This window comes from Variovorax sp. KBW07, assembly GCF_003852515.1.
Classification (GTDB): domain Bacteria; phylum Pseudomonadota; class Gammaproteobacteria; order Burkholderiales; family Burkholderiaceae_C; genus Variovorax.
The window spans coordinates 1-51,431 of record NZ_QAJK01000163.1; the positions used below are offsets into that span (position 1 = coordinate 1).

Genomic DNA, 51,431 nt, shown 5'->3' on the forward strand with positions numbered 1-51,431 from the left:
GCCCAACGTGGGAATGACATCGTGTGCTCCCCGCAGCGAAATAAAGGAGGAGCGAAGCGGGGGACATTCGCGGAGGGGAGTACCCGATGTCAGTCGCACGCGCCCTGAATGAGCCCGCTCCCGATCCAAAACACTGCAGCCAAAACAACAAAGCCCTCGCAAAGAGGGCTTCAAACAGTCAATTCAACGACCAAAGAAAAAAGGCCCTTTGATTTCTCAAAGGGCCTTTTAAATTGGTTGCGCGAGCAAGATTTGAACTTGCGACCTTTGGGTTATGAGCCCAACGAGCTACCAGGCTGCTCCATCGCGCGGCAAGATGGAATTATAACTTATTCTGCAGCGCCTTGGGCGGCATCTGCTTCTTTAATTTCAGGACGGTCCACCAATTCGACCAGAGCCATCGGCGCGTTGTCGCCCACGCGGAAACCCATTTTCAGGATGCGCGTGTAGCCGCCCGGACGAGCCGCGAAACGCGGGCCCAGATCGGCGAAGAGCTTGACGACGCTGTCGCGGTCGCGCAGGCGGTCGAAAGCCAGGCGCTTGTTGGCCAGCGTGGGCTTCTTGGCGAGCGTGATCATCGGTTCGATGACGCGGCGCAGTTCCTTGGCCTTGGGGACCGTGGTCTTGATGACTTCGTGCTCGATGAGCGAGTTCATCATGTTCTGCAGCATCGCAAGGCGGTGCGAGCTGGTGCGGTTGAGTTTGCGAAGTCCGTGTCCGTGACGCATGGTGCTTTCCTTTACTTTATTAAACAGGCAGCCGTATCAGGTACTGCCCGGGCACGAGCCCTCATGGGCTCAATTCAAAAAACCAAAATCAACGCTTGTCGAGGCCGGCCGGCGGCCAGCTTTCAAGCTTCATACCCAAGGTCAGGCCGCGCGAAGCGAGGACTTCCTTGATTTCGTTGAGCGACTTGCGACCCAGGTTCGGGGTCTTGAGCAACTCGTTCTCGGTGCGCTGGATCAGGTCACCGATGTAGTAGATGTTTTCGGCCTTCAGGCAGTTGGCCGAACGCACGGTGAGTTCGAGCTCGTCGACAGGGCGCAGCAGGATCGGATCGAATTGCTGAGCGCTGCGCGGTGCCGGTGCATCGAATGCAGCCAGTTCGCCGCCTTCGAGCTGCGCAAACACGGCGAGCTGTTCAACCAGGATTTTAGCCGAAGCGCGAACTGCGTCTTCAGCCGTGATCGCGCCGTTGGTTTCGATTTCAACCAGCAGCTTGTCCAGGTCGGTACGCTGTTCGACACGGGCGCTTTCGACCGTGTAGCTCACGCGCTTGACGGGCGAGAACGACGCGTCCAGGACGATGCGGCCAATCGACTTGGTCGGCTCGTCGGCGTAGCGGCGCATCGTGCCGGGCACGTAGCCGCGACCCTTTTCAACCTTGATCTGCATGTCAAGCTTGCCGCCTTGCGACAGATGCGCGATCACGTGGTCGGGGTTGATGATCTCGACGTCGTGCGGGGTCTGGATGTCCGATGCCAGCACCGGGCCTTCGCCGTCCTTGCGCAGGCTCAGCGTGACTTCGTCGCGGTTGTGGAGCTTGAACACCACGCCCTTGAGGTTCAGAAGGATGTTGACGACATCTTCCTGCACGCCGTCGATCGACGAGTACTCATGCAGAACGCCAGCGATCGTGACTTCGGTGGCCGAGTAGCCCACCATGGACGACAGCAGAACGCGACGCAGCGCGTTGCCGAGCGTGTGGCCGTAGCCGCGCTCGAAAGGCTCGAGCGTGACCTTGGCCTTGTTGGCGGCAAGTTGCTCGACCTGGATGGTCTTGGGTTTCAGCAGGGTGGTTTGCATGCAGACTTCCTCTCAATACCCCCGGCTCGTTACACCGGTAAGGCTGGTGAAGCACCTGACCCGCGGCAAAGCGCGGAGCAGGAACGTGAACAACAATAACAATCTCCCGCACGCGCCACAGGGCGGGTGCGGGTAGAAAAAATCAACGCGAATACAGTTCGACGATCAGCGATTCGTTGATGTCGGCTGCGAATTCGTCGCGATCGGGGACCTTCTTGAAGGTGCCTTCGGCCTTGTCGGCGTTCACTTCGACCCAAGCCGGGATACCGACTTGTTGGGCGAGCTGGAGCGCTTCGGCAATGCGGGTCTGCTTCTTCGACTTGTCGCGCACGGCGATCACGTCGCCGGTCTTGACCAGGTACGACGGGATGTTGACCGACTGGCCGTTCACCGTGATCGCCTTGTGCGACACGAGTTGGCGAGCTTCAGCGCGGGTCGAGCCGAAGCCCATGCGGTAGACGACGTTGTCCAGGCGCGATTCGAGAATGAACAGCAGGTTGGCGCCGGTGTTGCCACGGCGGCGGTCGGCTTCTTCGAAGTAGCGGCGGAATTGCTTTTCCAGCACGCCGTACATGCGCTTGACCTTCTGCTTTTCGCGCAGTTGCAGACCGTAGTCCGACGTGCGCTGACCCGAAGTGCGACCGTGCTGGCCGGGCTTGGAGTCGAACTTGGCCTTGTCTTGAATGGAACGGCGAGCGCTCTTCAGGAACAGGTCGGTGCCTTCACGGCGAGAAAGTTTGGCCTTGGGGCCGAGGTAGCGTGCCACGAGTTTTCCTTTGTGTCATCTGCCGCAGTTGCCTGCGGGAGCCATCTGCGAGATGCGAATGGCGGTGGGCTTAGTTAAAAAACAAATGCGCAGCCGCTCGAAAGCTGGCTGCGCCTTGCGGACTGACGATCAGATGCGGCGACGCTTCTGGGGACGGCAGCCGTTGTGCGGAACGGGCGTCACGTCGGCAATGGAATTGATCCGGATGCCGAGCGCAGCCAGTGCGCGCACCGACGATTCGCGACCGGGGCCGGGGCCCTTGATCTCGACGTCGAGGTTCTTGATACCTTGTTCGACAGCAGCACGGCCGGCAACTTCGGAAGCCACCTGCGCAGCGAACGGGGTCGACTTGCGCGAGCCCTTGAAGCCCTGGCCACCCGACGAAGCCCACGACAGGGCGTTGCCCTGGCGATCGGTGATCGTGATGATGGTGTTGTTGAACGAGGCATGCACGTGGGCGATACCGTCCGCAACGTTCTTGCGAACCTTCTTGCGAACGCGCTGTGCGGCGTTGTTTGCAGGTGCTTTAGCCATGCTGGTCTATCCTTATTTCTTCAGGGACTGCGCAGCCTTGCGCGGACCCTTGCGGGTGCGGGCATTGGTGCGCGTGCGCTGGCCGCGCATCGGCAGGCCGCGACGGTGACGGAAGCCGCGATAGCAGCCGATGTCCATCAAACGCTTGATGTTCATCGTCGTCTCGCGACGCAGATCGCCTTCGATCGTGAACAGAGCGATCTGATCGCGGATCTTCTCGAGATCGGCGTCGGTCAGATCCTTGATCTTCTTCGAATATTCGATGCCGCTCGCTTCGCAGATTTGACGGGCGCGGGTGCGACCGATACCGAAAATGGCGGTCAGGCCGATTTCAGTGTGCTTGTGCGGCGGGATGTTGATGCCAGCAATACGTGCCATGTGCGTCCTCTAATACTCTTCAATCAACCCTGGCGCTGCTTGTGGCGCGGGTCGGTGCAAATCACACGCACCACACCTTTACGGCGGATGACCTTGCAATTACGGCAGATGGTTTTGACCGAAGCCGAAACTCTCATTTCATTCTCCTAAAACTGTTTAACGTGGCGGTCTACCGCCCGATCTCGATACTGAATCACAGCCCTACGATGTCTTGAAGTTGGCCTTCTTCAGCAGCGATTCGTACTGCTGAGACATCATGTAGTTTTGCACCTGGGCCATGAAGTCCATCGTGACGACCACGATGATCAGCAGGGAGGTACCACCGAAGTAGAACGGCACGTTGTACTTCAGGATCAGGAACTCGGGCAGCAGGCAGACGAAGGTGATGTACACCGCGCCGGCCAACGTCAGGCGAACCAGAATCTTGTCGATATAGCGAGCGGTCTGGTCACCCGGGCGAATGCCAGGAATGAACGCACCACTCTTCTTCAGGTTGTCGGCCGTTTCCTTGCTGTTGAACACGAGTGCCGTGTAGAAGAAGCAGAAGAAAACGATCGCAGCGGCATACAGCAGCACGTAGATCGGCTCGCCCGGACGCAGAGCGCCGGCAATGTCCTTGATCCAGCGGAAGCCACCTTCACCGGTGCTGAACCAGCCAACCACCGTTGCAGGCAGCAGGATGATCGACGAGGCGAAGATCGGCGGGATCACGCCAGCCATGTTCAGCTTCAAGGGCAGGTGCGACGACTGGCCGCCATAGACCTTGTTGCCGACCTGGCGCCGCGCATAGTTCACGAGGATCTTGCGCTGGCCGCGTTCGACGAACACCACGAAGTAGGTGACCAGCACCACAACCGCGACGATGAAGAGCGCGATCAGGACGTTCATGGCACCAGTACGCACCAGCTCCAGCAGTCCGCCGATGGCGTTGGGAAGGCCAGCCGCGATACCTGCAAAGATCAGGATCGAGATGCCGTTGCCCAGGCCGCGTTCGGTGATCTGCTCGCCGAGCCACATCAGGAACATCGAACCAGCCGTCAGGCTCACCATGGCGGTCAGGCGGAAGCCGAAACCGGGGGCGATGACCAGGCCGGCCGACGATTCGAGGGCCACTGCGATGCTGAACGACTGGAACAGGGCCAGACCCAGCGCGCCATAGCGCGTGTACTGCGTGATCTTGCGGCGACCGGCCTCGCCTTCCTTCTTCAATTGCTCGAAGGTCGGAAGCACGTAGGTCATCAACTGCATGATGATCGACGCCGAGATGTACGGCATGATCCCCAACGCGAACACGGTGAAGCGCGACAGCGCCCCGCCCGAGAACATGTTGAACAGGCTCAGAATGCCGCCCTGCTGGCCCTGGAACAACGCTGCCAGCTGGTCCGGGTTGATACCCGGCACAGGAATGTGCGCGCCGACCCGATAGACCACGAGCGCGAGCAGCAAAAAGACGAGCCGACGACGGAGGTCGCCGAATTTGCCTGTTTTTGCGATCGTTGCCGCGTTAGTTGCCACGAAGAACTTCTTTCAGTCCGAAGGTGATCAGGCGATGCTGCCGCCGGCTGCTTCGATAGCAGCCTTGGCGCCAGCCGTTGCACCCACGCCCGTCAGCTTGACGGCCTTGGTGAGTTCACCGGTCTTGATGATCTTGACGACCTTGGCGAGCTGGCCAACGAGGCCAGCTTGCTTCAATGCCAGGATGTCCACTTCGGCCAGGCCGAGCTGCTCGAGGGCAGTCAGCGTGACTTCGGCGTTGAACTTCAGCAGGTGCGACTTGAAACCACGCTTGGGCAGGCGACGTTGCAGCGGCATTTGGCCGCCTTCGAAACCAACCTTGTGGAAACCGCCAGCGCGCGACTTCTGACCCTTGTGACCGCGACCTGCGGTCTTGCCGATGCCGGAGCCGATACCGCGGCCGACGCGACGCTTCGCGTGCTTGGCGCCGGCTGCCGGCTTGATGCCATTGAGTTCCATATCAGTCTCTCTTACAGAACTTTGACCAGATAACTGATCTTGTTGATCATGCCGCGCACCGCCGGGGTGTCTTGCAGCTCGCTCACGCTGTTGATCTTGCGCAGGCCGAGGCCACGCACGGTCGCGCGATGCGATTCCTTGGTGCCAATCGGGCTCTTGACCAATTGCACCTTGAGGGTTTGTTGTTGCGTCGTCATTTGAATGCTCTTCCGATTGCTTGCGCTCAGGCGAAGATTTCTTCGACGGTCAGGCCACGCTTGGCAGCCACCGCGGACGCGGTCGTCGAGTTCTTCAACCCGTCGAGCGTGGCGCGAACCATGTTGTAGGGGTTCGACGAACCATGGCTCTTGGCCACGATGTCGGTGATGCCCATGACTTCGAACACAGCGCGCATCGGGCCGCCAGCGATGATGCCGGTACCCTTCGGGGCGGGGATCATGACGACCGAAGCGGCGCCATGGTGACCCGTCACGCGGTGATGCAGCGTGCCGTTCTTGATCGAGATCTTGGCCAGGTTGCGACGGGCTTCTTCCATTGCCTTCTGCACGGCAGCAGGCACTTCCTTCGACTTGCCCTTGCCCATGCCGACGCGGCCTTCGCCATCGCCCACCACGGTGAGTGCTGCGAAACCGAGGATACGACCACCCTTCACCACCTTGGTGACGCGGTTGATCGCGATCATCTTCTCGCGCAAACCGTCTTCAGGGCCTTCGTTCTGCGTTCTTGCTTGAATCTTTGCCATTTTGAATCTCGTGTCCGGTTAGAACTGCAGACCGGCTTCGCGAGCCGCCTCGGCCAGCGCCTTGACGCGGCCGTGGTATGCGAAACCTGCGCGGTCGAAGGCGACCTTCTCGACGCCGGCAGCCTTCGCCTTTTCAGCGATGCGCTTGCCGACGGCGGTGGCAGCAGCGGCATTGCCGCCCTTGCCCGAACCGCCGAGCGAGGTACGCATTTCGGCTTCTGCCGTCGATGCGGTTGCGATCACCTTGGTGCCGTCGTCGGAGATGACGGTGGCATAGATGTGCAGGTTGGTGCGGTTCACCGTCAGACGGGCCACGCCCTGCGTCGCGATGCGAATGCGGGTCTGGCGCGAGCGGCGAAGACGCTGTGCTTTTTTGGTCAACATCATTTTGCTGCCCCTTACTTCTTCTTGGTCTCTTTGATCACGATCTTCTCGTCCGAATAACGGATGCCCTTGCCCTTGTAAGGCTCAGGCGGACGAACAGCGCGGATCTCAGCGGCGATTTGACCAACGCGCTGACGGTCAGCACCCTTGATCACGATTTCGGTCGGGGTCGCGGTGGCCACCGTGATGCCCTGGGGCATGTCGATGTTGACCGGGTGCGAGTAACCGACTTGCAGGTTCAACTTGTTGTTGGACGCTGCGGCCTTGTAGCCGACGCCGACCAGGTTGAGCTTCTTCTCGAAGCCCTTGGTCACGCCAACCACCATGTTGTTCACCAGCTGGCGAATCGTGCCGCTCATCGCATTCGCTTCACGCGATTCGTTGGCGGGCTCGAAGCTCAGCTTGCCGTCATTGCTGACGATCTTGACCAGTGCATTGCGTGCGAGGTTGAGCGTGCCGCCCGTGCCCTTGACGCTGATCTGGTCTTCCTTGATCGACACATCCACGCCTGCGGGGATGACGACCGGCATTTTTCCTACTCGGGACATTTCAGTAACTCCTCGATGTCTCGGTTAGGCGACGTAGCACAGAACTTCGCCACCGACACCGGTAGCGCGAGCCTTGCGGTCGGTCATCACGCCCTGGGGGGTCGTGACGATCGCAACGCCGAGGCCGTTCTGGACTTGCGGAATGGAAGAACTTGCCTTGTACACGCGCAGGCCGGGGCGGCTCACGCGTTCGATGCGCTCGATGACCGGACGGCCAGCGTAGTACTTCAGGACAATTTCAAGTTCGCTCTTGCCGGCTTCGGTCTTGACCTGGAAGCCGTCGATGTAGCCCTCGTCCTTCAGGACTTGTGCGATCGCGACCTTCACCTTGGAAGACGGGACCGACACGGTGGGCTTCGCCACCATCTGCGCGTTACGGATACGCGTCAGCAGGTCGGCAATGGGATCACTCATGCTCATGTTGTTTGCTCCTGCCTGGCTTACCAGCTGGCCTTGGTGACACCGGGGATGTCGCCAGCGAAAGCCAGTTCACGGATCTTGGCGCGAGCCAGACCGAATTGACGGAAGGTGCCACGCGGACGACCGGTGATGGCGCAACGGTTGCGCTGACGGGTCGGGTTCGCGTTGCGCGGAAGCTTTTGCAGGCCCAGGCGGGCAGCTGCGCGTTCTTCTTCGCTCTTCTTCAGGTCGTTGGAAGCTGCCTTCAGTTCGGCGTGCTTCGCAGCGAACTTGGCAACCAGCTTGTCGCGCTTGAGTTCGCGCTGGATCAAAGATTGTTTAGCCATGGTTCGCCTCAGTTCTTGAACGGGAAACGGAAGCCAGCGAGAAGCGCCTTGGCTTCTTCGTCGGTCTTGGCCGTCGTCGTGATGCTGATATTGAGACCGCGCAGGGCATCGACCTTGTCGTACTCGATCTCAGGGAAAATGATCTGTTCCTTGACGCCGATGTTGTAGTTGCCACGGCCATCGAACGCACGGCCGGAGATGCCGCGGAAGTCGCGAACACGCGGCAGCGCGATGGTCACGAAACGGTCCAGGAACTCATACATCTGCACGCCACGCAGCGTGACCATGCAACCGATAGGCTGGTTTTCGCGGATCTTGAAACCGGCGATGGCCTTCTTCGACTTGGTGACCACGGGCTTCTGGCCGGCGATCTTGGTCAGGTCGGCGACAGCGTTGTCGAGAACCTTCTTGTCGGCGACTGCTTCACCCACACCCATGTTCAGGGTGATCTTGGTGAGGCGGGGGACCTGCATCGGCGACTTGTAGCCGAACTTTTCCGTCAGGTCTTTCGCGATCTTTTCGCGATAGTGTTGTTGGAGACGTGCCATGTGAGTACCTCTTAGGCGAACTTGATTTCGTCGCCGCTCGACTTGAAGACGCGAACAGCCACGCGCTTGCCGTCGGCACCCTGGGTGATCTTGATGCCCACGCGGTCGGCCTTGCCGGTCGCGGCATTGAAGATCGCCACGTTGGATTGGTGGATGGGCATGGACTTCTCGACGATGCCACCGGTCGTACCCTTGAGCGGGTTCGGCTTGGTGTGCTTCTTGACGAGGTTCAGGCCGTCGATGATGACGTGCGAATCGTCCTTGCGAAGCGAGACGGTGCCGCGCTTGCCCTTGTCACGACCGGCCAACACGATGACCTGGTCGCCTTTGCGAATCTTGTTCATGGCGTTGTTGTCCTTACAGAACTTCAGGGGCCAGCGACACGATCTTCATGAACTTTTCGGTGCGCAGCTCGCGCGTCACCGGTCCGAAGATGCGGGTGCCGATAGGCTCCAGCTTGGCGTTGAGCAACACTGCTGCGTTGCCGTCGAATTTCACGAGCGAGCCGTCAGCGCGACGAATGCCCTTGGCGGTACGGACCACCACTGCACTGTAGATCTCGCCCTTCTTGACGCGACCACGGGGAGCGGCTTCCTTGATGCTGACCTTGATGACGTCGCCCACGCTGGCGTAACGCCGCTTGGAGCCACCGAGCACCTTGATACACAGGACGGATTTCGCGCCTGTGTTGTCGGCCACTTCGAGCCGGGATTCAGTTTGGATCATTTCTTGATATTCCCAACTTGTACCGATGAGCCTCCAGGAGGGAGACACCGCGGTCAGTCTTGGGCCCGTCGTCCATGCCTCGAACCACTCGAGACACTTCCGCTTTGGGCTGAAAGCTTCGCCTTTTGGAAGCGAAGCCCGCGATTATTGCAGGCACTTGTGCCGATGTCAACAACCCCATTACACCATCACGCGCTGGCACTAGACTTCAGGGCGTGCGCAACCTCGCGAATTCCTCCCGGCCGGCTCTCCTGCCGCTCTCGCGCCCTCCGCAGCAACCCCTGCGCCGCCGCTTGCTGGCGGGCGGGGCTGGCCTGCTGGCGCTGGGCCTTGCGGGCTGCAGGAGCGCGACCCCGAATCCCGACCTCGCCGACCCCGGCCGGCTGCGGCGCATCGCCGAAGCACGGTGGCCGCACAGGCTTCATATAGAAGGCACCCCGGCAGGCGGCCTCTCGGGCATCGACTACGACCCGGCGCGAGGTGAGTACCTGCTTATCAGCGATGACCGGTCAGATCACGCGCCCGTTCGCTTCTACACCGCCCGCTGGCCTCAGCCCGATGCCGCACCGCCCGCTCCCACCGGCGTGGTGTTGCTGCAACGCCCCGGCGGCGGCCCCTGGCCCAACCGGCGCCAGGCCATCGACGAGCTCCCGGTTCCCGACCCCGAAGCCCTGCGGCTGCGCCCGGCCACCGGCACCCTGCTCTGGACCAGCGAAGGCGACGTCGCCCGCGGCTTCGGCCCCGCGCTGTATGAATCGGCGCGCGACGGCCGCTTCCTGCGCGAATTTGCCCTGCCGACCATGTTCGCGCCCGATGCCGCGCAGCGCCGTGGCCCGCGCGACAACCTGAGCTTCGAGGGCCTGGCCCTCACGCCAGACGGCCGCTTCGCCTGGCTGGGCATGGAAAACGCCCTGGTCCAGGACGGCCCCGTGCCCACCACAAGCGCGCCCGGCGGCCCCTGCCGCTTCACCCAGGTCGACCTGGAAACCGGCAAGGCCGCCCGGCAGATCGCCTACGTTCCCGATGCCATCCCGCTGCGGCCGCTGGTACCGGGTACCTATGCCGACAACGGCGTGAGCGAGATCCTCATGCTCGACGCCCACCGCATGCTGGTGCTGGAGCGCGCCTACGCCGCCGGCACGGGCAATTCGCTGCGCCTGTATGAAATAGACACCCGCGCCGCCAGCGACGTGCTGGCCATCGACGCGCTGGCGCCCGGCAACCACCGTCCCGCCCCCAAGACCCTGGTGGCCGACTTCGGCGCACTCGGCCTGTCTCGCCTCGACAACACCGAGGGCATGTGCTGGGGGCCACCGCTGCCCAACGGCAAGCGCATGCTGGTGGTCGTGAGCGACGACAATTTCAATCCCCTGCAAGTCACCCAGTTCGCCGCCTTCGAATACACCGACCGACCATGACCATCGCCGTGACCTTCCTGCCCCGCACCGCCCCCGCGCCGCTGCCGCCCGTCGCCTTCATCGGCGGCGGCAACATGGCCAGCGCCATCATCGGCGGATTGATCCAGCAAGGCGCCCCGGCGGATGCGTTCGAGGTGGTCGAGCCCTTCGAAGAGGCCCGCGCCAAGCTCGCGCAGTCCTTCGGCGTCATCGCCAAGGCCGAGGCCGGCGAAAGCCTGTCGCGCTGCGCCGTCGTGGTGTGGGCCGTGAAGCCCCAGGCCTTTGCCGAAGCGGCCAGGCCCGTGCGCGCATTCGCCGCGAACGCCTTGCACCTGAGCGTGGCCGCGGGCATTCCGTCGGACAGCATCGCCCGCTGGCTCGGCACCGAGCGCGTGGTGCGCGCCATGCCCAATACGCCCGCGCTGGTGGGCAAGGGCATGACCGGCCTCTTTGCGCGGCCGGACGTCTCGGGCGCCGACCGCGCACTGGTCGCCCAATTGCTGTCGCCCACCGGCGAACTGATCTGGGTCGACGCCGAGCCCGCGCTCGACGCGGTGACCGCCATGTCGGGCTCGGGCCCGGCCTACGTGTTCTATTTCATCGAGGCCATGACCGAGGCCGGCGTCGAGATGGGCCTGACGCCCGACCAGGCCCAGCGGCTGGCCATCGGCACCTTCACCGGCGCCTCGGCGCTGGCGCACAGCGCAACCGAGCCGCCCTCCGTGCTGCGCGAGCGCGTGACCTCCAAGGGTGGCACCACCTACGCGGCAATCTCCTCGCTGCAGGGCGCCGACGTCAAGGCGCAGTTCAAGACCGCGATCCGCGCGGCGCAGAAGCGCGCAGCCGAGCTGGGCGAGGAATTCGGCCGCGGCTGAGCGCGCAAGCCGCTCCTCAGGCCGGCACCGGGACGACGGCCTCCACCACCCGCAGGCTGCGCGAGAACAGCGGCAGCAATGAAGCCGCCATCAGCAGCGCGGGCACGATGCCGAACAGCCACATCATCGCGGCCAGCGCCGACGCCGGCTGCGCAACCGCTTCGCCCGTCGAGGGAATGAAGCCGCTCCAGCCCAGCACCAACCCCGACAGCATGGCGCCCAGCGCCAGCCCGATCTTTTCCCAGCCGACCCACACGCCCGTGAACGCGCCGTCGCGGTTCTTGCCGCTGCGGCGGCGGTGCACGTCGATCACGTCCGGCAGCAGCGAAAAGCCGAAGACCTGCCCCGCCGAAAAGCCGATGCCCGCCAGCACCGCGCCGGCGACCAGCACGGCCACCGACGTGGACAGGCCCCACACCGACACCAGGAAGCCGACCACGCCGACGCAGGTGCCCAGCACGAAACAGCTGCGCTTCGGAAGGCGCCGCGCCACCATCGGCCAGAACAGCATCGCAACCACGCTGGCCAGCGTCATCACGCCGAAGTACAGCGCCAGGAAGTTGCCGCCCAGCGGGCTCAGGTACTTGCCCACGTAGGCCAGCATGGTCGAGTTGGCGCTCTGCGCCAGCATCTGCAGCCCGTACGCCAGCGCCAGCATCACGAAGGCCCGCTCGCCCAGCACGGTGCGCAGTTGCGCCGACAGGCCCGTGGCGTCCGTCTCGCCCTGCAGCAGCGGCATGCGGCGCGTGCCCAGCACCGTGACCAGCATGGCGACAAGGCACAGCGCGCCCACGCCCCAGCCGACCACGCCGTAGGCCCGCGCATTGCCGCCCAGCGCCTTCAGCACCTCGGGCCAGCCCACTGCGGCGATCAGCAAGCTCAGGCCGAGAAAACCCATGCGCAGCGCCACCAGGCGCGTGCGCTCGTGCCGGTCGTTGGTGATCTCGCCGAGCAATGCCGTGTACGGCACGCTGAACAGCGCATAGCCCGTCGTCGCCAGCACGAACATCAGCGTCACGTAGGCCCAGCGGGCCTGCGGCGTGTCGAGCGCCGGCACGTTGAACACCAGCGCGATGCCGCTCGACAGCAGCACCGCGCCCAACAGCATGAAAGGATGGCGCCGGCCCCAGCGGGTTTGGGCGCGATCGGAGCGCAGCCCGATGTACGGATCGGTCAGGAACTCCCACAGCTTGGGCAGCAGCAGCGTGAACGACGCCCACGCCGCCGCGATGCCCAGGTGGTCGGTCATGAAGAACAGCAGGAAGAGCTGCGGCACCACCAGGAAGCTGCCCGTGCCCAGCGTCGCGAATCCATAGGCGACGCGCACGCGCAAGGCCAGCGGCTGCGTGGCCGCGATCGGTGTCGTGTGGGTCATGCGAGCCTCGGCAGTGAAGCAGAAGAAAGCGGGGAGGGCGCGGCGCGCCTGGCAATGGCCGCGCAGGCACGCGCCTTGAGCGCCAGCCGGTCGACCTTGCCGATGGGCAGCATCGGCAGGTCGCGCACGACCTCGATGTGCTTGGGCAGCTTGTAGTTGGCCAGTCGCTCGCGCAATGCGGCCTTCAGCGCGGCGGGACTGTCGTCGGGCTTCTGCGTGACGACGAAGGCGTAGCCCACCTCGACGTACTCGTCGTCGGGCACCGGCACCACCACGGCCATCGTGACCGGCGCCAGCGCTTCCAGGGCCTGCTCTATCTCCAGCGGATAGACGTTGTAGCCGCCCGACTTGAACATCTCCTTGCTGCGCCCCACCAGCTGCACGCGGCCTTCGGGCGTCACGACGGCGATGTCGCCGGTGCGAAACCACCCGCCTTCCGCAAAGGCTTCGGCGGTGGCGTCGGGCCGCTGGAAGTAGCCGGTGAACAGCCAGTCGCCATGCAGCTGCAGTTCGCCCGCGGTGCCCTTGGGACAGGGACGCCCTGCGCCGTCGGCCAGGCGCCATCCGATGCGCGGGTCGAACCGGCCCACGGTGCCGGCGATGGTCTCGGCGTCGTCGTCCACGTCGGTGAAGGTCGAGAAGCCCATGGCCTCGGTCAGCCCGTAGCCGTTCATCACGGGCCGGCCCGTCACCTCTTGCAGCAGGCGCACCAGCGGCAACGGCGGCTGGTTGCCCGCAAGAATGATCTTCTGCAGGCTCGAATAATCGGTGCTGTGAAAACGCGGCGAGCGGCTGACGGCGAGAAACATCGCAGGCACGCCGCCGACCATGGTCAGGCGGTGCGTCTCGATGGCCTGCAGCATCGCGTCGGGGTCGAAGTCGGGCTGGAACACCACCGTCGTGCCCGTCACCAGGCAGTTGGTGCACAGGTCGACCACGCAGCCGACATGGTTCACCGGCAGGTTGCACAGCGTGCGTCCCTGCCCCTCGACCCCGAAGTGCGCCGGGTCATTGGTGATCGGCGCAATGAACACGATGCCGCGGTGCGTGAGCTGCGCGCCCTTCGGCGTGCCGGTCGTGCCCGAGGTGTAGACCAGCAGCGCCGTGTCGTGCCCGCGCACGGCATCGCGCGCCGCCTGCAGCCGCTCGGGCGCCACGTCGGCGCCGGTCTTCGCGAAGGCTTCGAGCCGGCGGCCCGACACCACCCAGCAGCTGCCGTCCGCGCGGTCGGCCAGTGCCTCGATCTTGCGCACTTGCGCCGGTTCGCCATCGAGCAGGTTGAACAGCAGCGTGGGCCTGCAGTCGGCCATGACCACCGCCAGCTCGGCTTCGGTGTACCTGGGGTTCAGGCCCACGTAGATGCCGCCGACGCTGGAGATGGCAAGAAATAGCGCCATGAACGCGGGGCAAGGCTTGGCATGGACCGCGACGCGCTGGCCCGGTGCGAGCCCATGCGCCAGCAGGGCACTGGCCAGTGCGTCGACCCACGCCTGTGCTTCGGCGAACGAGATGCGCCGGTCGCCTTCGATCCAGGCGTCGGTGTCGGCGCGGGTGCGCGCGTGGTGCGCCAGCCAGGCGTCGGCACGGGGCAAGTCTGGCAGGTCGGGCAGGGCAAGCGGTTCAGGCAGCGCCATGGTCCTGCTCCCCGCTTTCGGTCAGCGCACGCGGCCCGAGAAAGAACAGCCAGCCGGCCGCCAGCGTGACCGTGCCGTCTTCGAGCTCGAGCAGCACGTCCTGCTTCAGCAAAGCGCTGTCATTGGGCTTCGGCGTGACTTCCGCCAGGCGCAGGCGTGCCCGGAAGCGCACGCCCACCGGCATCGGACGCACGAAGCGCAGCCGGTCGAAGCCGTAGTTCAGCGCGTGGTTCATGTCGAAGGACACCAGCGTGCGCATGGCCTCGCCGCTCAGCCTGATGAGGTGCGACACCTGGAAGAAGCCCTGCACGATGGTGCCGCCGTACGGCGCCTCGCGGGCCGCGCGTTCGGGCTCGAGATGAATCCATTCACCGGCGCCGTCGCCCGACAGTTCCGCATAGCGGTCGACCATGTCCTGCGTGATGCGGTGCCATTCGGACACGCCTTCCTGGCCGATCTTCTGTTTCATACGGGCCAGCGCAGTGGCAATCGATGGCGATGTTTCGGCAGTCTGCATGGGTCGTCGTCTCCTGGGTTTTTCGGCTTTCACATAACACTTGTTATGTTTCGTGGAAAATATAACAAGCGTTATGTGGATGCGCAATAGGGGTTCGACGGGCGGCCGTCCTCCTGTAGAGTCGTCGCACACCGGAGAGCGTTACCTTGGGAAAGACAGCACAAGCAAAGACACCGAAGCCGCAGGCCGACAGGCGCGAAGCCATCGTGCATGCCGCCTGGCGCATGGCCGCCACGGGCGGGCTGGCCGCCGTCACCATCCGTTCGATTGCAGGCGAGATCGGCTTCACCACGGGCATCGTGATGCATCACTTCCCCACGAAGGAAGCGATCCTGGAAGAGATGATCGAGCGCCTGTACCGCGGCCTGTTCGACGACTATCGCGCCGCCCTGGCGCGCGCGCCGGCCGGCCGGCGGCTGGAGCGCATGCTGCTGTCCTGCCTGCCGCTCAAGCCCCACACCGCCTTCGGCTGGAAGCTGTCGATCGTGCTGCAGAGCGAGGCGCTGCGTTCACCCGCCATCGCGAAGATGCAGCAGCGCCACTACCGCGTGTATGAAGACGACATGATGCGGGAGCTGGTGCAGCTGCAGGCCGACGGGCAAATTGCCGCCACCACCGACCTCGCGTTCGCGTTGTCCCGGCTGATCGCGCTGGTGGAGGGCATCGGCGCCACCTATGCGCTGCGGCCGCGCGCCATGCCGACCCGGCTGCAGCGCCAGCTCATCCTCGACGAACTCGAGCGGCTGCAGGCAGCGCCGCGCGGCTGACCGCCGGCCAGCCAGCCACCAGTCAGTCAGTGAATGGCGTAGCCGGCCACGATGCCGGCGAATATCGCGAAGCCCAGCCAGTGGTTCTCGCGGAAGGCGTTGAAGCAGCCTTCGCGCGTGCGCTCGCGAATCAGGCGCCAGTGCCACAAGGCCTGCGCCGCCGCCACGGCGATGCCCACGTAGAACAGCGCGCCCAGCGAGCGGCTGGCACCGGCCCAGGTCCACACCGCCAGGAAGATCGCGTAGCTCAGCATCACCGCCGCCACGTCGAAGCGGCCGAAGGTGATGGCCGAGGTCTTCATGCCGATCCGCAGGTCGTCGTCGCGGTCGACCATCGCGTACTCGGTGTCGTAGGCCAGCACCCAGAACAGGTTGCCCGCGAGCAAGAGCCAGGCAAACCACGGCACCGTCGACTGCACGGCCGCAAAGGCCATCGGAATGCCGAAGCTGAAGGCAATGCCCAGCACCGCCTGCGGGATCGACACGAAGCGCTTGGCGAAGGGGTAGATCAGCGTGATGGCCAGTGCCGCGAACGACCACAGCACCGTGGTGCGGTTGGTCGTCAGCACCAGCCCGAAGGACGCCAGCGCCAGCACCACGCCGAGCCCCAGCGCTTCCTTCACGGACATCGCGCCGCTGGTCACCGGGCGCTGGGCCGTGCGCTTCACATGGCGGTCGAACTCGCGGTCGGCCACGTCGTTCACGCAGCAGCCCGCGCTGCGCATCAGGAAAGTGCCGAGCGTGAACACCACGACCAGGTGCCAGCCCGGCCAGCCATCGGCGGCGAACCAGAGCGCGCCCAGCGTGGGCCACAGCAGCAACAGCCAGCCCGCGGGGCGGTTCCAGCGGATCAGGTCGAGGTAGAGCGCAAAACGACGGGCAAGCATGCGAGTGACGGGGCAGGGGGCAGGACAGAACAGGGACTGAACGGAACTGACAGACAAAAAAAGAGCGGCCATTGTGCCGCTCCTTGGTTTGCGCAAGAACCTGCGTGGTGCTCAGTCTTCCAGCAGCGAGCGCAGCATCCACGCCGTCTGGTCGTGCACGGTGCAACGCGCGGTCAGCATGTCGGCCGTCGGATCGTCGCCGGCTTCCTCGGCCACGGGAATGAATTCGCGCGCGATGCGCGACACGGTTTCATGGCCCTTCACAAGAATGCGCACCATCTCCATCGCCTTGGGCGGGGTCTGCGGCACGTCGGGCACGGTGGCGATCTTGCTGAACTCGGCGTACGAGCCCGGCGCGTAGTGGCCCAGTGCGCGAATGCGCTCGGCCAGCACGTCGGTCGCGCCCCACAGCTCGGTGTACTGGCCCATGAACATCGCGTGCAGCGAGTTGAAGTGCGGGCCCGTCACGTTCCAGTGGAAGTTGTGCGTGGTGAGGTACAGCGTGTAGGTGTCGGCCAGCACGCGGCTCAGGCCTTCGGCAATGGCCGCGCGGTCCTGGCGTTCGATGCCGATGTTGATGATCGGCGCGTTGCGGCTGCCGGACTCCTGCGCGACCACGCTGCCGCCCTTCTTGGGCACCTTGCCGGCGGAGGAAGGAGACGATGATTTCTTCGAGGCTTTGGCCATGGCGAGAGCTCTTTCTTCAAGTTGGGGGGAACAAACGCAATTCTCGAAGCCGGGCTGCGGCTTCGCAACAGCGTCACTCTATCCCAGCGATGAATGATTCAAAACAGCCGGCGCGTAGGCCAATTCCCCGAATTGCATCGACCTCGAATTTCTATGACAGGCGCTTGACGCCCGGCAGCTCGCACGCATAGATCGCGTTGCGCAGCGCTGCAATGGCTTCGTAGCGCGTGAACGTGCGGCGCCATGCCAGCACCACGCGGCGCGTGGGCGGGTCGCGGTCGTGCGCGTCGCGCACCGGCAGGTAGCGCACCATCTGCTCGGGTTCCTTGCGCCCCTTGACCTTCGGCTTGAGCGCATCGGCCGGCACCGACAGGCGCGGCACCAGCGTCACGCCCATGCCCGAGGCCACCATGTGCTTGATGGTTTCGAGCGACGAGCCCTCGAAGCTCTTGCGGATGCCTTCGGCGTTGCTGGAGAAGCGCGCGAACTCGGGGCACACCTCGAGCACGTGGTCGCGAAAGCAGTGGCCCGTGCCCAGCAGCAGCATGGTCTCGTTCTGCAGTTCTTCGGACGTGATCGATTCGCGGTCGGCGAACTTGTGCTTGGTCGGCAGCGCCGCCATGAAGGGCTCGTCGTACAGCGGCGCCATGGCCAGGCCGGTGTCGGGAAAGGGCTCGGCCATGATGGCGCAGTCGATCTCGCCGGCACGCAGCATCTCGAGCAGCTTGACGGTGAAGTTCTCCTGCAGCACCAGCGGCATCTGCGGCGTGCGCGCGATCACCTGGCGTACCAGGTCGGGCAGCAGGTACGGCCCGATGGTATAGATCACGCCCAGGTTCAGCGGACCGGCCAGCGGGTCTTTGCCACGCTTGGCAATTTCCTTGATGCTGGCGGCCTGGTCGAGCACGCTCTGCGCCTGCTGCACGATCTGCTCGCCGAGCGGCGTGACGGTCACTTCGCCGGCACTGCGCTCGAAGAGCTTGACTTCAAGCTCGTCCTCGAGCTTCTTGATGGCCACCGACAGGGTCGGTTGGGAGACGTAGCAGGCCTCGGCCGCCTTGCCGAAGTGCCGTTCGCGGGCTACTGCGACGATGTATTTGAGTTCGGTGAGAGTCATAGCTTGCGTCAATTATGCGCAAGGGTATGTGACCCGGCTCGGTCGGGGTCTTAGCCAGCGGCCCGCGCCGCCGGCCGCCGCGCGAATCAGCCCGCGGCGCGCAGCTTCACCGCGGGAAAATCGACCGGCACGTCGAAGGCCACGTTCACGTAGTTGGTGAACAGGTTCAGCGCGACGTGCGCCACGATCTCGACGATGTGCTCGTCGTCGAAGCCCGCCGCGCGCAGCGCCTCGACGTCGCCCTGTGCGAGTTGCCCGCGCGCATCGACGAGCTTGAGCGCGAAGCGCAGCGCCGCCGCGGTTTGCGGGTCGGCCGACTCGCCCGCCTGCGCGGCCGTCATCTCTTGCGCGGAAGCACCGGCCTTGCGGCCCAGCGCCGTGTGCGCGGCCAGGCAGTAGTTGCAGGCATTGCGGTCGGCCACCGCAACGGCAATCTGCTCGCCGAGCTTCGCGGGAAGCACGCCGCCGCCCAGGGCGCCGAAAAATCCCCACATGCTCTTGAGCGCGGCGGGCGAGTTGGCCACGGCGCGGAACATGTTGGGCGTGGCGCCGAACGCGCCGTGAACCTGGGCGAGCAGCGCCTTGCTGTCGCCTTGTGCCGAAGCGTCGGAAACGAGATGGATGCGAGTCATGGTGAGTCCTTGAAAGTCGGGTTGCAAAACGGTGGGTGCGACATGCACGGGGCCAGTTTCTTTCGGCGCGCCGTATGATCGGTATTGATTCGTCCGACATACATACCTATTCATCCAATGGCCACCGACACGCCGCCGCTGGACCGGCTTTCGTCCCTGCTCGACCGCTTTCGCGTGCGGGCGCACCTGTTCCATGCGGGGCCCTTGTGCGGCGTCACGCATTTCGCGGCGAAAGAAGGGCGCGGATTTCTCCATGTGCTGCGCCGTGGAGAAATGGTCGTCACACATTCGCCACGTGCCGGCGTGTCGCGCAAGGTGGTGGTCAAGGAGCCCAGCCTGCTGCTGTATCCGCGACCGCTGGCGCACGACTTTCACAACGCACCCACCGAAGGCTCGGACTTCGTGTGCGCCACGCTCGACTTCGATGGCGGCAACACGCACCCGCTGGCACGCGCGCTGCCGCCGCTGCTGCTGATGCCGCTGCGCGCGGTCGAAGGGCTCGAGCATTCGCTGGCATTGCTGTTCGCGGAGACCACGCGCGTGCGCTGCGGGCACCGCCTGCTGGCCGACCGGTTGTTCGAAGTGCTGCTGATCCAGTTGCTGCGCTGGATGCTCGACCACCCGGAAGAAAGCGGGCTGCCGGTGGGCCTGCTGACAGGGCTGGGCGACCCGCAACTGGCCCCCGTGCTGGTGGCGCTTCACGAGCGCCCCGGCGAAGCCTGGCCGCTGGAGCAACTGGCCCGCGAGGCGGGCATGTCCCGCAGCGCATTCGCCGCGAGATTCAAGAGCCGGGTGGGCGCCACGCCCGCCGATTACCTGGCCCGATGGCGCATGACCATTGCGCAGGCCGAGCTCAGGAGCGGCGCGTCCGTGAAGGTGATCGCGGACGCGCTAGGCTATGCCAATGCGTCGGCGCTGTCACGCGTGTTCGCGCAGAAGGTCGGTGTGTCGCCGCGCGCGTGGCTTGCCCGGCAAGCGGCGGTCGACGCCGCCGTCGCCAGATAGCCGGCGACAGCGCGCGTCAGCCGATGGTCGCGATCGCCACGCCGGCCGCCACGTAGCCACCCGCCGCGGCGGACATGGCGATGCGCCCTGCACGGTGCGCAACCACCTGCATTTCCATCTTCATCGCCTCCATCACGGCGATGACCGTGCCCTGCGCCACCTCGTCGCCATCGGCGACCTTCCAGCCTTGCAGGGTGCCGGAGACCGGCGCGGCCACGGCAGCGGCATCTGCCACCACCGACGCTTGCGCACCCGGTGCGGCTCCCACGCCGCTCGCCGCCGAAGACAGCCCGCGCAGCAGCTCGGGCGGCAGGCCCAGCGACAGCCGGCGTCCGCCCACTTCGATGGCCGTGCGGTACAGCGTGGTGTCCGGCATCGGCTCGGGCCGCTCGGCGGCGCTCTCGGCGTTCGCAAAGTCGGTCTCGATCCAGCGCGTGTGCACCTTGAAGGCATCTTCCGAAACGAAGTCCGGGTGCGCCATCACCGCGCGGTGAAACGGCAGCACCGTGGCCAGGCCTTCGATGCGGAATTCCTTCAGCGCGCGGCGCGCCCGTGCAATGGCCTGCGCGCGCGTGGCGCCGGTGACGATCAGCTTGGCCATCAGCGAATCGAAAGTGCCCGGCACCACCGAGCCGGCGACAACGCCGGTGTCGACGCGAACACCGGGCCCCGAAGGCGCATCGAACACCTTGACGGGCCCCGGCGAAGGCAGAAAGCCGCGGCCCACGTCTTCGGCGTTGATGCGGAACTCGAAGGCATGGCCGCGCGGCACCGGCGTCTGCGTGATCGACAGCGGCAGGCCGTCGGCAATGCGCAGCTGCTCGATCACGAGGTCGATGCCCGTGGTTTCCTCGGTCACCGGGTGCTCGACCTGCAGCCGCGTGTTGACCTCGAGGAAAGAAATGGCACCGCTCGCGCTGAGCATGAACTCGACCGTGCCGGCACCGGTGTAGCCGGCCGCCGCGCAGATGTCGCGTGCCGACTGGTGAATGCGCTCGCGCTGCGCGTCGCTCAGGAAAGGCGCGGGCGCTTCTTCCACCAGCTTCTGGTTGCGCCGCTGCAGCGAGCAGTCGCGCGTGCCGAGCACCACGACCTGGCCGTGCGTGTCGGCAATCACCTGCGCCTCGACGTGGCGAGGCCGGTCCAGGAACTGCTCGACATAGCACTCGCCGCGGCCGAAAGCCGTGATGGCCTCGCGCACCGCCGACTCGTACAGCCCCGCCACTTCGTCCATGCGCCATGCGACCTTGATGCCGCGGCCGCCACCGCCGAACGCAGCCTTGATGGCCACCGGCAGGCCGTGCTGCTCGGCAAAGGCCAGCACCTCTTCTGCGCTGCTCACCGGGTCGGCCGTGCCCGCGACCAGCGGCGCGCCGACCTGCATCGCGAGCTTGCGGGCCTGCACCTTGTCGCCCAGCCGGGCGATGGCCGCCGGCGACGGGCCGATCCAGACCAGGCCGGCGTCGATGACCGCTTGCGCGAAGGCCGCGCTCTCGGACAGGAAGCCGTAGCCGGGGTGCACCGCGTCGGCGCCGCTGCGCTGGGCCACCGCCAGCAGCTTGCCGATATTCAGGTAGGTGTCGGCCGGGCGATTGCCGTCCAGGCCGTGGGCCTCGTCGGCCATGCGCACGTGCAGCGCGTCCAGATCGGCGTCGGCATACACGGCGACCGATTGCACGCCGTAGTCGGCACAGGCACGCGCGATGCGCACGGTGATTTCGCCACGGTTGGCGATCAGGACTTTTTTCATCGGAAGACTCTCGATCTCAAAGTTCGATGGGGCCAAGGCCAGCCATCGGTTGGAAGCGGACACGGGCGTTCACGGGGATCTGCCCCGCACGGTCCAGGTGGTGGGTGGCGACGGAGGCGATCACCGGGTAGCCGCCGGTCAGCGGGTGGTCGGCCAGGAACAGCACGGGCTGGCCGCTCGGCGGCACCTGTATCGAGCCCCGGGCCGTGCCCTCGCTCGGCAACTCCGACGAATCGGCGCGCACCAGCGGCTGCTCGCCGGCCAGCCGGATGCCGACGCGGTTCGACTGCGGCGTGACCAGCCACGGCTGGCTGCACAGGCGCTCGACCGCATCGTCGGTGAACCAGTCGGTGCGCGGCCCGAGCACGATGTCGAGCACGACTTCTTCCTGCACGGTCGGCAGGCCGGCCGGTGCGGCTTCGGGCGCGCCGACGACCGCGCCGGATGCGACTGCACGCACCGGCAACACGTCGCCCGTGGCGATGGCGGGCGGACCGATGCGGGCCAGCGTGTCGGTCGCGCAGCTGCCGAGCACCGGCGCGATGGCAAAGCCGCCGCGCACGGCCAGGTAGCTGCGAATGCCGGCGACCGGTTCGCCCAGCGTCACGGTGTCGCCATCGGCCAGCGCCACCGGCTGGCAACGCGGCAGCGGCCACTGCGCGCCATCGGCTCGCGTCAACGTGAGCGGGCCATCGGCACCGGTGACGGCGACCACGGCCTCGCCGCGGCAGGTGAACTGGAAACCGCCGTAGGCGATCTCGATGCATGCGGTGTCGGAGGCATTGCCCACCAGGCGATTGGCCGCCTGCAGCGCCCGCTGGTCCATCGCGCCGGACGCCGACACGCCCTGCTTTGCCTGCCCGTGGCGGCCACGGTCTTGCCACAGCGCCTGCAGGCCGGCGGCGCGAACCTCGAAGGCGCTGCTGCCTTCTACAAAAGCGGGCGGCGGCGCCGCGACAACCTGCTCGGCCACGGGCAACGCCGCCCGCGACGCCGTGACATCCACGAAGCGCACCGTATCGCCCGGCTGCAGCAGCGCCGGCGTTTCGCGCGACAGGTCCCACATCGGCGCATCGGTCACGCCGATGATCTGCCAGCCGCCGGGGCTGGCCTGCGGGTACACGCCGCTGAAGCTGCCCGCCAGCCCGACCGCGCCCGCCGGAATGCGGGTGCGCGGCACCGCGCGCCGGGGCACGTTCAGGCTCGGGTGGCCGCCGGCCAGGTAGGCGAAGCCGGGCGCGAAGCCGGTGAAGGCGACCTTGTAGTCGCTGCCCGTGTGGCGGCGCACCACTTCGTCGGGCGTGATGCCGAGCAGGCCGGCCACTTCGGCCAGGTCCTCGCCCGTGTAGCGAACCGGAATTTCGATGCGCTTGTCGACACGCGTCTCGCGCGCGTCGAGCGGGCGCAGCCGCACCTGCCGTGCGAGTTCCGCCGCCGACACCGCCGCGGGACGGAAGGTGATGAGGATGGTGCGCGCGGCCGGCACCAGCTCTTCGATGCCCGCGATGGGCTCGGCCCGCAGCGACGCCAGCAGCGCCAGTGTCTGCGCAAGGTCGTCCAGCTCGACCAGCACCGCATTCAGGTTGACGGAAAGAACGCGCACCGTCATGCGAACGCCACCTGCACGGCGTCCACGAAGGGCTTGATCTTCACGCCGGCCGCCTCGAGCCGCTCGCGCACGCGGCGCGCCATCTCAACAGCACCCGCGCTATCGCCATGCACGCAGACCGAGTCGGCCCGGATGCGCACCACACTGCCGTCGATGGCCGTGACCACGCCGTCGCTGGCCAGCCGCAGCATGCGCTCGGCCACGTCCTGCGCGTCGTGCAGCACGGCACCGGGTTCGCGGCGCGACACCAGCGTGCCCTGCGGCGTGTAGGCGCGGTCGGCAAAGGCCTCGGCCACCGCGCGCAGGCCCTGCGCCTCGGCCCAGCCCAGCAGCGGCGAGCCCGCCAGCGCCACGAGGCACAGGCTGGGGTCGATCTCGCGGATGGCGGCGATGACGTCGCGCGCCTGGCGCTCGTCGTGCGCGATGGTGTTGTACAGCGCACCGTGCGGCTTCACATAGCGCACCTCGGTGCCGGCCGCTGCGGCCAGGCCTTTCAGTGCGCCGATCTGGTAGATCACGTCGGCGCGCAGGTCGGCGCTGTCGACGTCCATGTTGCGGCGGCCGAAGCCGACCAGGTCGCGGTAGGCCACGTGGGCGCCGACCGCGACGCCGCGTTCCCTGGCCTGGCGCAGCGTGCGCAAGATGCCCGCGGGGTCGCCCGCGTGAAAGCCGCAAGCCACGTTGGCGCTGCTCACGATGCCCAGCATGGCGGCGTCGTCGCCCATGCGCCACACGCCGAGGCTCTCGCCGAGGTCACTGTTCAAGTCGATGTTCATCGTTGGTCTCCGGCGTGCTGTTCACGCCCTGGTAGTCAATGCAGGCGGCCGGCGGTTTCGCGCACGTCGTCGCGCACCGCGAGCGCGGTGCGTATCGCCACGCGCAGGGCTTCGACCTGCGCGGCCAATGCCATGCTGGCCACACCGGGCTTGGACGCGGCCTGTTCGGGCAGGTAGGGCACGTGGAGAAAACCGCCGCGTGCCTTCGACTGCACCAGCGCCGGCACGGTCGCCAGGCGGTGCATCAGCGCGTAGAAGATGTGGTTGCACACGAAGGTGCCGGCGGTGTTGGACACCGCCGCCGGCAGCCCCGCCGCGCGCATGTCGCGCACCATGGCCTTGATCGGCAATGTCGAGAAGTAGGCCGCCGGCCCACCCTCGATCACCGCGGTGTCGATGGGCTGGAAGCCGGCGTTGTCGGGAATGCGTGCGTCGTCGATGTTCAGCGCGGCGCGCTCGAGCGAGATTTCGGTGCGCCCGCCGGCCGCGCCGAGGCACAGCACCAGCTGCGGCCGAACGTCGGCCAGCGCCTCGTCGAGCCGCTCGATCGCGCGGCCGAACACGCAGGGCAGTTGCAGCGCCCGCACCGTGGCGCCTTCGCAGGTCCAGCCGTCGAGCGAGCGCGCAATTTCCCACGCGGGGTTGACGGGGTCGTTCTCGAAGGGCTCGAAGCCCGCGACCAGCACGCGCAGGGCTTCGCCTTCCGGGGTCTTGCTGCGCGTGGCCATCAACGGAACATCAGGAAGTACAGCAGGAAGATGTTGACCACCAGCAGCGCTGCCGCGGTCGGTATCTGCACCTTGATCACCGCGTTCTTGTCGGGCAGCTCCAGCAGCGCCGCGGGCACGATGTTGAAGTTGGCCGCCATGGGCGTCATGAGCGTGCCGCAGTAGCCCGAGAACATGCCGATGGCCGCCATTACCGCCGGGTCGCCGTGGTACACGCCCACCAGCACCGGCACGCCGACACCGCCCGTCATGACCGGGAAGGCCGCGAAGCCGTTGCCCATGATGATGGTGAACAGCGCCATGCCCAGCACGTACACCACCACGGCGACGAAGCGGATGTCCATGTTGATGTAGCTGGTGGTGATGTACGCCACCGCCTTGCCCACGCCGGCGTCGGAGAACACCAGGCCCAGCATGCCGAGCATCTGCGGCAGCACCACGGCCCAGCCCAGCGCGTCGGTCAGGCGGCGCGACTCGCGCATGCCCTGCACCGGTGTCTCGCGCGTCAGCCAGCAGGCCAGCGCCAGCGCCACCACGCAGCCCACGCCCAGGCTCACCAGCGTGGTGTTCTTGGGGTCGAGCAGGAAGGCGTCGCCGATCTTGACCTTGCTCATCAGCACGGTGCCGATCACGGTGACCAGCGGAATCGCCAGGGCCGGCATGAACAGCTTGTTGCCCAGGCGCGTGGCGCTGGCCTGGTATTGCTCGGGCGTGGGCTCGCGGTGCTTGCCCGCACCCACGCCGCGCATGCCTGCGATGACGGCCATGGCGATGGCGCCGACGCCGACCCATGCGGGCGGCAGCTTGTCGCCGACCAGGAACACCATCGAATAGAGCGCCCAGAACAGGCCGCTGGTGTAGCGCTTGGGATGCTTGGTGTCGGTCAGCGTCATGATCGCCGTGATGGCGAGGATGAGGCCGACCAGGATGTAGAGGTGCTGGATCGAGAGAATCATGATGCTCAGCGTCCTTCCTTGGCGGGCACGGCGACCGGCAGCTCGGCCGTGCCGGCGGCACCGCCCAGTTCACGCGCCAGCGCCTGGTCGAGCCGGCGCAGGCGCCACGCATGGATGATGAAAGCGGCAATGGCCGTGGGAATGCCCCACATCGCGATGTGCAGCGGCTCCACGTCGATGCCGGCCTCGTGCAGGAAGGTGGTCATCAGCACGATGGCGCCGAAGGCCACGAAGATGTCTTCGCCGAAGAACAGGCCCACGTTGTCGGTGGCCGCGGCGTAGGCGCGCAGCTTGTGGCGGATGCGGTCGGGCAGCTTGCCGTAGCGGGTTTCGGTGGCGCCTTCGGCCATGGGCGCGAGCAGCGGACGCACCATCTGCGGATGGCCGCCCAGGCTGGTCAGGCCCATGGCCGCAGTGAGTTCGCGCGCGGCCAGGTAGACGATCAGCAGGCGGCCGGCGGTGGCCGACTTGATGCGGCTGATCCAGTTCTGCGCATGCTGGCGCAGGCCGTGCCGCTCGAGCAGCCCGATCACCGCGAGCGGCAGAAGAATGATCAGCGGCAGGTTGCGCGTCTTGATGAACCCGGTGCCTATGGCCGTGAGCACCGCCATCGGGCCGAAGCCGGCGGCAAACGCCGTGACGATGGCCGTGACGATCACCACCAGCATCGGATTGAAGCGCAGGATGAACCCCGCAATGATCACGGCCACGCCAATCAGCGGCCACAGAGGAATATCAGGAGTCATGTTGGTCTTTCGTTTGAACTCGGAAGCACCCTGGGCGAGTGCGCTGGTGAGTCGATTGATGCAAACCCCGTGCCAATGAATGAGCAATTCATTTCTTATGAATCAGTCATTTCAAACAAGTTGTTGAACAATTTTGTGCAGTGTGCCCAACAACAGTGCCACCGCACCCCCGTGAAAACCCTGAAAAATGCATTCTTTGGTGCACATGCCGCAGCGCCTGCCTGGCGGCTTGGCACAGGGAAAATCTGCTACAAAGCAGGCACGCCGCGCCCTTCTCCCCCTTTGGGACGGTGTCGCCCGGCCCGCACGGCCGGTGAGCGCGAGGCATCCACGCCCCCCCTTTTTCCATCCCACCCGGCATGAACCGACAGGCCTCTCCCACCTCCCCAGCCTCGCCGGCCGCCGGCGCGCAGACCCTGAACGACCGGGTGGCCGAGCGCATTCGCCAGAAGATCGTGAAGGGCGAGTTCTCGCCGGGGCAGCGGCTGTCCGAAGCCGCGCTGGCCGACAGCCTCGAAATTTCGCGCAACACCCTGCGCGAGGTGTTCCGCACGCTGACCAAGGAAGGGCTGCTCAAGCACGCGCCCAACCGGGGCGTGTTCGTGGCGGTGCCGAGCATCGCGTCGATCATCGACATCTACCGGGTGCGGCGCCTCATCGAATGCCAGGCGCTGGCGCAGGCCTACCCGCGCCACCCCGCCAAGAAGCACATGCGCGATGCGGTCGAGATGGCGCTGAGGTGCCGCGACGCCGGCGACTGGCTGGGCGTGGGCACGGCCAACATGGAGTTCCACATGGCCATCGTGGAGCTGGCCGACAGCGAGCGGCTGAACATCCTGTTCGCCCACATCCTGGTCGAGCTGCGGCTGGCCTTCGGCCTGCTGAAAGACCCGGAGTTCCTGCACGCGCCCTACGTGGACATGAACACCAAGCTGCTCGAGCTCATCGAGGCCGGCAAGTTCGCCGAGGGCGCGGTGGCGCTGAACGACTACCTCATCCACTCGGAGCGCATCGTGCTCGCGGTCTACGCACGGCAGATGCCCGAAGGCGGCATCGACAACTAGGCTCGCCCCCAGGCCGGGTCAGGCCGCTGCGTCCAGCTCCAGCTTCATGCCCTCGTGCGTGGCCTCGAAGCCAAGGCGCTCGTAGAAGCGGTGCGCGGCGGTGCGGCGCTTGTCGGTGGTGAGCTGCACCAGCCGGCAGCCCGCGGCACGGGCCAACTCGATGGCGAAGGCGAACATGCGCTCGCCGATGTCCTGCCCGCGGTGGGCCGACGCCACGCGCACGCCTTCTATCTGCGCCCGCAACGCACCCTGCCGGGCCAGCCCCGGAATGAACACGAGCTGCAGGCAGCCCACCACCTCCTGCCCCAGCACCGCGACCAGCACCTGGTTGCCGCCCTGCGCCTGCATCTGCCGCCAGGCGTTTTCGTAGATGGAAAGATCGGCCGCGTGTTCGCGCGATGCGCCCAGCACGTCGTCGGCCAGCATGGCCGCGATGGCGGGCAGGTCCGCCAATGCGGCGGTGCGTAGGTGCAGGGGTGGGTTCGTCGTCGTCGTCATCGTCGTTGCTTGCATGCCTGGGTTGAACTGAAATAATGACCGGCCCTGCAATGCCTTGCCGCCGGATGCGCCATGACCCTGTCCGCCTACCTGCTGTTCCTGCCCGCCTGCTTCGCCATCAACATGGCGTTCGGCCCCAACAACCTGCTGTCGGTGACCAACGGGGCGCGCCACGGCGTGTCGCCGGCCGTCATCGCGGCCAGCGGGCGGCTCGTGGCCTTTGCCCTCATGATCGCCATCGCGGGGCTGGGCATGGGCGCGGTGCTGGTGGCTTCGGAGCTGGCCTTCGACATCATCAAGTACATCGGCGCCGCGTACCTGGTGTGGATCGGCGTGCGCCTGCTGCGCGCTCCGGCGCCCACGGCCGAAGTGCAGGCGCGCGATGCGTCGGCGCCGCCGTCGATGCGCGCGCTGGTGCGCCAGGAGTTCACCGTGGCGGCCGGCAACCCGAAAGCCATCCTGGTGTTCACCGCCTTCTTTCCGCAGTTCGTGGTGCCCGGCGCCTATGCGTCGAGCTACGTGCTGCTGGGCGTGACCTTCCTGGTGTTCGAGCTGGTCGCGATCGCGCTCTACGCGCTGCTCGGCGCGCGCATGCGCCGGCTGGCCAACGGCAGCCGCGCGATGCGCTGGTTCAACCGGATCAGCGGCAGCATGATGGTCGGCTTCGGGCTGATCCTGGCCTTCACGCGCCGGCCGGCGGCCTGAGGCGCTTCAAGCCACGCGGGTGGCCATGGCACCCGGGCATCGCATCGGCGCCTAGCACTCGACGATGTTCACGGCCAGGCCGCCGCGCGAGGTTTCCTTGTACTTGGTCTTCATGTCCGCACCGGTCTGCATCATGGTGCGGATGACCTTGTCCAGCGAGACGAAGTGAGAGCCGTCGCCGCGCAAGGCCATGCGCGCGGCATTGATGGCCTTCACGGCCCCCATCGCGTTGCGCTCGATGCACGGGATCTGCACCAGCCCGCTGATCGGGTCGCAGGTCATGCCCAGGTTGTGCTCCATGCCGATCTCGGCCGCATTCTCGATCTGCCCGGGCGTGCCGCCCATCACCGCGGCGAACGCGCCCGCCGCCATCGAGCAGGCCACGCCGACTTCGCCCTGGCACCCCACCTCGGCACCCGAGAGCGAGCCGTTCTTCTTGTAGATGATGCCGATGGCCGCCGCAGTGAGCAGAAACTCCACCACCGCATCGTCGCCCGCGCCGGGAAAGAAGCGCTGGTGGTAGTGCAGCACCGCCGGAATCACGCCCGCCGCGCCGTTGGTGGGTGCGGTGACCACGCGCCCGCCGACCGCGTTTTCTTCGTTGACGGCAATCGCGTACAGGTTGACCCAGTCCATCGCCGCGAGCGGATCGGGCGCGGCGCCGGGCGTGTTGCCCTGGAGCTGCCGGAACAGGTCGGCCGCGCGCCGCCGCACCTGCATGCGACCGGGCAAGGTGCCGGTGCTCGCGCAACCGCGCCGCACGGCGCCGGCCATGGTCTCCCACACGCGCAGCAGTTGCGCCCGCACTTCGGGCTGCGGGCGCCATTGCGTTTCGTTGTCCATCATCAGCGCGGCAATCGATTTGCCGTGCCCCTTGCATTGCGCCAGCAGGTCCGCGCCGGTTTCGAAGGCAAAGGGCAGCGCGGCGGGAGGCGGGCGCTGCACGCCCTCTTCGTTGCGCACGCCGGCACCTTCCGCGTCGACCACGAAGCCGCCGCCCACGGAAAAATAGTCGGCCTCGGCCAGCGGCAATCCCTGCGCGTCGAGCGCGATGAAGCGCATGCCGTTCGGGTGGTACGGCAGGCTCTTGCGCATGAAGAGCAGGTGCTCTTTTTCGTCGAAGGCCACGGCATGCACGCCGAGCAGGCGCAGGCGCCGCTCCTGGCGGATGGCCGCGACGGCGGGCTCGATGGCGTCGGGATCGATCAGGTCCGGCCGATGGCCTTCGAGCCCGAGCAGCACCGCGCGGTCCGTTCCATGGCCGCGGCCGGTGGCGCTGAGCGAGCCGTACAGCTGCGTCACCAGCGCGGTCACCTTGGGCAGCAGGCCTTGCGATTGCAGCAGGCAGGCGAACTGCCGGGCCGCGATCATCGGCCCGACCGTGTGCGAGCTCGACGGCCCGATGCCGATCTTGAAAAGATCGAAGGCGCTGACGGGCGTGGACATCGACCGTCCCGACTGTGCCTTCGTGACGTCGCTCACCGCGCCTTCACCGCCAGGTTCCACAGGGCCACGAGCTGTTCGTACTCGGCCGAGGCCGCTTCCTGGTCGAGCGGGAAGATCTTGATGGCGCTCAGGTCAGGCAGCGAGGTGAGCTTGGACACGGCGATGTCGCTGCGCACCGGACGGCGGAAGTTCTTCACCAGCAGCTCCTGCTGCGTTTCCTTGCTCAGCAGGCCGTTGTACAGCGCGACGGCGGCGTCCATGTTCTTCGCGCCCTTCACGATGAACATGCCTTCGGGCGCCAGGTAGCTGCCCTCGGTGGGGTAGACCAGCTTGATCTCTTTCTGCCCGCCCGCCACGTACTCCTGCGCCGCGTACTCGATGGTCAGACCCACCGGATATTCGCCGGCGGCCACGCCCTTGTAGGTGCTGCCCGAAGACGCGGTAATGACCGCATTGGCCGCCAGCTTGGCCAGGCCGTCGCGGCCGAACTGCTTGAGCAGGCCGTACACCAGCATATAGGCCGTGGCACTCTTGCTCGGATCGGTGATGGCGAACTTGCCCTTCCACTCGGGGCGCATCAGGTCCGACCACGTCTTGGGCGCGGCCATGCCCTTGAGCTGGCGCTCGTTGACCATCATCACCATCACGTGCACGTTGGTGCCCACCCACAGGTCGTTCGGTCCGCGGAAGGCGGCGGGCACGGCCGCCAGGTCGGGCGACTTGTAGGGCGCCATCTGGTCCTTGTAGGCGCCCAGCGTGCCGAAGCCGCCGCTCCACAGCACGTCGCCGCGCGGGCTCTTGGCTTCGGCCTGGATGCGCTTCATCAGCGTGCCGGTGCCGCCCGTGACCTGCTGCACCGTGAGCCCGGGCGCCTTCTTCTTGACCACCGCCAGCGCGGTCTCGACGGTTTCCGTGTTGTTGGACGAATAGAGCACCACCGTCTGCGCGCCGGCAACGCCCGCCATGAGGGCCAGGGTCGCGGCCGCGTATTTCGCCAGGGACTTGAAGGACATGAAAACCTCGCAGGTTGAAGTTGGTTATTTGCTGGAGAAGAGATTGATGCGGAACACCTTGATCGACACGACGATGGGCAGCAGGATCACGCTGACCAGCGCCGCGCCGTAGGCCGATGCAAGCCCCAGGCGGCCGCCGTCGACCTGGCGGAAGATGGCGATGGGCATGGTTTCCAGCCCGCCCGTGTACACCACGATGGACGCGGACAGCTCCGAGATGGTGGTCACCCACATCAGGATGGCGGCCGAGATGATCGAGGCCTTCATGGCCGGCAGCAGCACCTTGAAGAAGGTCTTCAGCGGCGACACGCCCAGGCTGATCGACGCCTCCTCGATGGAGTCCGAGATGTTGAACAGCGTCGACGACGCGTTGCGCACCGCAAAGGGCAGGCGTCGCACCGTGTAGCACAGCACCATGATTCCCGACGTGCCCGCCAGCACCAGCCAGCCGGTGTTGAAGGTCTGCACCAGCGCAATGCCCAGCACCGTGCCCGAGATGGTGAGCGGCAGCACCACGATGTAGTCGAGCAGTTGCGTGAAGGGGTTGCGCTTCTTGATCGTCAGGTAGCTCACCAGCACCGCGAAGGCCACGCCCACCACGGTGGCCATCGAGGCGAACTTCAATGAATTGAAGATCGGCTCGGGCGCGCCGCGCAGCGCGCGCTCCAGGCTCGACAGCGACCACTGGCCCCAGCGCATCACGGGCCCGCTGGTCTCGGTGAAGGCGCCCACGAAGACGATCAGCAGCGGCAGCATCGACAGCACGATGATCACGCCCACGCTGAGCGTGTAGAGCACCGCCGCGCCCGAGCGCACGCGCACCACGGCTGGCGCGCGGCCCTGCGTCATCGTGTAGATCTTGCGTTCGACCACACGCTTCTGAAAGAACAGCACGATGGCCACGATGCCGATGGACACCACCGACATCGCGCTTTGCAGCGTCGGGCTGCCGCCCATCTCGCCGACGAAGGCGTTGTACGTCATGACCGACAGCAGCGGCACGCTGTTGCCCAGCACCACCGACAGCGCGAAGTTGCCCACCACCAGCGTGAACACCACCAGCGCATTGACCAGCACCGCGGGCAGGATCACCGGCACCAGCACGCGCAGCTTGGTGACCAGCGGCGAAGTGCCCAGGCTCAGGCCGGCTTCTTCGAGCTGGCCGTCGAAGCCGCGCAACGCGGCCAGCACACCCAGGTAGATGTAGGTGTAGTAGACCAAGGTCATGGAAAAGACCATGCCCGTCCAGCCGTAGAAGGTCGGCAGCTCGATGCCCACGCCCGCCAGCAGGTTGGTCACCAGCCCGTTGTTGCCGAGCAGCAGCAGCCACGACTGGCCGACGATGATCTCGGGGATCACGATGGTCATGATCGGCAGCACCGCCACCAGGTTCTTCAGCGGAAAGTCGTAGCGCGCCACCATGTAGGCGAAGGGCACGCCCACGGCCACCGTGCAGGCCGTGACCGCCACGCCGAGCACCAGCGTGTTGCGAAACGCCAGCAGGTATTCACTGTCGCGCAGCAGCGTGATGAAGCCCGACAGCGAGAACGCGCCCGACTCGTCGCGCACGCTGTTGACGAACAGCGTGCCCAATGGATAGAACACGAAGAACAGGAGCAGCACAAGGCTGAGCAGGGTCAAAAAACCCCAGGGCCACCAGTTGATTTTCATGGCGCGCATGTCCTGCTCAGGCGCCGACGATGCGGCTGTCGGCGGGCACCAGCACTTGCACCGCGTCGCCGGCCTGGAAGTCGGCCACCATGTTGCCGGCATGCAGCTCGACACGGATCTCGGAGTTGTCGTGCAGCCGGATGCGGTAGGCGGTCTTGAAGCCCAGGTACTGGCGCCTCAGCACTTCGCCCGCGATGGCGTTCGGCACATGCGGCGCCGGCGCCATCAACGACAACGCCTCGGGGCGCGCAATGAGAATGCCCTGCGCGCCCAGCGTGGCGCTGCCCTGCATGCCGTCGAGCTGCTGGCCGCACAGCTGGTAGCGCACATGCGGCGGAGCACCGCCGGCGGACCCGGCCGGCGCGGTGCCCACGCGTTCGGCCGGCACCGGGATCACGTTGGCCGAGCCGATGAAGTCGGCCACGTAGGCATTGACCGGCGTGCCGTACAGCTCTTCGGGCGTGCCCAGCTGCGCGATGCTGCCGCGGTCCATGATGGCGATGCGGTCCGACATGGCCAGTGCTTCTTCCTGGTCGTGCGTGACGAACACGGTGGTAATGCCGGCCTCGCGCACCAGGTCGAGAATCACGTCTCGCATCTGCAGGCGCATCTTGGCGTCGAGGTTCGACAGCGGCTCGTCCATCAGCAGCACGCGCGGGCGAATCACCAGCGCGCGGGCCAGCGCCACGCGCTGCCGCTGGCCGCCGCTCATCTGCGCCGGGTAGCGGTCGGCCAGCGCCAGCAGGCTCACCTTGTCCAGCGCCTCGTTGACGCGCCGGGCAATTTCGGCCTTGGGCACCTTGCGCGCGCGCAGCCCGTAGGCCACGTTGTCGAAGGCCGTCTTGTCGGGGAACAGCGCGTAGTCCTGGAACACCATGCCGATGTCGCGGTGGTGCGTGGATACGCGCGTCACGTCGTCCTTGTCGAAAAGAATGCGGCCGCCGTCGGGATCGTTGAAGCCGGCAATGCAGCGCAGCAGCGTGGTCTTGCCGCAGCCGCTGGGGCCCAGCAGGGTATAGAAGGCGCCATCGGGCACATGCAGCGACAGGTTCTGCAGCACCGTCTGGTTGGCGAACTGCTTCACGACGTTGTCGATGGTGATGGAAGCCATGTCTCTTGTTCAGGGTGGAAAGAAGAAGCGCGATGCTAGGTGCGGCCCCCGCGTGCCACCAGCCGTTTTTTTTAAGGCTGCCTGTTAGTTTTTCTGCAGGCTTCCCGGTCTACGATGCCCGCCGGCCTCCCGAACGAAGGCGGCAAGCAACCGAACACATAAAAACGCATGAGGAAGACAAGCCTGTTCGCCAAGGTACGCATGTGGTGACCCGACGCCTCCCCCCTTTGAAAGCGCTGCGCGCCTTCGAAGCGGCGGCGCGCCATGCCAACTTCACCGCGGCCGCCGACGAACTCAGCATCACCCACAGCGCAGTCAGCCAGCAGATCCGCCTGCTGGAGGACTACCTGGGGCAGCCGCTCTTTGCGCGCGAGGCGCGCGGCGCGACGCTGCTGCCGCATGCGCGCGACTACTTCGCCGAAGTGCAGGCCAGCCTGGACCGCATCGCCAGCGCCACGGCGGCGCTGAAGTCGCCCAACCAGCGCACCAGCCTGCGGGTGTGCACCACGCCTTCGCTGGCCATGAAGTGGCTCATTCCGCGGCTGGCCGGGTTCCAGGCGCTCGCGCCGCTGGCCGACGTGCAGCTGTCGACGCTGGGCCGGCAGTTCTTCGGCCAGGCCGAGGCCAGCAGCGACGTGCTGGTGCGCCGCATGCCCATGCAGCGCCCCGACCACACCTGCGTGCGCTGCCTGGACGACCACCTGGTGGCCGTGGCGTCGCCGCGCTTCATCGAGCGCCATCGCATTGCCAGCATTGCCGACTGCCTGGGGCACCCGCTGCTGCAGGCCACCGGCGGGCTGGAGAACTGGCCGCGCTGGTTCGAGCTGGCCGGCGTGCGCGTGCCGCCCCAGTTGCCGGGCCCCGTGTTCGACCACCAGTTTCTCTGCATGCAGGCCGCCATGAACGACCTGGGCCTGGCCCTGGCGCCCTGGTGCCTGCTCGAAGAAGACATCCGCGCCGACCGGCTGCGCCTTGTGTTCCCCGAGCCCCGCCTGACGGCCTCGGGCGTGTACGCGCTGTACCGCACCGAAGGCCCGGTGGCCGCGCTGGCGCGGCAGTTCGTCGACTGGCTCGGCACGCAGCACTGGACCGCGGGAAGCAACCCATGAACCACACACCCGGGCACCGCCCACCCACCTTGCGGCTTTCGGATTTCCGGCTGATCGCCTTCGACATGGACTCGACGCTGATCGACATCGAGACGGTCGACGAAATCGCCGACATCGCGGGCTGCGGCCCCGAGGTCGCGGCCATCACCGACGCCACGATGCGCGGCGAGATCGCCGACTACAAGGAAAGCCTGCGCCGGCGCGTGGCCCTGTTGCGCGGCGTGCCGCTGTCCGCGCTGCAGGCCGTGTACGACCAGCGCCTGCACCTGAACCCCGGCGCCGAAACGCTGATCGACGCCTGCAAGCGCGCCGGCTTGCGGGTCGTGCTGCTGAGCGGCGGCTTCACGTTCTTCACCGACCGCCTGCGGGACAGGTTGAAGCTGGACGACACCCGCTCCAACGTGCTCGAAATCGAAGACGGCCGCCTGACCGGGCGCATGCTGGCCCAGCCATGGGGCGACATCTGCGACGGCGATGCCAAGAAAGACAAGCTGCTCGAATGCTGCCGCGCGATGGACATTTCGCCGGCCCAGGCGATTGCCGTGGGCGACGGTGCCAACGACCTGCCGATGATGCGGGCGGCCGGGCTGTCGGTGGCCTACCACGCCAAGCCCAGGGTGCGCGAGGAAGCCATGGTGGCCATCGACGAAGGCGGGCTCGACCGGTTGCTCGACCTGCTCGACGGCTTGCCCGCCGGCCCGCGCACCGGCGCCTGAACCCGCTCAGGCCTTCAGGTATTCGGCCTTGGTGCCGAGCCAGCGGTCGATGTGGCGCTGGGCAAGCTCGGGGTGCTTCTGGAGCATGACGGGCGCCAGCTCGCGCGCCCAGTCGAGCAGCAGGATGTCGGTCGCCAGGTCGGCAAAGCGCAGCAGCGGCGCACCCGACTGCCGCGCGCCCAGGAACTCGCCGGGCCCGCGAATCTCCAGGTCGCGCCGCGCGATCTCGAAGCCGTCGCCGGTCTCGGCCATGGCCTTCAGGCGCGCGCGCGCCGCCTCGCCCACGCGCCCGCTGTCGCCCGGTGCATAGAGCAGCACGCAGGCCGAGGCCGCCGCGCCACGGCCCACGCGGCCGCGCAACTGGTGCAGCTGCGACAGGCCGAAGCGCTCGGCATGCTCGATGACCATCAGCGAGGCATTGGGCACATCGACACCCACTTCGATCACCGTGGTGCTCACCAGCACCTGTATTTCGTTGGCGGTGAAGGCCGCCATGACCGCCTGCTTCTCGGCCGTGGGCATGCGCGAATGCAGCAGGCCGACGTGCACGGCGTCGCCCAGCGTGCCGGCCAGTTCGTCGCGCGTTTCGGTGGCGTTGCGCAGGTCGACCGCCTCGCTCTCCTCGATCAGCGGGCAGACCCAGTAGACCTGCCGGCCCTGCGAAATCTGCGCCTGGATGCGGTCGATGACCTCGTCGCGCCGGTGGTCGGCCACCAGCTTGGTGACGATGGGCGTACGGCCCGGCGGCAGCTCGTCGAGCGTCGACACATCCAGGTCGGCGTAGTAGCTCATCGCCAGCGTGCGCGGAATGGGCGTGGCACTCATCATCAGCAGGTGCGGCTCGAGATGGCCGACGGCCTTGCCGCGCAATGCAAGACGCTGCGCCACGCCGAAGCGGTGCTGCTCGTCGATGATCGCCAGTGCGAGGTTCTTGAAGCGCACCTTCTCCGAGATGACCGCGTGCGTGCCGATGACCAGCGCGGCCTCGCCGCTTTCGACGGCGGCCGACATGGCGTCGCGCTCTTTCTTCTTCTGGCTGCCGGTGAGCCACGCCACGCGCAGGCCCCGCGCGGCCAGCAGCGGATCGAGCCAGCCGACCAGCTTGCCGAAGTGCTGGGCCGCGAGGATTTCGGTCGGCGCCATCAGCGCGCATTGGAAGCCCGCGTCGATGGCGCGCGCCGCCGCGAGCGCGGCCACCACCGTCTTGCCCGAGCCCACGTCGCCTTGCAGCAGCCGGTGCATGGGGATCTCGCGGCCCAGGTCGCGGGTGATTTCTTCGCCCACGCGCTGCTGCGCGCCGGTCAAGCCGAAGGGCAGCACCGCGAGCAGTTGCGCATGCAGCGAACTCGCCACCGGCTCGGCGGACGAAGGCAGCACGGGCGCGCGCTGCGCCGCGCGCTCGAGCCGGGCCTGCAGCTGCGAGAGCTGCTGCGCCAGCAGTTCTTCGGCCTTGATGCGCTGCCACGCCGGATGGCTGTGGTCTTCCAGCGTGGCCATGGCCACGTCGGGCGTCGGGTAGTGCAGGAAGGTCAGCGAGGCGCGCAGGTCCCACGCGCCGCGCAGGCCGATCTGCACCGGGATCGTTTCGTCGAGCACGGCACGCGCAAGGCCCGAGCGCACTTCGCGCCGCAGCACCGGCTGCGCCAGGCCGGCGACGGTCGAGTACACCGGCGTGAGCGCGTTCGGCAGCGCCGTGCCCGCGGCCTTGACCGTGGGGTGCATGATCTGCCGCCCGACGAAGCCGCCACGCATTTCGCCACGCACGCGCACCCGCGCGCCGACCGCGAGCTGCTTTTGCTGCGAGGGATAGAAGTTGAAGAAGCGCAGCTGGCAGGTGTCGCTGCCGTCGTCGATGGTGGCAATGAGCTGGCGGCGCGGGCGGAACACCACCTCGCATTCGGTCACCACGCCCTCGACCTGCGCCATGTCACCGTCGCGCGTGTCGGCCAGCCGCACGATGCGCGTCTCGTCTTCGTAGCGCATGGGCAGGTAGAGCGCGAAGTCGATGTCGCGCACCAGCCCGAGCTTGCGCAGCGCGCGCTGCACCAGGCTCAGGCCGGCGCCGGGCGGCTGCGCCGGCGCCGCGGGAGGAACAGGCGCTACAGGCGCTGCGCCGGCGGCGGGAGGGGACGGGGCTTTCTTGGGCGGCACTGGCAGGGTTTCTAGCGCGGGCGGCAAAGGTCCGTCAAGGCACTGCGCGCATCGGGGAACGCGAAGCGGAACCCGCTTTGCAGCAGGCGCGCGGGCACCACGCGCTGCCCTTCGAGCAGCAGGTCGGCCTGTTCGCCCAACAGCAGCTTGACCGGCGCGGCGGGCGTCGGCATCCAGCAGGGGCGGTGCATCACGCTGGCGGCCACGCGGGTGAATTCTTCCTGCGTGAGCGCACCGGGCGCGGTGAAGTTGAAGACCTGCGCGGTGGCGGTGCCACCGGCCTGCTCGGCGGTGCTCCACACATGGGCCATGGCGCGGATCACATCGTGCACGTGCACCCACGACAGCCACTGCCGTCCGCTGCCCAGTCGCCCGCCCATGCCGAGCGCCACGGGCAGCAGCAATTGCGGCAGCGAACCCTGGTGGCCCAGCACGAAGCCGAAGCGCATGCAGGCCACGTGCACGCCATGCGCCGCGGCACCCCGCGCCGCCTGCTCCCAGCCCTGGCACAGCGTCGACATGAAGATGTCCTGCGGCGGCGCGTCTTCGGCCAGCTCGGTGGTGTCGCCCTGCGGCTGAACGCCGTAATAGCCGATGGCCGAGCCCGACAGCAGCAGCCACGGCTTGCGCGGTCGCGTGGCGATCCACGCGACCAGCGTGTTCGTCAGGCCCGCGCGGCTCTGCATCAGCTGGCGCTGGCGCCGTTCGCTCCAGCGCTGACCGAGGATGCGCGCGCCCGCCAGGTTGATGACCACGTCGATATCATCCGTTGCCGGAATCTGCTCGAGCGCCTGCACGCAGCGCACCGCGCCGCCGAAGCCCCAGGCGGCCGAGCGCGCGTCGCGCGTCCATACCGTCACCGCATGGCCATCGGCCACAAGGTGACGCACCAGGATCTGGCCGATGAAGCCGGTGCCGCCCGTCACCAGCACGCGCTGCGGCTTGCGGCCGAAACGCACCGGTGCATCGACCGCGCGCTGTTCTTCCTGCGCGGTGCGGCGGAACAGCGCACGCGCCGCCAGCCCGTCGCGCAGCCCCGAGATGCCCACGCCCACGCCGCACAGCGCAAGGAAAGCGCCGAGCCAGCCCTGCGGCTGCCACACCAGCGCCGTCGGCTGTGCCGCCCAGTCCCCCGCGTTCATGGCCAGCAGCGCGATGAAGGCGCCGGCATTGATGGCCAGCACCGTGTGCGTGACGCGCTCGGTCGGCGGCAGCAGGCGGCTGCCGTCTTCGACCACGAAGTCCCACAGCGTGAGCACGATCTCGACGCCGAACACCGCCAGAAGCACCCAGGCCCAGGCGCCGTGCCATGCCCACGACGACAGCCCGATGAACATGGCGCAGTAGATCGACGAGCGCACCGCATGAATGGCCAGCTCGCGCCGCGCGGTGTTGCGCTGCGCCAGCGCCTCGGTGCCTTCGTGGTGATACAGCGTGTCGAACGCGCCCATCAGGCCCTGGGCCGCCATGAGCTGCAGTGCCAGCAGGTGCGTGTCGATGGTCATGCGACCACCGCCTCGGGTTCATCAGCCACCGCCTGCGGCTCGGCCACTTCCTCGAACACGCCGACCTGCGTGAAGGTGGTGCCCATCAGCCAGTGCCGGATCTCGATGCGGATGTTGAAGCGCTCGGGCGTCTCGTTGTGGTGCCACAGGAAAGTCTTGCCGGGCGTGAACAGCCCGGGCAGCGGAATGCGCCAGCCCAGCACGTCCCAGAAATAACCGTCGCTCTGGAAATGCAGGCTGCCGCCGGGTTCCACGCTCAGCACCAGCTTCATGCCCAGGCCCATGCCCACGTACTCCAGCACTTCGCCGCGCTCGCTCTCGCGCATGAAGCTGGTGAACTGGATCGGCTTGCGGCCGTGCAGGCGGTAGATGCGCTGCTTGTAGATGGCCGGGTCATCCGGCTTGGCGTAGACCTGGATCTCGACCGGAAAATTGGTGTCGCTGTAGGGAATGAGCGCGCCCTGGATCATCGGCTGCGTCAGGTGGCCCAGCAGCTTGCCGAAGCGCGAGCAGCGCAGCTCGCTCAGCGCGCCCAGGTAATGCAGCGCCTTGCCCGGCGACGGATTCTTGTCGAAGCGCCGGCGGATGTCGGGGTGCAGGCCCTGCCATTTGCTGCCGAGGATCTTCTTGAAGAGCTCGCCTTCGGAGGGTCCGGGCTGGGAAGAAACGCGCGCGGCATGTGAATCGGACATGCGTCGATTCTGCCTTGGCGACACGGCCCCGATACCCCCGTGCCGATGCCCTGTTTTCCGGCCATGGGACAATCCTGCCCGCTTCCGGTTTTCTCTTTCCTTTCCCCCACGCCTCCTTGGCACGGGCCCGTCCGGCCCTCAAGCAACATGCGCGCCTTCACGCTTTCCGATTTCGATTTCGACTTGCCACCCGAGCTGGTGGCACAACACCCGGCCACCGAACGCACATCCTCCCGTCTGCTCGACGGCACAGGCGACGCCCCGGCCGACCGCATCTTCAAGAACCTGCCTTCGCTGCTGCACGCGGGCGACCTGCTGGTGTTCAACGACACGCGCGTGGTCAAGGCGCGCCTGTTCGGCGAGAAGCCGACCGGCGGCAAGCTCGAGCTGCTGGTCGAGCGCGTGCTGCAGGGCCACGAGGTGGTCGCGCACATGAAGGTCAGCAAGAAGCCGCCCGTGGGCACCACGCTGGAGATGGTCGGAGGGTTTCGCGCCACGCTGCTGGGCCGCTGGCCCGAGGAAGACGGCGCGCTGTTCCGCTTCGGCTTCGAGAGCGATGCCGGCGAAGACCCGTATGCGCTGATGCAGCGCTGCGGCCACGTGCCGCTGCCGCCCTACATCACGCACACCGATTCGGCCGACGACGAGAGCCGCTACCAGACCGTGTTCGCGCGCGTGCCCGGTGCCGTGGCCGCGCCCACGGCCGCGCTGCATTTCGACGAAGGCCTGCTGGCCGAACTCGAAGCCCGCGGCGTGCAGCGCGCCAACGTCACGCTGCACGTGGGCGCCGGCACCTTCCAGCCGGTGAAGACCGAGAACATTTCAGAGCACACGATGCACGCCGAGCGTTATGAAGTGCCCGAGGCCACGCAGCGCGCGATTGCCGAATGCAAGGCGCGCGGCGGCCGTGTCGTTGCCGTGGGCACGACCACCGTGCGCACGCTCGAATCGTGGGCCAAGAGCGGCGAAGCCACGGGCGACACGCGCATCTTCATCACGCCGGGCTTCGCCTTCGAACACGTCGACGTCCTGGTGACCAACTTCCATTTGCCCAAGAGCACGCTGATGATGCTGGTCTCGGCCTTCGCGGGCTACGAGCGCGTGATGGCGCTGTATGCCCACGCCATCGCCAACGGCTACCGCTTCTTCAGCTACGGCGACGCCATGCTGCTCGCACGGACCAAGGACTGAACGACATGCTGAACTTCGAACTTCTCAAGACCGACGCCGACAGCCACGCGCGCCGCGGCACGCTCACGCTCAACCACGGCAAGGTGCAGACGCCGATCTTCATGCCCGTGGGCACCTACGGCACCGTCAAGGGCGTGATGCCGCGCAGCCTTGAAGAGATGGGCGCGCAGATCATCCTGGGCAACACCTTCCACCTGTGGATGCGCCCCGGCCTCGACGTGATGGCCAGCTTCGGCGGGCTGCACCAGTTCGAGAAGTGGGACAAGCCCATCCTCACCGACTCGGGCGGCTTCCAGGTGTGGTCGCTGGGCGCGATGCGCAAGATCAGCGAAGAGGGCGTGAAGTTCGCGTCGCCCGTGAACGGCGACAAGCTGTTCCTCACGCCCGAAGTGTCGATGCAGATCCAGACGGTGCTGAACAGCGACATCGTGATGCAGTTCGACGAGTGCACGCCCTACGACACCAACGGCCACATCACGACCGAGGCCGAGGCACGCACGTCGATGGAGCTGAGCCTGCGCTGGGCCAAGCGCTGCCAGAGCGAATTCGCACGGCTCGAAAACCCGAACGCGCTGTTCGGCATCGTGCAGGGCGGCATGTTCGAGAACCTGCGCGAAGAGTCCCTGGCGGCGCTGGTCGACATGGACTTTCCGGGCTACGCCATCGGCGGCGTGAGCGTGGGCGAGCCCAAGGAAGAGATGCTGCACATCATGGGCCACACGCCGCACCGGCTGCCGGCCGACAAGCCGCGCTACCTGATGGGCGTGGGCACGCCCGAGGACCTGGTGCAGGGCGTGGCCGACGGCGTGGACATGTTCGACTGCGTGATGCCCACGCGCAACGCGCGCAACGGCACGATGTTCACGCGCTTCGGCGACCTGAAGATGCGCAACGCGCGCCACAAGAGCGACCCGCAGCCGGTGGACCCGAGCTGCACCTGCCACGCCTGCGCCGGCACCTCGGGCGTGTCGTGGAACGACGGCGGGCGCGAAGGCTTCAGCCGCGCCTACCTGCATCACCTGGACCGCTGCGGCGAAATGCTCGGGCCGATGCTGTGCACCATCCACAACCTGCACTACTACCTGAACCTGATGACCGAGATCCGCGCGTCGCTGGACGCAGGCACGTTCACGGAATTCCGCGCGCGCTTCAAGGCCGAGCGCGCACGCGGCGTCTAGGACTTCGCGGCGCCCGGCGGCTTGATGGCCAGGGGCGTCGCGTAGGGCTCGATGCGCAGCAGCTCGTTCCTGAAAACCACGATCTGCTTGAGCGGCGCCTGCACCAGCGCCCCGCTCGCGTCCTTTTGCGAGGCGTACTGCCAGAGCGTGAGCTGACCCTTCTCGGCCAGCATGGCGGCAAGCCGCTGCACGGGCGGCGCCGCGCCGGCGCCCAACTGGGCCGCCTCGATGCCCACGACGATGTCGTCGCGCGGCGAGACCACCTTGAAGAGCAGCACGGGCGCCGGTGCCTGCGCCTGCGCGCGGACATGCCGCGCCGCGAAGGCGGCCGGAAGAAGCGCGAGGCAGAAGACGGCGCGGCGGTTGAAGGAGCTCATGGGTCGAAGCGTATTCCTGCAACGGCGCCCTGCCCACAGGCCGGAAGCCATACGCCGGGTGGAGGCCCGGCCGGCACCAGGGGCGCATTCATCCGGTACGCTTGCCCTGTCTTCACTGCTGTTGTCCTCACCCTCATGACCAACGCCTCCCAACCCACGGCCTATACCGCCCGCTACCCCTCGCTGGCCGGCCGCACGGTCTTCGTTTCCGGCGGGGCCAGCGGCATCGGCGAGGCGCTGGTGCGGGCCTTCCACGCGCAGGGCGCGAAGGTCGGCTTCTGCGATCTCGACGCGGCCGCGGGCGATGCGCTGGCGGCCCAGCTGGGGGGTGAGCACCCGGCGCTGTTCGTCGCCTGCGACGTGACCGACACCGAGGCCCTTGCCACCGCCATCGGTGCGGTGCGCACGCGTTTCGGCCCGATCGCCGTGCTGCTGAACAACGCCGCCAACGACCGCCGCCACGAGATGGCCGACGTGACCAGCGAAGACTTCGACCGCCTCGTGGCCGTCAACTTCAAGCACCAGTTCTTTGCCGCGCAGGCCGTGGCCGACGACATGCGCGCGCTGGGCGGCGGCTCGATCGTCAACTTCGGCTCGATCAGCTGGATGATCAAGGGCAAGGGCTACCCGGTCTACCAGGCCTGCAAGGCGGCGGCGCGCGGCCTCACGCGTTCGCTGGCACGCGACCTGGGCAAGCAGAACATCCGCGTCAATTCGATCGTGCCGGGCTGGGTGATGACCGAGCGGCAGATCAAGCTGTGGGTGAAGCCCGAATCGGGCGCCGAGATCGACGCGGCGCAATGCCTGCCGGGCCGCGTGATGGCGGAAGACATCGCGGCCATGGCGCTGTTCCTGGCGGCCGACGATTCGAAGATGTGCACCGCGCAGGACTACGTGGTGGACGCGGGCTGGACCTGAAGCCTTCGCCTTCCTTTCTTCTCTTCCTCGAGACAGGGAACTGGAAAGAGGCAGGACGCAAAAAAGCCCGGCATGGCCGGGCTTTTTCGTTGGCGTGGTCAGGAGACCAGGTCAGTCGCGCAGTTCAGCCGGCAGCGTGCCGCCATTGGCTGCGATGCGGGTCATCACCTGCTTGTGCAGGCCGATGTTCCATTCAGCCGAACCCGGCTCGCCGTCGCTGAAGAGAATTTCGCTGGCCAGTTCCTTGCGCGCTGCAAGGCTGCTGTCCAGGCCCAGCAACTTGAGCAGGTCGACGATCGAGGTGCGCCAGTTCAGGCCGGCGGCACCAGGCATGGCGTCCAGGATGGCGGGCACGTCGCCCAGCGGGATCGAGGGCGGCGGTGCCGCAACGGCCGGTGCGCCCGGTGCAGGCGCCGGCGGTGCGGCGACGACTTCAGCGGCGTTGGCCGACGGAAAAATCTTGGAAAAAATCTTGCCGAAAAAGCTCATGGAAGGAGGTCCTCGTCGTGGGGTGGCAGAGGCCGGGCGACGCGTGAAAGCGAACGCCGGCTGCGTGCGAAATGCAGCGCAGGCCAAGGTTCTAACACTTTGCGGCGACAGCTTGGTCAAAGTTGGCCGCGCAGCGTGCGGAATACCCCGCTTGCGATAAAAAGATGCGGTGCCTCCCCGCCCCCTCAGGCCGGCGCCGCGGCGCCACCGGGCTCCGCATGCGCCGAGGTGCCGCAGGCATGGCAGAACTTCGAGAACGCGCTCTTGCGCGTCTCGCACTGGTCGCAATGGTCGAACAGGCCGATGCCGCAGTGCGGGCAGAAATCGATCTCGTCGTTCTTCAGGTCCACCGGTCGCTCGCAGCCGGGGCACACGCTCTTGCCGAGCCGCGCCAGCGCGACGTCGTAGCTCAGTTCCTCGCGCCGCACCTGGTCGGGCTGCTGCTCGGCCAGTTTCTGGCGCGCCAGGTAGCGGTTGAGCGCGACGATGGCATAGCGCCCCACCAGCACCGTGAGCACGATGCCGACCGCGTAGCGCACATAGCCGCCATAGCTCGGCAGGTAGGGCACCAGTTCGACGAAGAAGGCGAACAGCGCAAAGAAGATGAAACCCCACACGAAGGGCCAGTAGGTGCTCTTGCGCTTCTTCGCGAAGAGCCAGCCCGCAACGACCAGCAGCGGCAGCGTGAGCGCCAGCCGGTACAGGAACACGCGCAGCTCGACGCGTCGGTACTCGGCATTCAGCTTGATCTGCGCCTCGTGCTCCAGCTCGCCGAGCGACGCGGCGGCGCGCTGCTCGGCCTGCCGCGCATCCAGCACGATCTGCCGTTGCGCGTTCACCTGGCGCTGGATTTCGTCTTCCTTCTGCTTGAAGGCGTCGAGCGCCTTGGTGCGCGCGATGAGCTCGGTGTCCTGGTCGGGCTGCGCGGTGGCGCGCCGCGTCGCGATCCAGTTGCCGAAGGTTTCCCGCGCGTTGGCGCTGGCCTGCTGCGCGGCGTTGAGCTGCAGCTGGATCTGGTCGAGGTCGCGCGCGGCCTGCAGCTCTGTCGCCTGCGAGGCCTTGATGGTGTCGCGCAGTGGCATGGCCGCCGGCTTGTCGATGAAGTCGTCGAGCTGCAGCCGCCGCTCGACCTGAGGCAGGTCGCTCACGACGGTGCTGCCCAGGCCGATGAGGAAGCTCGCGAACACCAGTGCCACCAGCCAGAGGCCGCGGCGGAACCATTTTTCGGAGAGGCGCAGGGATTTGCTCATGTCGTTTCCTTCTTGTTTTTCATTTCATTGCAGCCTGAGCTGCACCGGCGCCGCGCCCAGCCCCGCGCGCGGCAGCCAGGCGAACACGGAGTCGACCGTCACGGTCTCGATGCGGTCCGAAAATCGCTTGTCGTTCGGGTGGTCGTCGAAGGCGATGTTGGCCGAGCCGACGCGGCCGCCCAGGCGGGTCAGCGGACCCAGCCTGAGGGTGGTCGGCTCGTAGCCCTTGAACTGCATCCAGGCCTGCGCCTGCGCGCGGTTGCCGATGGTGGCGGGCTCCATGGCGGCGGCCAGCGTCTCGACGGCCCACTGGTTCGACTGCTGGTACTTCTGGCCCCAGGCGTAGCTCACGATGCTGTACGGCGCGACGTTCATGCGCGTGATGCGCGAAGACGATTCGCCGAGTGCCGCCATCAGCTGCGCCTGCACCTGCGGCGTGGGCACGACCCAGGCGGCTTCGTAGCGCCACAGGTCGTCGAGAAAGAATTCGCCGAGCCCCTGGCGATACACCGCGGCCACGGCGGTGCCGCACTGGTTGAGCTTGTGCACCACGCGCCACGGGCCTTCGTCGGTCTTGTAGGCGATGCCCAGGTGCGAATAGCGCAGGCCGTACTTGCTCAGGTCCTGCCCGGCGCGCGCGAGGATGACCACGCGTGCGCCGCTGGCGTCGAGCGCCTGCGAGGTGCGCTCGGCCAGCTGCATGCCCTTGACGATCACCGCGGGCGTTGGCTTGACCTGCTCGCACGAGCGGCCGGCCTGCGCCTGCAGCGGCAGCGCCGCTACGAGCGCGAGAAGAAGCGCGGGAACGACTGCAACAGCGGATCTCATGACAGTCTTTCGTTGTAGAGCAGCGCGCGGCCGATGGCGTTGGGCACGAAGGCCAGCACTTCGCCGGCGGCCGACAGCACGACGCCGCTGCCGATCACGCTGACCAGCACGGTCGTGCCCACGGCGTTCGACACACCGTTGGCCGCGCGGCCGGCCACCTTGATGCTGGCGCGGGCGCCGTCGGAGGCGCGTTCGAGCACGTACACCGTGCCGTCGGCCGAGGCCTCGACCGCAATCACCGTGAGCGTCGAGCCGCCCACCGACAGCGCGGCGGGCACGGCGACCACGGCGGTGGCCGATGCCCCGACGGCGGAGGCGCCGACGACCACCGATGCCACGGGCATCATCGACAGCGCGACCGAGGCATCGCTCTGCGCCTGGGCGTTGAAGGGGAGCGCAACGCCGGCGAAGGCGGTGCAGGCGGCGAGCAGGACGGTGGCAATCGACTTTTTCATGGTGAGCCTCTTCGGTTGTTCAGGGGTGTGGAAAGACAGGGCGCGGCCGGTCATTCGGCGGCGGCCACGGCGGCGGTGGCGGCGCTGGTTTCAGCGCGGGCCGAACGGCGGCCTTGCAGGCGCGCTTCGGTCAGGTCGGCTTCGTGGCGGTCGCGCAGCGTCTTGGCCAGCGTGAAAGCCGAGCTGATCAGGAACAACCAGCTCACGCCCAGGAAGGCCTTGTAGGCGTCGTTGATCTCCATGCGCACGAGGCCCCAGCCGGTCAGGGCCATGGCGGTGAAGAAGCTGCCCCAGACGACCAGGCGCCACATGGGCACGTCGCGGCCGGCATCGGCGCCCGCCGCCGCGGCCTGTTCGCTGTCGCGCACGAACTTGGCCAGCATGAAGGCGGTGCTCAGGCAGAACACGTAGCCCATCACCATGAACGCCCGGTCCAGTGCCTGCCCCGGCAGCCAGCTCAAGCCGGTGGCGCACAGGAAGACGGCGATCGCGAAGGAGGCCCAGGTCTGGAACTGCCAGGCCCGCGAATCGCGCTGGATGGAAACGGTCGTGGATGAGAAGGGTTGCATGAATGCCTCGCGGCGTAGTGAAGGTGGGCGAATGATGGTTCGCTCCCGCACCGCGAGGCTCGAATGCTTCGACCAGTTCCGATTGGCGGCGCCACCGGTATCTGGAGTCGATACTTTCCGGGGTGCAACGCCCCGGAAAAGAAGCGCGTCAGGCGCCCAGCAAGCCGTTCACGCGCTGGCGCAGCGCCTCGGGCTGCACCTCGGCCGGCGGCACGGCGCTGCCGACATTCAGGCCCACGCGGCTGTAGAAGCCACGGCGGAACGGCTTGGCCATGGCGACCTGCTCGCCACCGCGCAGCTCGATGCGGCTGAAGTACGAGCCCCAGAGGTTGGTCAGCGCCATCGGGATCACCGGCGGCTCGATGCCCTCGGCGCGCGCGCTTTCGACGATCTTCATCACGCCGCCCTTGAAGGGCTGCAGCGTGCCGTCGCGCGTGATCGAGCCTTCGGGGAAGATGGCCAGCAGGTCTCCCTCGCGCAGCACGTCCAGCGCCTTGGCAAAGGCCGCTTCGTAGGCCGCCGGATCTTCCTTCTGCGGCGCGATGGGAATGGCCTTGGCCAGCTTGAACAGCCAGCCCAGCACCGGCACCTTGAAGATGCGGTGGTCCATGATGAAGCGGATGGGGCGCGGGCTCGCGGCCATCAGCAGCACCGCGTCGATGAAGCTCACGTGGTTGCACACCAGCACCGCCGCGCCCTCGGTCGGGATGTGCTCGTCACCCTTGATGTCGAAGCGGTACACGAAGCGCGACAGCACCCAGGCCACGAAGCGCAGCATGTACTCGGGCACCAGCATGAAGATGTAGAACGCCACCACCGCGTTGGCGATGCCGGTGAACAGGAAGATCTGCGGAATCGTGAAGCCCGCGCCGAGCAGCGCGCCCGCCAGGATCGAGCTGCCGATCATGAACAGCGCATTGAGGATGTTGTTGGCCGCGATGATGCGGGCGCGGTGCGTGGGCTGGCTGCGCAGCTGGATCAGCGCGTACATGGGCACGCTGTACAGCCCCGCGAACAGCGACAGCAGCCCCAGGTCGGCCATCACGCGCCAGTGGGCCGCCTGGTGCACGAAGACGCCGATGTGCATCTCGTCGACCTTCGGCAGGCCGCGCGAGGCAAAGTACAGGTCGATGGCAAACACGCTCATGCCGATGGCGCCCAACGGCACCAGGCCGATCTCGACCTGCCGGCGGCTCAGCGTTTCGCACAGCAGCGAACCGACGCCGATGCCGATCGAGAACACCACCAGCAGCAGCGAGGCCACCTGCTCGTCGCCGTGCAGCACTTCCTTGGCGAAGCTGGGGAACTGGCTCAGGAACACCGCGCCGAAGAACCACATCCACGAAATGCCCAGCAGCGAGCGGAACACCACGATGTTCTCGTGCGCCAGCTTCAGGTTGCGCCAGGTTTCGCTGATGGGGTTCCAGTTGATGACCAGGTTGGGGTCGGTGGCCGGTGCCTGCGGAATGGCCTGCGCCACGCCGCGCCCCGCCAGCGCCAGCAGCACGCAGGCCACCGCCACGCTCATGTGGCCGACCTGCGGCACCGCCACCAGCAGGCCGCCGGCCACCTGCCCCAGCAGGATGGCGACGAAGGTGCCCATCTCGACCATGCCGTTGCCGCCCGTGAGTTCGCGCGCGTCGAGCACCTGCGGCAGGTAGGCGAACTTGACCGGCCCGAACAGCGTGGAATGCAGCCCCATGAGGAACACGCAGCCCAGCAGCACCACCGCGTCGGCCCGCACGAAGCCCCAGGCCGCGATCAGCATGATCAGGATTTCGAGGTTCTTGACGAAGCGGATCATCTTCGTCTTGTCGAACTTGTCGGTCAGCTGCCCGGCCGTAGCCGAGAACAGCAGAAAGGGCAGGATGAACAGCGCACCGATCACCAGGCCCGCCATGGCCGGCGGCATCCAGCTCAGTTGCAGCTGGTAGGTCACCATGACGGTGAAGGCGAACTTGAAGAGGTTGTCGTTCGCGGCGCCCGCGAACTGGGTCCAGAAGAAAGGCGCAAAGCGCCGCTGCTTCAGAAGAGCGAACTGGTTGGCGTGGGCGTTCGCTTCATGGGCCACGGGCGTGGCTGCGGCAGCGGCGGGGGTTGTCATTCGAAGAATTCTCCTCAGGCTGCCACGGCGGCTGCGCCCGGATTGTGCCGCAGCGCCGCCTGCCAGCGCATCTCCAGCTTGTGCAGTGCCATGAGGACCGGCAGGCCGGCCAGCGAGGCCGTGAGGTGCTTCAGCGTGTGGCCCGAGACCGTGTGCTGCGTGAACTCGTAGATCTGGTGGTCGGCCAGCTCGAAGGCCTTGGCCAGCACGTAGAAGCCGATGACCCAGCCCAGCTTGAGGTCGACGCCGCCGCGCATCGGCGTGGCCAGTGCCAGCGTGACCACCAGCGCCATGCCGCCGAACTGCACCAGCGCCCAAGGCATCACGTTGCCCGACTCCTGGAACACCTCGGCCGCCAGCAGGCCGGCAGTGAGCACGAACCACGCGGCTGGCCAGCCGGCGCGCTGGCTGACCCGCTCGCAGACCGCGACGCCGATCAGCCCCGCGAAGGCCACCGCCATGCCGGCGCGGTCGGCCGCGAGCCGGGGCGCGTCGGGCACGAGGTGATAGAAGGCCGAGCCGGCGGCCGTCGCGATGAGCCCGGCGAAGAACAGCCAGGCGCAGTCGAGCGTGTTGTCCGGCGGGTCGCTGGCGGGCGGCGCCAGCGGAAACACGGCCAGCGCCTGCTGGTGCGAGCGGTCGATGCGGTTCAGCCGGTACAGGCCCCAGAAGCCGATCAGCAGAAACGGCAGGTTGCTCAGCACGTCCATGGCATTGGGCAGGCCGTGCCAGGCGCGATCGTCGGCAAACACCGAGGCGATGGCGACGTCGGCCGCCGGCAGGGCGGGGCCGAAGAAGGCGATCAGCGTGAGCAGCGTGAAGGTGAAAAGCAGCCCGCGTTCGCGGCGGCTGAGAGAGGGCAGAAGCATGGCGGTCCTCGGTGGTGGGTGACGAGCGGCGGAATTTAGTGGCCGGACGCTCCCCAGGCATCGAATATCGATACGAGGTACTAATTCACACCTTTCGGTATCCGCTTTCGATACTTCCCGGCGCCCGTGTACGCTTCAGCCATGAGCACCACCGTCGACCTCGTACTCGCCCTCAAGAACGAACTCAAAAGCGCCCGAATGACCTACGCCGACCTGGCGCGGTCGCTCGACATGGCCGAATCCAGCGTGAAGCGGATGCTGGCCAAGAGCGACATGCCGCTGTCGCGCGTGGACGCCATCTGCCGCGCGCTGAAGATCGATTTCGCCGAACTGGCCCGCCGCGTGGCCGACGCCCAGCCGTTGCTGAAGGAGCTGACGCACGAGCAGGAAAAAGCCGTGGTCAAGGACAAGAAGCTGCTGCTGGTGGCGATCAGCGTGCTGAGCCAGTGGACGCTGGAGCAGATCGTGGCGGCCTACCGCATCAGCGAAGCCGAGTGCATCGGCTGCCTGGCGCAGCTGGACCGCATCGGCATCATCGAGCTGCGCCCGCTGAACCGGTATCGCCTGAAGCTGGCCAAGACGTTCCGCTGGCGCCCGCACGGGCCGGTGATGGAGTTCTTCCGCGAGAACGTGGTGCTGGACTATTACCGGGGCGGTTTCGACGGCCCGGCCGAAGGTCTGCTGCTGGTGCACGGCTCGATCAGCCGCTCGCTGGCGCCGGCCTTCCTGGAGCGGCTGCAGCGCGTGGCACAAGACTTTGCGCAGCAGCACCAGACGGACCAGAAGCTGTCGGCCAAGGACCGCGAGGGGTACACGCTGCTGCTTGGCATGCGCAACTGGGAGTTCGAGCTGTTCACGCGCCTGCGTCGGGCTTGAGGGCAGTTCAGCGCAGGGGTCATTCAGGGCGCGTGC

Annotated in this window: 58 protein-coding genes and 1 tRNA gene; 12 read left to right on the forward strand and 47 right to left on the reverse strand. The window is 66.9% G+C overall.

Going from position 1 to position 51,431, the window contains the following annotated elements; translation table 11 throughout:
* Positions 1-234 precede the first annotated feature (234 nt).
* From DBV14_RS28530 to rplN, 18 genes are all read right to left on the reverse strand, one after another.
* Positions 235-311, reverse strand: a tRNA-Met gene (locus DBV14_RS28530).
* A gap of 18 nt (positions 312-329) precedes the next feature.
* Entirely contained in the window at positions 330-728 is a 399-nt protein-coding gene (rplQ, locus tag DBV14_RS28535) for a 50S ribosomal protein L17 (protein ID WP_093243007.1), read from the reverse strand.
* 88 nt (positions 729-816) lie between these two features.
* Complete coding sequence (rpoA, locus tag DBV14_RS28540; protein WP_009124827.1) at positions 817-1,806, reverse strand: DNA-directed RNA polymerase subunit alpha; 990 nt, start codon at positions 1,804-1,806, stop codon at positions 817-819.
* Positions 1,807-1,948: 142 nt separating this feature from the next.
* Positions 1,949-2,572, reverse strand: coding sequence for a 30S ribosomal protein S4 (gene rpsD / locus DBV14_RS28545; RefSeq protein WP_013544104.1), 624 nt, complete (start codon positions 2,570-2,572; stop codon positions 1,949-1,951).
* 129 nt (positions 2,573-2,701) lie between these two features.
* Entirely contained in the window at positions 2,702-3,106 is a 405-nt protein-coding gene (gene rpsK, locus DBV14_RS28550) for a 30S ribosomal protein S11 (protein WP_009124825.1), read from the reverse strand.
* Positions 3,107-3,118: 12 nt separating this feature from the next.
* Positions 3,119-3,484, reverse strand: coding sequence for a 30S ribosomal protein S13 (rpsM, locus tag DBV14_RS28555; protein ID WP_124464534.1), 366 nt, complete (start codon positions 3,482-3,484; stop codon positions 3,119-3,121).
* 23 nt (positions 3,485-3,507) lie between these two features.
* A complete protein-coding gene (gene rpmJ / locus DBV14_RS28560) occupies positions 3,508-3,621 on the reverse strand; it encodes a 50S ribosomal protein L36 (RefSeq protein ID WP_013544106.1) in 114 nt (37 codons plus the stop codon).
* Positions 3,622-3,685: 64 nt separating this feature from the next.
* Positions 3,686-4,999 carry a preprotein translocase subunit SecY gene (secY, locus tag DBV14_RS28565; protein ID WP_124464536.1) on the reverse strand — a complete coding sequence of 438 codons (1,314 nt, stop codon included), beginning with the start codon at positions 4,997-4,999 and terminating at the stop codon, positions 3,686-3,688.
* Between the two features lie 27 nt (positions 5,000-5,026).
* The gene (gene rplO, locus DBV14_RS28570; RefSeq protein ID WP_124464538.1) at positions 5,027-5,458 is read right to left on the reverse strand and encodes a 50S ribosomal protein L15; all 432 of its coding nucleotides are present in this window, start codon (positions 5,456-5,458) and stop codon (positions 5,027-5,029) included.
* Positions 5,459-5,469: 11 nt separating this feature from the next.
* Complete coding sequence (gene rpmD, locus DBV14_RS28575; RefSeq protein WP_124464540.1) at positions 5,470-5,655, reverse strand: 50S ribosomal protein L30; 186 nt, start codon at positions 5,653-5,655, stop codon at positions 5,470-5,472.
* 26 nt (positions 5,656-5,681) lie between these two features.
* The gene (gene rpsE / locus DBV14_RS28580) at positions 5,682-6,200 is read right to left on the reverse strand and encodes a 30S ribosomal protein S5 (RefSeq protein ID WP_013544109.1); all 519 of its coding nucleotides are present in this window, start codon (positions 6,198-6,200) and stop codon (positions 5,682-5,684) included.
* Positions 6,201-6,218: 18 nt separating this feature from the next.
* The gene (gene rplR, locus DBV14_RS28585) at positions 6,219-6,584 is read right to left on the reverse strand and encodes a 50S ribosomal protein L18 (protein WP_041944073.1); all 366 of its coding nucleotides are present in this window, start codon (positions 6,582-6,584) and stop codon (positions 6,219-6,221) included.
* Between the two features lie 14 nt (positions 6,585-6,598).
* Positions 6,599-7,132, reverse strand: a complete 534-nt coding sequence (rplF, locus tag DBV14_RS28590) for a 50S ribosomal protein L6 (protein ID WP_124464542.1) — start codon at positions 7,130-7,132, stop codon at positions 6,599-6,601.
* 24 nt (positions 7,133-7,156) lie between these two features.
* Entirely contained in the window at positions 7,157-7,552 is a 396-nt protein-coding gene (gene rpsH, locus DBV14_RS28595; protein WP_009124808.1) for a 30S ribosomal protein S8, read from the reverse strand.
* Positions 7,553-7,572: 20 nt separating this feature from the next.
* Positions 7,573-7,878, reverse strand: coding sequence for a 30S ribosomal protein S14 (gene rpsN, locus DBV14_RS28600; RefSeq protein WP_124464543.1), 306 nt, complete (start codon positions 7,876-7,878; stop codon positions 7,573-7,575).
* A gap of 8 nt (positions 7,879-7,886) precedes the next feature.
* The gene (gene rplE, locus DBV14_RS28605; RefSeq protein WP_013544114.1) at positions 7,887-8,426 is read right to left on the reverse strand and encodes a 50S ribosomal protein L5; all 540 of its coding nucleotides are present in this window, start codon (positions 8,424-8,426) and stop codon (positions 7,887-7,889) included.
* Between the two features lie 11 nt (positions 8,427-8,437).
* The gene (gene rplX, locus DBV14_RS28610) at positions 8,438-8,770 is read right to left on the reverse strand and encodes a 50S ribosomal protein L24 (protein ID WP_124464545.1); all 333 of its coding nucleotides are present in this window, start codon (positions 8,768-8,770) and stop codon (positions 8,438-8,440) included.
* Positions 8,771-8,783: 13 nt separating this feature from the next.
* Entirely contained in the window at positions 8,784-9,152 is a 369-nt protein-coding gene (gene rplN / locus DBV14_RS28615) for a 50S ribosomal protein L14 (protein WP_009124801.1), read from the reverse strand.
* 281 nt (positions 9,153-9,433) lie between these two features.
* Here rplN and DBV14_RS28620 point away from each other — a divergent pair, with 281 nt between their 5' ends.
* Both DBV14_RS28620 and proC read left to right on the forward strand, forming a co-directional pair.
* Positions 9,434-10,570: an esterase-like activity of phytase family protein gene (locus DBV14_RS28620; RefSeq protein ID WP_124464631.1), complete on the forward strand. Its 1,137-nt coding sequence runs from the start codon at positions 9,434-9,436 to the stop codon at positions 10,568-10,570.
* Positions 10,567-11,424 carry a pyrroline-5-carboxylate reductase gene (gene proC, locus DBV14_RS28625; protein ID WP_124464547.1) on the forward strand — a complete coding sequence of 286 codons (858 nt, stop codon included), beginning with the start codon at positions 10,567-10,569 and terminating at the stop codon, positions 11,422-11,424. Before DBV14_RS28620 ends, proC begins: the two co-directional genes overlap by 4 nt.
* Positions 11,425-11,440: 16 nt before the next feature.
* On the opposite strand, the gene DBV14_RS28630 is transcribed toward proC, so the two are convergent.
* Genes DBV14_RS28630 through DBV14_RS28640 form a run of 3 tightly spaced genes read right to left on the reverse strand, consistent with a single transcriptional unit; the run spans position 11,441 to position 14,950 of the window.
* Positions 11,441-12,799, reverse strand: coding sequence for an MFS transporter (locus DBV14_RS28630; RefSeq protein WP_124464549.1), 1,359 nt, complete (start codon positions 12,797-12,799; stop codon positions 11,441-11,443).
* Positions 12,796-14,433, reverse strand: coding sequence for a class I adenylate-forming enzyme family protein (locus tag DBV14_RS28635; RefSeq protein WP_124464551.1), 1,638 nt, complete (start codon positions 14,431-14,433; stop codon positions 12,796-12,798). The genes DBV14_RS28630 and DBV14_RS28635 overlap by 4 nt, the downstream gene beginning before the upstream one ends.
* Positions 14,420-14,950, reverse strand: a complete 531-nt coding sequence (locus tag DBV14_RS28640) for a MaoC/PaaZ C-terminal domain-containing protein (protein ID WP_124464553.1) — start codon at positions 14,948-14,950, stop codon at positions 14,420-14,422. The genes DBV14_RS28635 and DBV14_RS28640 overlap by 14 nt, the downstream gene beginning before the upstream one ends.
* A 146-nt stretch (positions 14,951-15,096) precedes the next feature.
* Here DBV14_RS28640 and DBV14_RS28645 point away from each other — a divergent pair, with 146 nt between their 5' ends.
* Positions 15,097-15,717, forward strand: a complete 621-nt coding sequence (locus tag DBV14_RS28645; RefSeq protein ID WP_124464554.1) for a TetR/AcrR family transcriptional regulator — start codon at positions 15,097-15,099, stop codon at positions 15,715-15,717.
* Positions 15,718-15,743: 26 nt separating this feature from the next.
* Here DBV14_RS28645 and ubiA read toward each other — a convergent pair whose 3' ends face one another.
* The 4 genes from ubiA to DBV14_RS28665 all read right to left on the reverse strand — a co-directional run bounded on the left by ubiA (position 15,744) and on the right by DBV14_RS28665 (position 19,040).
* Positions 15,744-16,604 carry a 4-hydroxybenzoate octaprenyltransferase gene (gene ubiA / locus DBV14_RS28650; protein WP_124464556.1) on the reverse strand — a complete coding sequence of 287 codons (861 nt, stop codon included), beginning with the start codon at positions 16,602-16,604 and terminating at the stop codon, positions 15,744-15,746.
* Between the two features lie 111 nt (positions 16,605-16,715).
* Entirely contained in the window at positions 16,716-17,291 is a 576-nt protein-coding gene (locus DBV14_RS28655; RefSeq protein ID WP_124464558.1) for a Dps family protein, read from the reverse strand.
* Positions 17,292-17,442: 151 nt separating this feature from the next.
* The gene (locus tag DBV14_RS28660) at positions 17,443-18,408 is read right to left on the reverse strand and encodes a LysR substrate-binding domain-containing protein (RefSeq protein WP_124464560.1); all 966 of its coding nucleotides are present in this window, start codon (positions 18,406-18,408) and stop codon (positions 17,443-17,445) included.
* Positions 18,409-18,494: 86 nt separating this feature from the next.
* Positions 18,495-19,040, reverse strand: coding sequence for a carboxymuconolactone decarboxylase family protein (locus tag DBV14_RS28665; protein WP_124464562.1), 546 nt, complete (start codon positions 19,038-19,040; stop codon positions 18,495-18,497).
* Between the two features lie 117 nt (positions 19,041-19,157).
* Between DBV14_RS28665 and DBV14_RS28670 the strand changes: the two genes are divergently transcribed.
* Entirely contained in the window at positions 19,158-20,045 is an 888-nt protein-coding gene (locus DBV14_RS28670) for an AraC family transcriptional regulator (protein WP_124464564.1), read from the forward strand.
* A gap of 16 nt (positions 20,046-20,061) precedes the next feature.
* Here the strand turns inward: DBV14_RS28670 and DBV14_RS28675 are convergent, their stop codons facing one another.
* From DBV14_RS28675 to DBV14_RS28700, 6 genes are read right to left on the reverse strand one after another with little or no spacing between them, the layout of a single operon-like run.
* A complete protein-coding gene (locus tag DBV14_RS28675) occupies positions 20,062-21,795 on the reverse strand; it encodes a biotin carboxylase N-terminal domain-containing protein (RefSeq protein WP_124464566.1) in 1,734 nt (577 codons plus the stop codon).
* Between the two features lie 16 nt (positions 21,796-21,811).
* Positions 21,812-23,398 (reverse strand): urea amidolyase family protein, encoded by a 1,587-nt coding sequence (locus DBV14_RS28680; RefSeq protein ID WP_124464633.1) that lies wholly within the window; start codon positions 23,396-23,398, stop codon positions 21,812-21,814.
* A 2-nt stretch (positions 23,399-23,400) separates the two neighbouring features.
* Positions 23,401-24,180 (reverse strand): LamB/YcsF family protein, encoded by a 780-nt coding sequence (locus tag DBV14_RS28685; RefSeq protein WP_124464568.1) that lies wholly within the window; start codon positions 24,178-24,180, stop codon positions 23,401-23,403.
* Between the two features lie 35 nt (positions 24,181-24,215).
* Positions 24,216-24,908: a pyroglutamyl-peptidase I gene (pcp, locus tag DBV14_RS28690; RefSeq protein ID WP_124464569.1), complete on the reverse strand. Its 693-nt coding sequence runs from the start codon at positions 24,906-24,908 to the stop codon at positions 24,216-24,218.
* Positions 24,908-25,864 carry a DUF979 domain-containing protein gene (locus DBV14_RS28695; RefSeq protein WP_124464570.1) on the reverse strand — a complete coding sequence of 319 codons (957 nt, stop codon included), beginning with the start codon at positions 25,862-25,864 and terminating at the stop codon, positions 24,908-24,910. The genes pcp and DBV14_RS28695 overlap by 1 nt, the downstream gene beginning before the upstream one ends.
* 5 nt (positions 25,865-25,869) lie before the next feature.
* Positions 25,870-26,610: a DUF969 domain-containing protein gene (locus DBV14_RS28700; protein ID WP_124464571.1), complete on the reverse strand. Its 741-nt coding sequence runs from the start codon at positions 26,608-26,610 to the stop codon at positions 25,870-25,872.
* 359 nt (positions 26,611-26,969) lie between these two features.
* Between DBV14_RS28700 and DBV14_RS28705 the strand changes: the two genes are divergently transcribed.
* Complete coding sequence (locus DBV14_RS28705; protein ID WP_260397261.1) at positions 26,970-27,674, forward strand: GntR family transcriptional regulator; 705 nt, start codon at positions 26,970-26,972, stop codon at positions 27,672-27,674.
* A gap of 18 nt (positions 27,675-27,692) precedes the next feature.
* Here the strand turns inward: DBV14_RS28705 and DBV14_RS28710 are convergent, their stop codons facing one another.
* A complete protein-coding gene (locus tag DBV14_RS28710) occupies positions 27,693-28,172 on the reverse strand; it encodes a GNAT family N-acetyltransferase (RefSeq protein ID WP_124464573.1) in 480 nt (159 codons plus the stop codon).
* A 72-nt stretch (positions 28,173-28,244) separates the two neighbouring features.
* On the opposite strand from DBV14_RS28710, the gene DBV14_RS28715 reads away from it, so the two are divergent.
* The gene (locus DBV14_RS28715; protein WP_124464575.1) at positions 28,245-28,877 is read left to right on the forward strand and encodes a LysE family translocator; all 633 of its coding nucleotides are present in this window, start codon (positions 28,245-28,247) and stop codon (positions 28,875-28,877) included.
* A 51-nt stretch (positions 28,878-28,928) separates the two neighbouring features.
* Here the strand turns inward: DBV14_RS28715 and DBV14_RS28720 are convergent, their stop codons facing one another.
* Genes DBV14_RS28720 through DBV14_RS28735 form a run of 4 tightly spaced genes read right to left on the reverse strand, consistent with a single transcriptional unit; the run spans position 28,929 to position 34,118 of the window.
* The gene (locus DBV14_RS28720; protein ID WP_124464577.1) at positions 28,929-30,323 is read right to left on the reverse strand and encodes an L-serine ammonia-lyase; all 1,395 of its coding nucleotides are present in this window, start codon (positions 30,321-30,323) and stop codon (positions 28,929-28,931) included.
* Positions 30,324-30,355: 32 nt separating this feature from the next.
* Positions 30,356-31,336 (reverse strand): ABC transporter substrate-binding protein, encoded by a 981-nt coding sequence (locus tag DBV14_RS28725; RefSeq protein ID WP_124464579.1) that lies wholly within the window; start codon positions 31,334-31,336, stop codon positions 30,356-30,358.
* 24 nt (positions 31,337-31,360) lie between these two features.
* Positions 31,361-33,007, reverse strand: a complete 1,647-nt coding sequence (locus DBV14_RS28730) for an iron ABC transporter permease (RefSeq protein ID WP_124464581.1) — start codon at positions 33,005-33,007, stop codon at positions 31,361-31,363.
* Between the two features lie 16 nt (positions 33,008-33,023).
* Positions 33,024-34,118, reverse strand: coding sequence for an ABC transporter ATP-binding protein (locus tag DBV14_RS28735; RefSeq protein WP_124464583.1), 1,095 nt, complete (start codon positions 34,116-34,118; stop codon positions 33,024-33,026).
* A 227-nt stretch (positions 34,119-34,345) separates the two neighbouring features.
* Between DBV14_RS28735 and DBV14_RS28740 the strand changes: the two genes are divergently transcribed.
* Positions 34,346-35,227 carry a LysR substrate-binding domain-containing protein gene (locus DBV14_RS28740; protein WP_260397262.1) on the forward strand — a complete coding sequence of 294 codons (882 nt, stop codon included), beginning with the start codon at positions 34,346-34,348 and terminating at the stop codon, positions 35,225-35,227.
* Positions 35,224-35,943, forward strand: a complete 720-nt coding sequence (gene serB, locus DBV14_RS28745; protein WP_124464586.1) for a phosphoserine phosphatase SerB — start codon at positions 35,224-35,226, stop codon at positions 35,941-35,943. Before DBV14_RS28740 ends, serB begins: the two co-directional genes overlap by 4 nt.
* A gap of 6 nt (positions 35,944-35,949) precedes the next feature.
* Here serB and recG read toward each other — a convergent pair whose 3' ends face one another.
* Genes recG through DBV14_RS28760 form a run of 3 tightly spaced genes read right to left on the reverse strand, consistent with a single transcriptional unit; the run spans position 35,950 to position 40,291 of the window.
* Positions 35,950-38,094, reverse strand: a complete 2,145-nt coding sequence (gene recG, locus DBV14_RS28750; RefSeq protein ID WP_260397263.1) for an ATP-dependent DNA helicase RecG — start codon at positions 38,092-38,094, stop codon at positions 35,950-35,952.
* Positions 38,095-38,105: 11 nt separating this feature from the next.
* Positions 38,106-39,599 (reverse strand): TIGR01777 family oxidoreductase, encoded by a 1,494-nt coding sequence (locus tag DBV14_RS28755; RefSeq protein ID WP_124464590.1) that lies wholly within the window; start codon positions 39,597-39,599, stop codon positions 38,106-38,108.
* Positions 39,596-40,291: a DUF4166 domain-containing protein gene (locus DBV14_RS28760; RefSeq protein ID WP_124464592.1), complete on the reverse strand. Its 696-nt coding sequence runs from the start codon at positions 40,289-40,291 to the stop codon at positions 39,596-39,598. Before DBV14_RS28760 ends, DBV14_RS28755 begins: the two co-directional genes overlap by 4 nt.
* 147 nt (positions 40,292-40,438) lie before the next feature.
* Here DBV14_RS28760 and queA point away from each other — a divergent pair, with 147 nt between their 5' ends.
* A complete protein-coding gene (queA, locus tag DBV14_RS28765) occupies positions 40,439-41,482 on the forward strand; it encodes a tRNA preQ1(34) S-adenosylmethionine ribosyltransferase-isomerase QueA (protein WP_124464594.1) in 1,044 nt (347 codons plus the stop codon).
* Between the two features lie 5 nt (positions 41,483-41,487).
* A complete protein-coding gene (gene tgt / locus DBV14_RS28770; protein ID WP_124464596.1) occupies positions 41,488-42,660 on the forward strand; it encodes a tRNA guanosine(34) transglycosylase Tgt in 1,173 nt (390 codons plus the stop codon).
* On the opposite strand, the gene DBV14_RS28775 is transcribed toward tgt, so the two are convergent.
* A complete protein-coding gene (locus tag DBV14_RS28775) occupies positions 42,657-43,037 on the reverse strand; it encodes a hypothetical protein (protein WP_124464598.1) in 381 nt (126 codons plus the stop codon). The genes tgt and DBV14_RS28775 overlap by 4 nt on opposite strands.
* A gap of 135 nt (positions 43,038-43,172) precedes the next feature.
* Between DBV14_RS28775 and DBV14_RS28780 the strand changes: the two genes are divergently transcribed.
* Positions 43,173-43,955, forward strand: coding sequence for an SDR family NAD(P)-dependent oxidoreductase (locus DBV14_RS28780; protein ID WP_124464600.1), 783 nt, complete (start codon positions 43,173-43,175; stop codon positions 43,953-43,955).
* Between the two features lie 111 nt (positions 43,956-44,066).
* On the opposite strand, the gene DBV14_RS28785 is transcribed toward DBV14_RS28780, so the two are convergent.
* The 7 genes from DBV14_RS28785 to DBV14_RS28815 all read right to left on the reverse strand — a co-directional run bounded on the left by DBV14_RS28785 (position 44,067) and on the right by DBV14_RS28815 (position 50,519).
* The gene (locus tag DBV14_RS28785; protein ID WP_124464602.1) at positions 44,067-44,444 is read right to left on the reverse strand and encodes a DUF3597 domain-containing protein; all 378 of its coding nucleotides are present in this window, start codon (positions 44,442-44,444) and stop codon (positions 44,067-44,069) included.
* 185 nt (positions 44,445-44,629) lie between these two features.
* Positions 44,630-45,694 (reverse strand): zinc ribbon domain-containing protein, encoded by a 1,065-nt coding sequence (locus DBV14_RS28790; protein WP_124464604.1) that lies wholly within the window; start codon positions 45,692-45,694, stop codon positions 44,630-44,632.
* Between the two features lie 24 nt (positions 45,695-45,718).
* Positions 45,719-46,522: a DUF2145 domain-containing protein gene (locus DBV14_RS28795; RefSeq protein WP_124464606.1), complete on the reverse strand. Its 804-nt coding sequence runs from the start codon at positions 46,520-46,522 to the stop codon at positions 45,719-45,721.
* Positions 46,519-46,977 (reverse strand): hypothetical protein, encoded by a 459-nt coding sequence (locus tag DBV14_RS28800; protein WP_148092455.1) that lies wholly within the window; start codon positions 46,975-46,977, stop codon positions 46,519-46,521. The genes DBV14_RS28795 and DBV14_RS28800 overlap by 4 nt, the downstream gene beginning before the upstream one ends.
* A gap of 50 nt (positions 46,978-47,027) precedes the next feature.
* Positions 47,028-47,546 carry a YiaA/YiaB family inner membrane protein gene (locus tag DBV14_RS28805; RefSeq protein WP_124464610.1) on the reverse strand — a complete coding sequence of 173 codons (519 nt, stop codon included), beginning with the start codon at positions 47,544-47,546 and terminating at the stop codon, positions 47,028-47,030.
* 148 nt (positions 47,547-47,694) lie between these two features.
* Entirely contained in the window at positions 47,695-49,650 is a 1,956-nt protein-coding gene (locus DBV14_RS28810; RefSeq protein ID WP_124464611.1) for an MFS transporter, read from the reverse strand.
* A gap of 14 nt (positions 49,651-49,664) precedes the next feature.
* Positions 49,665-50,519 carry a hypothetical protein gene (locus DBV14_RS28815; protein WP_124464613.1) on the reverse strand — a complete coding sequence of 285 codons (855 nt, stop codon included), beginning with the start codon at positions 50,517-50,519 and terminating at the stop codon, positions 49,665-49,667.
* A gap of 141 nt (positions 50,520-50,660) precedes the next feature.
* Here DBV14_RS28815 and DBV14_RS28820 point away from each other — a divergent pair, with 141 nt between their 5' ends.
* Positions 50,661-51,395, forward strand: coding sequence for a helix-turn-helix transcriptional regulator (locus DBV14_RS28820; protein ID WP_124464615.1), 735 nt, complete (start codon positions 50,661-50,663; stop codon positions 51,393-51,395).
* Positions 51,396-51,431 lie beyond the last annotated feature (36 nt).

Bases quoted from the DNA above. Each gene is read 5' to 3' on its own strand.
- rplQ (WP_093243007.1), bottom strand. From the start codon at position 728: ATGCGTCACGGACACGGACTTCGCAAACTCAACCGCACCAGCTCGCAC.
- rpoA (WP_009124827.1), bottom strand. From the start codon at position 1,806: ATGCAAACCACCCTGCTGAAACCCAAGACCATCCAGGTCGAGCAACTT.
- rpsK (WP_009124825.1), bottom strand. From the start codon at position 3,106: ATGGCTAAAGCACCTGCAAACAACGCCGCACAGCGCGTTCGCAAGAAG.
- rpsM (WP_124464534.1), bottom strand. From the start codon at position 3,484: ATGGCACGTATTGCTGGCATCAACATCCCGCCGCACAAGCACACTGAA.
- rpmJ (WP_013544106.1), bottom strand. From the start codon at position 3,621: ATGAGAGTTTCGGCTTCGGTCAAAACCATCTGCCGTAATTGCAAGGTC.
- rplO (WP_124464538.1), bottom strand. From the start codon at position 5,458: ATGGAACTCAATGGCATCAAGCCGGCAGCCGGCGCCAAGCACGCGAAG.
- rpmD (WP_124464540.1), bottom strand. From the start codon at position 5,655: ATGACGACGCAACAACAAACCCTCAAGGTGCAATTGGTCAAGAGCCCG.
- rpsE (WP_013544109.1), bottom strand. From the start codon at position 6,200: ATGGCAAAGATTCAAGCAAGAACGCAGAACGAAGGCCCTGAAGACGGT.
- rplR (WP_041944073.1), bottom strand. From the start codon at position 6,584: ATGTTGACCAAAAAAGCACAGCGTCTTCGCCGCTCGCGCCAGACCCGC.
- rplF (WP_124464542.1), bottom strand. From the start codon at position 7,132: ATGTCCCGAGTAGGAAAAATGCCGGTCGTCATCCCCGCAGGCGTGGAT.
- rpsH (WP_009124808.1), bottom strand. From the start codon at position 7,552: ATGAGCATGAGTGATCCCATTGCCGACCTGCTGACGCGTATCCGTAAC.
- rpsN (WP_124464543.1), bottom strand. From the start codon at position 7,878: ATGGCTAAACAATCTTTGATCCAGCGCGAACTCAAGCGCGACAAGCTG.
- rplE (WP_013544114.1), bottom strand. From the start codon at position 8,426: ATGGCACGTCTCCAACAACACTATCGCGAAAAGATCGCGAAAGACCTG.
- rplX (WP_124464545.1), bottom strand. From the start codon at position 8,770: ATGAACAAGATTCGCAAAGGCGACCAGGTCATCGTGTTGGCCGGTCGT.
- rplN (WP_009124801.1), bottom strand. From the start codon at position 9,152: ATGATCCAAACTGAATCCCGGCTCGAAGTGGCCGACAACACAGGCGCG.
- proC (WP_124464547.1), top strand. From the start codon at position 10,567: ATGACCATCGCCGTGACCTTCCTGCCCCGCACCGCCCCCGCGCCGCTG.
- DBV14_RS28630 (WP_124464549.1), bottom strand. From the start codon at position 12,799: ATGACCCACACGACACCGATCGCGGCCACGCAGCCGCTGGCCTTGCGC.
- DBV14_RS28635 (WP_124464551.1), bottom strand. From the start codon at position 14,433: ATGGCGCTGCCTGAACCGCTTGCCCTGCCCGACCTGCCAGACTTGCCC.
- DBV14_RS28640 (WP_124464553.1), bottom strand. From the start codon at position 14,950: ATGCAGACTGCCGAAACATCGCCATCGATTGCCACTGCGCTGGCCCGT.
- ubiA (WP_124464556.1), bottom strand. From the start codon at position 16,604: ATGCTTGCCCGTCGTTTTGCGCTCTACCTCGACCTGATCCGCTGGAAC.
- DBV14_RS28655 (WP_124464558.1), bottom strand. From the start codon at position 17,291: ATGGCCAAAGCCTCGAAGAAATCATCGTCTCCTTCCTCCGCCGGCAAG.
- DBV14_RS28660 (WP_124464560.1), bottom strand. From the start codon at position 18,408: ATGACTCTCACCGAACTCAAATACATCGTCGCAGTAGCCCGCGAACGG.
- DBV14_RS28665 (WP_124464562.1), bottom strand. From the start codon at position 19,040: ATGACTCGCATCCATCTCGTTTCCGACGCTTCGGCACAAGGCGACAGC.
- DBV14_RS28670 (WP_124464564.1), top strand. From the start codon at position 19,158: ATGGCCACCGACACGCCGCCGCTGGACCGGCTTTCGTCCCTGCTCGAC.
- DBV14_RS28675 (WP_124464566.1), bottom strand. From the start codon at position 21,795: ATGAAAAAAGTCCTGATCGCCAACCGTGGCGAAATCACCGTGCGCATC.
- DBV14_RS28685 (WP_124464568.1), bottom strand. From the start codon at position 24,180: ATGAACATCGACTTGAACAGTGACCTCGGCGAGAGCCTCGGCGTGTGG.
- pcp (WP_124464569.1), bottom strand. From the start codon at position 24,908: ATGGCCACGCGCAGCAAGACCCCGGAAGGCGAAGCCCTGCGCGTGCTG.
- DBV14_RS28695 (WP_124464570.1), bottom strand. From the start codon at position 25,864: ATGATTCTCTCGATCCAGCACCTCTACATCCTGGTCGGCCTCATCCTC.
- DBV14_RS28700 (WP_124464571.1), bottom strand. From the start codon at position 26,610: ATGACTCCTGATATTCCTCTGTGGCCGCTGATTGGCGTGGCCGTGATC.
- DBV14_RS28705 (WP_260397261.1), top strand. From the start codon at position 26,970: ATGAACCGACAGGCCTCTCCCACCTCCCCAGCCTCGCCGGCCGCCGGC.
- DBV14_RS28710 (WP_124464573.1), bottom strand. From the start codon at position 28,172: ATGACGACGACGACGAACCCACCCCTGCACCTACGCACCGCCGCATTG.
- DBV14_RS28715 (WP_124464575.1), top strand. From the start codon at position 28,245: ATGACCCTGTCCGCCTACCTGCTGTTCCTGCCCGCCTGCTTCGCCATC.
- DBV14_RS28720 (WP_124464577.1), bottom strand. From the start codon at position 30,323: ATGTCCACGCCCGTCAGCGCCTTCGATCTTTTCAAGATCGGCATCGGG.
- DBV14_RS28725 (WP_124464579.1), bottom strand. From the start codon at position 31,336: ATGTCCTTCAAGTCCCTGGCGAAATACGCGGCCGCGACCCTGGCCCTC.
- DBV14_RS28730 (WP_124464581.1), bottom strand. From the start codon at position 33,007: ATGAAAATCAACTGGTGGCCCTGGGGTTTTTTGACCCTGCTCAGCCTT.
- DBV14_RS28735 (WP_124464583.1), bottom strand. From the start codon at position 34,118: ATGGCTTCCATCACCATCGACAACGTCGTGAAGCAGTTCGCCAACCAG.
- serB (WP_124464586.1), top strand. From the start codon at position 35,224: ATGAACCACACACCCGGGCACCGCCCACCCACCTTGCGGCTTTCGGAT.
- DBV14_RS28755 (WP_124464590.1), bottom strand. From the start codon at position 39,599: ATGACCATCGACACGCACCTGCTGGCACTGCAGCTCATGGCGGCCCAG.
- DBV14_RS28760 (WP_124464592.1), bottom strand. From the start codon at position 40,291: ATGTCCGATTCACATGCCGCGCGCGTTTCTTCCCAGCCCGGACCCTCC.
- queA (WP_124464594.1), top strand. From the start codon at position 40,439: ATGCGCGCCTTCACGCTTTCCGATTTCGATTTCGACTTGCCACCCGAG.
- tgt (WP_124464596.1), top strand. From the start codon at position 41,488: ATGCTGAACTTCGAACTTCTCAAGACCGACGCCGACAGCCACGCGCGC.
- DBV14_RS28775 (WP_124464598.1), bottom strand. From the start codon at position 43,037: ATGAGCTCCTTCAACCGCCGCGCCGTCTTCTGCCTCGCGCTTCTTCCG.
- DBV14_RS28780 (WP_124464600.1), top strand. From the start codon at position 43,173: ATGACCAACGCCTCCCAACCCACGGCCTATACCGCCCGCTACCCCTCG.
- DBV14_RS28785 (WP_124464602.1), bottom strand. From the start codon at position 44,444: ATGAGCTTTTTCGGCAAGATTTTTTCCAAGATTTTTCCGTCGGCCAAC.
- DBV14_RS28790 (WP_124464604.1), bottom strand. From the start codon at position 45,694: ATGAGCAAATCCCTGCGCCTCTCCGAAAAATGGTTCCGCCGCGGCCTC.
- DBV14_RS28795 (WP_124464606.1), bottom strand. From the start codon at position 46,522: ATGAGATCCGCTGTTGCAGTCGTTCCCGCGCTTCTTCTCGCGCTCGTA.
- DBV14_RS28800 (WP_148092455.1), bottom strand. From the start codon at position 46,977: ATGAAAAAGTCGATTGCCACCGTCCTGCTCGCCGCCTGCACCGCCTTC.
- DBV14_RS28805 (WP_124464610.1), bottom strand. From the start codon at position 47,546: ATGCAACCCTTCTCATCCACGACCGTTTCCATCCAGCGCGATTCGCGG.
- DBV14_RS28810 (WP_124464611.1), bottom strand. From the start codon at position 49,650: ATGACAACCCCCGCCGCTGCCGCAGCCACGCCCGTGGCCCATGAAGCG.
- DBV14_RS28815 (WP_124464613.1), bottom strand. From the start codon at position 50,519: ATGCTTCTGCCCTCTCTCAGCCGCCGCGAACGCGGGCTGCTTTTCACC.
- DBV14_RS28820 (WP_124464615.1), top strand. From the start codon at position 50,661: ATGAGCACCACCGTCGACCTCGTACTCGCCCTCAAGAACGAACTCAAA.